49 protein-coding genes and 3 pseudogenes (1 of these 52 only partly in view) are annotated in these 55983 nt (G+C 71.5%); 33 read left to right on the forward strand and 19 right to left on the reverse strand.

Translation table 11 applies throughout. The annotated features are described in order from the left end of the window. The first annotated feature begins 52 nt into the window (after window positions 1-52). The 3 genes from BLT82_RS14650 to BLT82_RS14660 all read left to right on the forward strand — a co-directional run bounded on the left by BLT82_RS14650 (window position 53) and on the right by BLT82_RS14660 (window position 2395). Complete coding sequence (locus tag BLT82_RS14650) at window positions 53-817, forward strand: transposase family protein (RefSeq protein ID WP_093654803.1); 765 nt, start codon at window positions 53-55, stop codon at window positions 815-817. Window positions 818-1172: 355 nt separating this feature from the next. Continuing rightward, window positions 1173-1946, forward strand: a complete 774-nt coding sequence (locus BLT82_RS14655; protein ID WP_455431873.1) for a pirin family protein — start codon at window positions 1173-1175, stop codon at window positions 1944-1946. An 8-nt stretch (window positions 1947-1954) separates the two neighbouring features. Further along, the gene (locus tag BLT82_RS14660; RefSeq protein ID WP_455431874.1) at window positions 1955-2395 is read left to right on the forward strand and encodes a transposase; all 441 of its coding nucleotides are present in this window, start codon (window positions 1955-1957) and stop codon (window positions 2393-2395) included. 21 nt (window positions 2396-2416) lie between these two features. Here the strand turns inward: BLT82_RS14660 and BLT82_RS14665 are convergent, their stop codons facing one another. Next, on the reverse strand, window positions 2417-2872 hold the full coding sequence (locus tag BLT82_RS14665) for a VOC family protein (protein ID WP_093654805.1): 456 nt from the start codon (window positions 2870-2872) through the stop codon (window positions 2417-2419). 909 nt (window positions 2873-3781) lie between these two features. Here BLT82_RS14665 and BLT82_RS14670 point away from each other — a divergent pair. Further along, window positions 3782-4051, forward strand: a complete 270-nt coding sequence (locus tag BLT82_RS14670; protein ID WP_093654807.1) for a hypothetical protein — start codon at window positions 3782-3784, stop codon at window positions 4049-4051. 154 nt (window positions 4052-4205) lie between these two features. Here the strand turns inward: BLT82_RS14670 and BLT82_RS14675 are convergent, their stop codons facing one another. Beyond that, complete coding sequence (locus BLT82_RS14675) at window positions 4206-5552, reverse strand: M64 family metallopeptidase (RefSeq protein WP_244291974.1); 1347 nt, start codon at window positions 5550-5552, stop codon at window positions 4206-4208. Window positions 5553-5692: 140 nt separating this feature from the next. Here BLT82_RS14675 and BLT82_RS14680 point away from each other — a divergent pair, with 140 nt between their 5' ends. Beyond that, window positions 5693-7033, forward strand: coding sequence for a helix-turn-helix domain-containing protein (locus BLT82_RS14680; RefSeq protein WP_093654811.1), 1341 nt, complete (start codon window positions 5693-5695; stop codon window positions 7031-7033). A gap of 535 nt (window positions 7034-7568) precedes the next feature. Here BLT82_RS14680 and BLT82_RS14685 read toward each other — a convergent pair. From BLT82_RS14685 to BLT82_RS14700, 4 genes and pseudogenes are all read right to left on the reverse strand, one after another. Then, window positions 7569-7949, reverse strand: a complete 381-nt coding sequence (locus BLT82_RS14685; RefSeq protein WP_244291975.1) for a hypothetical protein — start codon at window positions 7947-7949, stop codon at window positions 7569-7571. 708 nt (window positions 7950-8657) lie between these two features. Then, window positions 8658-10970 (reverse strand): FdhF/YdeP family oxidoreductase, encoded by a 2313-nt coding sequence (locus tag BLT82_RS14690; RefSeq protein ID WP_093654813.1) that lies wholly within the window; start codon window positions 10968-10970, stop codon window positions 8658-8660. A gap of 273 nt (window positions 10971-11243) precedes the next feature. Then, window positions 11244-11522: a hypothetical protein gene (locus BLT82_RS14695; RefSeq protein WP_093654815.1), complete on the reverse strand. Its 279-nt coding sequence runs from the start codon at window positions 11520-11522 to the stop codon at window positions 11244-11246. A gap of 171 nt (window positions 11523-11693) precedes the next feature. Further along, window positions 11694-12320 (reverse strand): annotated as a pseudogene (locus tag BLT82_RS14700) (DUF1345 domain-containing protein). Between the two features lie 169 nt (window positions 12321-12489). Between BLT82_RS14700 and BLT82_RS14705 the strand changes: the two are divergent. Then, window positions 12490-13905: a M1 family metallopeptidase gene (locus tag BLT82_RS14705; RefSeq protein ID WP_093654817.1), complete on the forward strand. Its 1416-nt coding sequence runs from the start codon at window positions 12490-12492 to the stop codon at window positions 13903-13905. A 206-nt stretch (window positions 13906-14111) separates the two neighbouring features. Here BLT82_RS14705 and BLT82_RS14710 read toward each other — a convergent pair whose 3' ends face one another. Next, the gene (locus BLT82_RS14710; RefSeq protein WP_093654819.1) at window positions 14112-15557 is read right to left on the reverse strand and encodes a glyceraldehyde-3-phosphate dehydrogenase; all 1446 of its coding nucleotides are present in this window, start codon (window positions 15555-15557) and stop codon (window positions 14112-14114) included. 491 nt (window positions 15558-16048) lie between these two features. Here BLT82_RS14710 and BLT82_RS14715 point away from each other — a divergent pair, with 491 nt between their 5' ends. From BLT82_RS14715 to ppk2, 3 genes are all read left to right on the forward strand, one after another. Then, complete coding sequence (locus BLT82_RS14715; protein ID WP_093654821.1) at window positions 16049-16534, forward strand: DUF5709 domain-containing protein; 486 nt, start codon at window positions 16049-16051, stop codon at window positions 16532-16534. Between the two features lie 487 nt (window positions 16535-17021). Further along, window positions 17022-17369, forward strand: a complete 348-nt coding sequence (locus BLT82_RS14720) for a ribosome maturation factor RimM (RefSeq protein ID WP_093654823.1) — start codon at window positions 17022-17024, stop codon at window positions 17367-17369. Window positions 17370-17603: 234 nt separating this feature from the next. After that, window positions 17604-18560 (forward strand): polyphosphate kinase 2, encoded by a 957-nt coding sequence (ppk2, locus tag BLT82_RS14725; RefSeq protein ID WP_093655216.1) that lies wholly within the window; start codon window positions 17604-17606, stop codon window positions 18558-18560. A gap of 21 nt (window positions 18561-18581) precedes the next feature. Here ppk2 and BLT82_RS14730 read toward each other — a convergent pair whose 3' ends face one another. Further along, window positions 18582-19772 (reverse strand): phospholipase D-like domain-containing protein, encoded by a 1191-nt coding sequence (locus BLT82_RS14730; RefSeq protein WP_093654825.1) that lies wholly within the window; start codon window positions 19770-19772, stop codon window positions 18582-18584. Between the two features lie 401 nt (window positions 19773-20173). On the opposite strand from BLT82_RS14730, the gene BLT82_RS14735 reads away from it, so the two are divergent. Continuing rightward, window positions 20174-20515 carry a VOC family protein gene (locus tag BLT82_RS14735; protein WP_093654827.1) on the forward strand — a complete coding sequence of 114 codons (342 nt, stop codon included), beginning with the start codon at window positions 20174-20176 and terminating at the stop codon, window positions 20513-20515. Between the two features lie 70 nt (window positions 20516-20585). Here the strand turns inward: BLT82_RS14735 and BLT82_RS14740 are convergent, their stop codons facing one another. Beyond that, complete coding sequence (locus BLT82_RS14740; RefSeq protein WP_093654829.1) at window positions 20586-21200, reverse strand: TetR/AcrR family transcriptional regulator; 615 nt, start codon at window positions 21198-21200, stop codon at window positions 20586-20588. Window positions 21201-21270: 70 nt separating this feature from the next. Here BLT82_RS14740 and BLT82_RS14745 point away from each other — a divergent pair, with 70 nt between their 5' ends. After that, window positions 21271-21864 (forward strand): peroxiredoxin-like family protein, encoded by a 594-nt coding sequence (locus tag BLT82_RS14745; RefSeq protein ID WP_093654831.1) that lies wholly within the window; start codon window positions 21271-21273, stop codon window positions 21862-21864. 87 nt (window positions 21865-21951) lie between these two features. On the opposite strand, the pseudogene BLT82_RS38820 reads toward BLT82_RS14745, so the two are convergent. Then, window positions 21952-22092: pseudogene (locus tag BLT82_RS38820) on the reverse strand (VOC family protein); the annotation flags it as partial. Between the two features lie 7 nt (window positions 22093-22099). Beyond that, complete coding sequence (locus BLT82_RS14755; RefSeq protein ID WP_143041495.1) at window positions 22100-22510, reverse strand: hypothetical protein; 411 nt, start codon at window positions 22508-22510, stop codon at window positions 22100-22102. A gap of 243 nt (window positions 22511-22753) precedes the next feature. Between BLT82_RS14755 and BLT82_RS14760 the strand changes: the two genes are divergently transcribed. From BLT82_RS14760 to BLT82_RS14780, 5 genes are all read left to right on the forward strand, one after another. Beyond that, a complete protein-coding gene (locus BLT82_RS14760; protein WP_093654835.1) occupies window positions 22754-23377 on the forward strand; it encodes a DUF6230 family protein in 624 nt (207 codons plus the stop codon). Continuing rightward, a complete protein-coding gene (locus BLT82_RS14765; RefSeq protein WP_093654837.1) occupies window positions 23368-23916 on the forward strand; it encodes a DUF6114 domain-containing protein in 549 nt (182 codons plus the stop codon). The genes BLT82_RS14760 and BLT82_RS14765 overlap by 10 nt, the downstream gene beginning before the upstream one ends. Before the next feature lie 244 nt (window positions 23917-24160). Then, entirely contained in the window at window positions 24161-24844 is a 684-nt protein-coding gene (locus BLT82_RS14770; protein ID WP_167746013.1) for an STAS domain-containing protein, read from the forward strand. 118 nt (window positions 24845-24962) lie between these two features. Further along, window positions 24963-25736 (forward strand): methyltransferase domain-containing protein, encoded by a 774-nt coding sequence (locus BLT82_RS14775; RefSeq protein ID WP_093654841.1) that lies wholly within the window; start codon window positions 24963-24965, stop codon window positions 25734-25736. A 361-nt stretch (window positions 25737-26097) separates the two neighbouring features. Then, the gene (locus tag BLT82_RS14780) at window positions 26098-27195 is read left to right on the forward strand and encodes a glutamate--cysteine ligase (protein ID WP_093654843.1); all 1098 of its coding nucleotides are present in this window, start codon (window positions 26098-26100) and stop codon (window positions 27193-27195) included. A gap of 58 nt (window positions 27196-27253) precedes the next feature. Here BLT82_RS14780 and BLT82_RS14785 read toward each other — a convergent pair whose 3' ends face one another. Beyond that, window positions 27254-27460 (reverse strand): hypothetical protein, encoded by a 207-nt coding sequence (locus BLT82_RS14785; RefSeq protein ID WP_093654845.1) that lies wholly within the window; start codon window positions 27458-27460, stop codon window positions 27254-27256. A 665-nt stretch (window positions 27461-28125) separates the two neighbouring features. Here BLT82_RS14785 and BLT82_RS14790 point away from each other — a divergent pair. The 5 genes from BLT82_RS14790 (at window position 28126) to BLT82_RS14810 (ending at window position 34473) form a co-directional block, all read left to right on the forward strand. Beyond that, window positions 28126-30183, forward strand: a complete 2058-nt coding sequence (locus BLT82_RS14790) for a galactose-binding domain-containing protein (RefSeq protein WP_208867917.1) — start codon at window positions 28126-28128, stop codon at window positions 30181-30183. A gap of 196 nt (window positions 30184-30379) precedes the next feature. Beyond that, window positions 30380-31003 carry a TetR/AcrR family transcriptional regulator gene (locus BLT82_RS14795; RefSeq protein WP_093654849.1) on the forward strand — a complete coding sequence of 208 codons (624 nt, stop codon included), beginning with the start codon at window positions 30380-30382 and terminating at the stop codon, window positions 31001-31003. Between the two features lie 165 nt (window positions 31004-31168). Further along, complete coding sequence (locus BLT82_RS14800) at window positions 31169-32329, forward strand: sugar ABC transporter substrate-binding protein (RefSeq protein WP_093654851.1); 1161 nt, start codon at window positions 31169-31171, stop codon at window positions 32327-32329. 66 nt (window positions 32330-32395) lie between these two features. Then, window positions 32396-33187 carry an ATP-binding cassette domain-containing protein gene (locus BLT82_RS14805; protein WP_093654853.1) on the forward strand — a complete coding sequence of 264 codons (792 nt, stop codon included), beginning with the start codon at window positions 32396-32398 and terminating at the stop codon, window positions 33185-33187. After that, the gene (locus BLT82_RS14810; RefSeq protein WP_093654855.1) at window positions 33184-34473 is read left to right on the forward strand and encodes a sugar ABC transporter permease; all 1290 of its coding nucleotides are present in this window, start codon (window positions 33184-33186) and stop codon (window positions 34471-34473) included. The genes BLT82_RS14805 and BLT82_RS14810 overlap by 4 nt, the downstream gene beginning before the upstream one ends. Window positions 34474-34562: 89 nt before the next feature. Here the strand turns inward: BLT82_RS14810 and BLT82_RS14815 are convergent, their stop codons facing one another. Beyond that, window positions 34563-35183 (reverse strand): L-threonylcarbamoyladenylate synthase, encoded by a 621-nt coding sequence (locus BLT82_RS14815; protein WP_093654857.1) that lies wholly within the window; start codon window positions 35181-35183, stop codon window positions 34563-34565. 261 nt (window positions 35184-35444) lie between these two features. Here BLT82_RS14815 and pgm point away from each other — a divergent pair, with 261 nt between their 5' ends. Beyond that, on the forward strand, window positions 35445-37085 hold the full coding sequence (gene pgm / locus BLT82_RS14820) for a phosphoglucomutase (alpha-D-glucose-1,6-bisphosphate-dependent) (protein ID WP_093654859.1): 1641 nt from the start codon (window positions 35445-35447) through the stop codon (window positions 37083-37085). A gap of 246 nt (window positions 37086-37331) precedes the next feature. Continuing rightward, the gene (locus tag BLT82_RS14825; RefSeq protein WP_093654861.1) at window positions 37332-37571 is read left to right on the forward strand and encodes a DUF2630 family protein; all 240 of its coding nucleotides are present in this window, start codon (window positions 37332-37334) and stop codon (window positions 37569-37571) included. A gap of 132 nt (window positions 37572-37703) precedes the next feature. Here the strand turns inward: BLT82_RS14825 and BLT82_RS14830 are convergent, their stop codons facing one another. The 3 genes from BLT82_RS14830 to BLT82_RS14840 form a co-directional block, all read right to left on the reverse strand. Then, window positions 37704-38066, reverse strand: coding sequence for a UBP-type zinc finger domain-containing protein (locus BLT82_RS14830; RefSeq protein WP_093654863.1), 363 nt, complete (start codon window positions 38064-38066; stop codon window positions 37704-37706). A 208-nt stretch (window positions 38067-38274) separates the two neighbouring features. Beyond that, window positions 38275-39723 carry an ATP-binding protein gene (locus tag BLT82_RS14835; protein ID WP_093654865.1) on the reverse strand — a complete coding sequence of 483 codons (1449 nt, stop codon included), beginning with the start codon at window positions 39721-39723 and terminating at the stop codon, window positions 38275-38277. Beyond that, window positions 39720-41378: an NAD(P)/FAD-dependent oxidoreductase gene (locus tag BLT82_RS14840; RefSeq protein ID WP_093654867.1), complete on the reverse strand. Its 1659-nt coding sequence runs from the start codon at window positions 41376-41378 to the stop codon at window positions 39720-39722. The genes BLT82_RS14835 and BLT82_RS14840 overlap by 4 nt, the downstream gene beginning before the upstream one ends. Before the next feature lie 206 nt (window positions 41379-41584). On the opposite strand from BLT82_RS14840, the gene BLT82_RS14845 reads away from it, so the two are divergent. From BLT82_RS14845 to BLT82_RS14890, 10 genes are all read left to right on the forward strand, one after another. Then, entirely contained in the window at window positions 41585-43849 is a 2265-nt protein-coding gene (locus BLT82_RS14845; protein WP_143041496.1) for an FUSC family protein, read from the forward strand. A 5-nt stretch (window positions 43850-43854) separates the two neighbouring features. Continuing rightward, window positions 43855-45015 carry a low temperature requirement protein A gene (locus BLT82_RS14850; protein ID WP_167746014.1) on the forward strand — a complete coding sequence of 387 codons (1161 nt, stop codon included), beginning with the start codon at window positions 43855-43857 and terminating at the stop codon, window positions 45013-45015. Between the two features lie 333 nt (window positions 45016-45348). Further along, complete coding sequence (locus BLT82_RS14855) at window positions 45349-45687, forward strand: antibiotic biosynthesis monooxygenase family protein (protein ID WP_093654873.1); 339 nt, start codon at window positions 45349-45351, stop codon at window positions 45685-45687. Next, the gene (locus BLT82_RS14860; RefSeq protein ID WP_093654875.1) at window positions 45684-46571 is read left to right on the forward strand and encodes an NAD(P)-dependent oxidoreductase; all 888 of its coding nucleotides are present in this window, start codon (window positions 45684-45686) and stop codon (window positions 46569-46571) included. The genes BLT82_RS14855 and BLT82_RS14860 overlap by 4 nt, the downstream gene beginning before the upstream one ends. Beyond that, a complete protein-coding gene (locus tag BLT82_RS14865; RefSeq protein WP_093654877.1) occupies window positions 46568-47590 on the forward strand; it encodes an amidohydrolase family protein in 1023 nt (340 codons plus the stop codon). Before BLT82_RS14860 ends, BLT82_RS14865 begins: the two co-directional genes overlap by 4 nt. Continuing rightward, entirely contained in the window at window positions 47587-48825 is a 1239-nt protein-coding gene (locus tag BLT82_RS14870; RefSeq protein WP_093654879.1) for a cytochrome P450 family protein, read from the forward strand. Before BLT82_RS14865 ends, BLT82_RS14870 begins: the two co-directional genes overlap by 4 nt. A 111-nt stretch (window positions 48826-48936) precedes the next feature. Next, window positions 48937-49731: an HAD-IIA family hydrolase gene (locus tag BLT82_RS14875; protein ID WP_093655218.1), complete on the forward strand. Its 795-nt coding sequence runs from the start codon at window positions 48937-48939 to the stop codon at window positions 49729-49731. 220 nt (window positions 49732-49951) lie between these two features. Next, the gene (locus BLT82_RS14880; RefSeq protein ID WP_093654881.1) at window positions 49952-50995 is read left to right on the forward strand and encodes an NAD-dependent epimerase/dehydratase family protein; all 1044 of its coding nucleotides are present in this window, start codon (window positions 49952-49954) and stop codon (window positions 50993-50995) included. A gap of 639 nt (window positions 50996-51634) precedes the next feature. Continuing rightward, on the forward strand, window positions 51635-51973 hold the full coding sequence (locus tag BLT82_RS14885; protein WP_093654883.1) for a DUF779 domain-containing protein: 339 nt from the start codon (window positions 51635-51637) through the stop codon (window positions 51971-51973). A gap of 209 nt (window positions 51974-52182) precedes the next feature. Beyond that, on the forward strand, window positions 52183-52974 hold the full coding sequence (locus BLT82_RS14890) for a VOC family protein (RefSeq protein WP_093654885.1): 792 nt from the start codon (window positions 52183-52185) through the stop codon (window positions 52972-52974). 215 nt (window positions 52975-53189) lie between these two features. On the opposite strand, the gene BLT82_RS14895 is transcribed toward BLT82_RS14890, so the two are convergent. From BLT82_RS14895 to BLT82_RS14905, 3 genes and pseudogenes are all read right to left on the reverse strand, one after another. Continuing rightward, the gene (locus BLT82_RS14895) at window positions 53190-54848 is read right to left on the reverse strand and encodes a serine hydrolase (protein WP_093655220.1); all 1659 of its coding nucleotides are present in this window, start codon (window positions 54846-54848) and stop codon (window positions 53190-53192) included. Between the two features lie 181 nt (window positions 54849-55029). Next, window positions 55030-55224, reverse strand: a complete 195-nt coding sequence (locus BLT82_RS14900) for a hypothetical protein (RefSeq protein ID WP_093654887.1) — start codon at window positions 55222-55224, stop codon at window positions 55030-55032. 140 nt (window positions 55225-55364) lie between these two features. Beyond that, window positions 55365-55983 (reverse strand): annotated as a pseudogene (locus BLT82_RS14905) (phosphatidylinositol-specific phospholipase C/glycerophosphodiester phosphodiesterase family protein); it runs 255 nt beyond the window's last position.

The following is a 55983-nucleotide window of genomic DNA, read 5'->3' on the forward strand; positions in this document are numbered from 1 at the left end:
CCCTGGTAGATGGGTTTTCGACCAAGAGAACCGTCTCCACCAGAGGCTTCGCATGCTTGTCTACCCTTCGGGCGTCGACGTGTCCAGCTCTGCCCTGCGCTTTCTGTCCGCCCGTCTGCGGCAGCACCGTCGCGCGATCGGCTCCCGCTGGAGGCGTCTGAACCCCGGCCGCCAGGCCCTGCTCGCACTCGCCCACCTGCGGATGGGAAACACGTATGCCCAGCTCGCGGCCGGATTCGGTATCGGAACCACGACCGCCTACCGGTATGCCACCGAGGCTGTCGAACTCCTGGCAGGCCTCGCGCCCACCCTGGCCGACGCGATCCGGGTCGCGTCGACGAAGGCGTTCGTGATCCTCGACGGCACACTCCTGCCGACCGACCGCATCGCCGCGGACCGGCCCTTCTACTCCGGGAAACACAAGAAACACGGGATGAACCTGCAGGTCCTCACGGATCCCTTCGGCCGGCTGCTGTGGGCCTCGCCGGCCCTGCCCGGCGCCGTCCACGATGTCCGCGCGGCCCGCGAGCACGGCATCGTCGACGCCCTTGCCGCAGCCGACATCAAGTGCTGGGCGGACAAGGCATATCGGGGTGCCAGCGGGACCGTTCGCACCCCCTACTGGGGCCGCTGGGAAACCCTTTCCACCGGTCAGCAGGCCGTCAACCGGTCCCACGCGAAGATTCGCGCACTCGTCGAGCAGGCCATGGCCACCCTCAAATCCTGGCGGCTCCTCCGCAAGCTCCGGTGCTCGACCGCCCGCGTCACCAGCCTCGTCCGGGCCGTCCTCGCCCTGCATCTGGCCAGCTCAGAGTGAGGATGGAAAAGGCTCACTGTTTGTGATCAGGTACTCGACGCTACGGTGAAGCACCGCCGCCGATTGATCTCCTTCGGCCTGTAGGGTGGCAACGGTGTGGCCGGTGAACCTCGGCCCACGCAAGGCATTCCGGCCGCATGTGCGGTCCGCGAATCCGATTCCTCCGCCCTCCCGCCGAAGGCGAACGGGGCATGGTCCGGCAATCCGTGACCGTGCCCCCACAGCCCCGAGAGCGGTGACCGAGAACATCGTGCGGAGCCGCAAGCCGCGCTTCGTCCGTCAACTCGTCCGACCGTGTCGGTCCGGTGTCGACGACCTTACCCACCCGAACATCGCGAGAATGAGGATGCGTCCTGTGAGCAACACGGAGAAACGCCCGGCCGAGCCGGTGCATGCGGGCTCGGACCTGCTTGAGCGGAGTATCGAGGTCCTCACTTCGCGCGAGGTCCCATTGGGCGGCCCTCGTGCCATGACCGTACGGCGCACACTGCCCCAGCGGGCACGCACACCCGTCGGCGCCTGGTGCTTCGCCGACCACTACGGTCCCGACGATGTGGCGCTGACCGGCGGCATGCGGGTGGCGCCCCACCCGCACACCGGTCTGCAGACGGTGAGCTGGCTGTTCAGCGGCGAGATCGAGCATCGTGACAGCCTCGGCAACCAGGCGCTCGTCCGGCCCGGTGAACTGAACCTCATGACGGGCGGCTTCGGCATCTGCCACTCCGAGGTGTCGACCCAACGCACCACGTCGTTGCACGGCGTGCAGTTGCGGATCGCCCTGCCCGAGGCGCATCGCCACACGGCGCGGGACTTCCGGCACCACGTACCCGGCGTGGTGCCCCTGGACGGCGGAGAGGCACGTGTGTTCCTCGGTTCTCTCGCCGGCGACACCTCCCCCGTCCGGCGCTGGCAGCGGGACGGCACCTGGGCGAGGATCCTCACCCAGCTCCAGGCCGAGGCGGACGCGAAGGGCCTGATCACCTGGGAGGTCGACGTCGATTCCACCGTCTGCCGGGCCCACCAGCACGCCGCTGGGGCGGCGAAAAGGGGGACCTGCAGAAGGAACCACCCGGCGGGATCTTCGTCGAGCCGGCCGACCACGGCCTCGGACGCTCCCGCGGTGGACTGACCAGCAAGATCCATCTCGCGGTCGAGCAGGGGCAGAAGCCCTTGTCGGTCGTGATCACGGCCGGGCAGCGGGGCGACTCCCCGCAGTTCGAAGCGGTCCTGGAAGCCCTCCGGGTTCCGAGGCTGGGGCTCGGCAGGCCGCGCAAGCGCCCGGACCGGGTGCGGGCCGACAAGGCGTACGACTTTCGCAGCAACCGTTTCTACCTGCGCCGACGCGGGATCAAGGCCACGATCCCGGTCCCGGCGGACCGGGTCCGCAACCGCATCAAGCGCGGCTCGCGTGGCGGTCGGCCACCGAAGTTCGACAAGACCGATTACAAGCAGCGGCACGCGGTCGAGTGCGGGATCAACCGGCTCAAGCGCCACCGGGCCGTGGCCACCCGGTACGACAAACTCGCTGTCCGCTACGAAGCGACGGTGCTGGTCGCAGCCATCAACGAATGGTTGTGACCAGCACCGTCGCAACGGCCCTCAGACGACGTCGAATTCGTTTCCCTCGGGGTCCTGCATGGCGGCGGCGTAGAGCCCCATGTCCGGCTCATCCTTGATCCGCAGCACGGTGGCACCAGCTTTGACCAGCCGTTCCACCGTGGCCTTGACCCGCTGTGTGCGGACGTCCAGTGGGACGTCACGGCCCCCACCGACCTTCAGGTCGAAGTGCCACCGGTTCTTGGCGGCCTTCGGCTCCGGAACCTGCTGGAACCACACCCTCGGTCCACGTCCCGCGGGATCGATGATCGACTCCGGTATGTCCCCGGCACCGGCCGGCAACTCTGCCTCGGGCACCCCCACCGCCGCCCAGTAAGCACGCCACGTGGCGTGCCCGCCCGGCGCAGGCTCAGGCACGTAGCCCAGGGCCTCGGCCCAGAACGTCACCATTCTCTGCGGATCGGAGCAGTCGATCGTCAGCTGCACTGTCATCTCCATGCTCGGAGCATCCCAGGTAGGTCTGACAGACGATCCACTTTCACAACAGGCCCTAGTGGCACGGCCGCGCCAATCGCGTCCGCCCTTCTGACCGGGAGCGCACCGGTTCTGTGACGGCGTTGCCAGCAAGTTGTTGCCAATATCTCAGCCGTGTGAGCACCGGAGTACACGGTGTCACCTTGCATTTCCCTCACGGAGGGCTGATGACAGGGACGAAATCGGCCAATCGTCTGACGATCGCCGTTGCCGATGAATGTTGGGAGGGCTTGTGGTGACAGCGGTCTGCCACTGCTCACTCACCGCGAGGATGTTTCGGCGACCTCGAAGTCGACTCGCCCGGCGGTCCGTCGCCGGGCCGGGCCTGCAGTGTGCCGGTCGGGCGCCCGGTGAGCGGGGTCGGCGGGCCCTGGGCGACCTCCCGGCAACGATCGTCACCGGGCCGGGCCGTCCTGGGCTCGGCCCTGCCACTGCCGGCATACGCGGCGCCCGCGCCCCGGTGTCACAGCTCCCCCGGCTGTCCGGTCAATCCGGTTGTGCCTTGCACGAGTCCGTGCGAGCCCTCACGGCGGCGAAGGGAGCGAGTGTGTCCAGGAGACAGGGACCACCCATGCGTCCACGCGCCGCCTGCTCCCGGATACCGCCGGTGACCGCGCGGGCCCGGCCTTCGCCTCCGTTGACCGAAGGCTCACCGTCACCGTCCGGGCAGCGCCGCCTTCGTGCACGGCCCGGTGCGGACACCGGTATCGCGGAAAGGTCCGTACCGGCTTCCCCCATGGCCCACGTCCACGGCCCGGGACGATCACGGGCCGACCACACCGCTCGCGGCGGGGACGCGGCCGGCCCGCGTGCCGTCCGCCGCCGATCCGCACCGGTTCCCCACGACTCCCGGCTCGAGCCCAAGGAAGGCGCATGACTTCCCGAGACCCCGACCAACCCCCCGATCCTGCCGCCGCCGCCTTGCTGCTGGCGACCGAAGCCGCCCTGCTCGAGGGCCGACTGCGGATGCTTCGCGAGGCACTCGACACCGTCGACGCGCGCATGGAGGCGGTCTCCGACACCCTGCGCCGGCTGCGCGGCGCGGCGTCCGCCACCCATGCGGCGGACCGTGTGAACCGCCGCGGTGCGTCCGAGGGCGGCGATTCCGTCCCCTTCCCGCACGACGCACGCCCGGGCGGGTGAGACGTGTTCGCCGACGGCACGGAGTTGCGCGCCGGAGCCCGGACCCCGCGGACTCCGGCGGGAGGGACGCCCTCCGGAGAGCGGCCGCGCGGTCACGGCCGCGGAACCAGAGCCGTGATCCGCGCTGCCGCCAGAACCGTGATCAGCGCCGCGGTCAGAGCCGGACGTTCCAGCCGACCGTGGACCTGAGGGTCTTCGCGATCTCCGGATCGCGGACGGCGGGCGTACCGTTCTCGACGGTGACCGACAGCTTGTGCGTGCGCAGGTCGAGCAGCCACAGGAGCAGGTCCGACATCCGCACGCGGGTCTGGCCCGCGAGCGGCTTCAGCTCCCTGCCGTCCAGGTACCAGCGGACCCTCAGCGGACGTTCGCCGGCGCCCGTGAGCCTCGGGACGGAGACCCGCGCGGTGTCGCGCAGACGTAGCAGACGCTCCGTGGGCGTGACCGCGGTGACGAGCCGTGCGTGGCGGTGGAAGCCGGCGATCATCGCCTCGACGCCGGGCAGGTTGAACGGTTTGCCGAGCGAGCGCATCAGGGAGTCGTCGGTGGGCCGGTACAGCCCCGTGACGAAGTAGCCCCCGCCCTCGTACGTGCCGACCGTCCCGCCGTCGGGAGACTCCTCCCCCAGCCAGCGGTGCCACTTGGCGCGCTGCCCGGCCATGTCCCCGGCGGTCAGCACCGAGATGTTGGAATCGGCGACCTCGGGCCCCGCGTACTCCTCGAACCCGGGGTAGCCGGGGTAGAAGTACTCGTCGGCGAGCTTGCCGAGCGAGTGGCCGGTCTCGTGTATGGCGACCTGACCGGACTTCTCGTTGCCCGCCGAAGCGGTCGAGATGCCCTCGTAGCCCAGGGTCTCGCTCGGCTCGTTGTATCCCGCGCCCCCGTACTTGGCGCTGTTGGCGAGTACCACCACGAGGTCGGCCTCCGGCGCCTTCGCGACGTACTCGTCGACCTTGGCCTGGTCGACGCAGAGCAGCCGTTCGATGTCGTCGCACCAGAAGTAGGAGCCGAGGGCCGTGTCCCGTACGGCGTCGGGCCCCGGGTCGCCCGCGACGCCCGACTGGTTCGAGACGGCGTCGACCGTCCAGACGTTGAAGAGGCCCTGGTACGTCGTGTACGGCTCGACGGCGGCGAGTTCGGCCCACATCTCCTCGGCGTCGACGTGGAACCGGTCGAGTTCGTCGGCCGTGTAGCCGTCACCGATGACGACGATGTCCAGGCGATCGCCGGTGGAGCCGTTGTCGATCAGCTTGGTTACGGCGCCGTCCGCGGTCCGCTCCGCCGCGGAGAGCCTCGGGGAGGGCCGGTCCCGTCCGTCGCGCGGTACCCGCGTACGGCCCGACCCGGCGGCGTCGCCGTGCTCGGGTCCCGGGATCTCCACCTCGACGCCCGATCCGGTGGTGTCCACCGGATCGGCGGCGGCACCGGGCGCGGCCAGCACCGCCGTGAGAACGGCGGCGGCACCGGCCGTCGCCATGACCCTGCGGCAAACCGAGCGCATGGAAGCCTCCCCCTGTCACCGGAATCAAGTATCCGAACAAGCACGTTTAACGGAGTGCTTAAACTAGGCGTGGGCGAGGAAGCTGCGCAATGGTCTACTACCCCTGAATAATGGGGACTTCGAGCAACCCAGGGGATCCGATGGACGAACCGGCCGAGATCGGCCGCCGAGTGCAGCGGCTGCGCGCGCACCTCGGCCTGACGCAGCGTCAGCTTGCCGAGCCCTCGTACACCCCCGCCTACATCTCCACCCTCGAGGCGGGGAAGGTGCGGCCGTCCGAGACGGCGCTGCGCTTCCTCGCCGACCGGCTCGGCACGTCCTTCGAGGAGCTCTCCACCGGCCGCCCCGCCCATCTCGCCACCGAACTCCGGCTCGCCCTCACCGACGCCCAGCGCGAGCTGGCCACCGGCTCCGCCGAGCAGGCCGCCGTGGGCTACCGCCGGCTCCTCACCGACGCCGAGCACCTGGAGCTCCCCGCCGAACAGGCAGAAGCACTGCTCGGGCTCGGCGAATGCGCGCTGGAGACGGGACAGCTGGACAACGCGAGAAGGCACTTCGAGGCGGCGGAACGGCTCCTCGGCGACGAACCGCTGCCCCGCCGGGCGCGCGCGGTCCGGGGACGCGCCGTCGCGCACCTGCTCGCCGGTGAACTGCGCTATGCCTGCTACCTCCTCGAAGCCACGATCGACGAGCTGAACGGGAGCGGTCTGGCCGATCCCGAGGCCCTCGTCCTGCTGTACGCGGCCATCATCGGTCCGTACATCGACATGGGCGCCCACGCCCGCGCGGCCCATGCCGCCGAACTCGCCCTGGCCCTGGCCCCGCAGGTCGACGATCCGGCGCTGGTCGCGGGGATGCACCGGCAGGTGGCCCGCACCTTCCTCGCGGAGGGCCGCACGGCCGATGCCGACGCCTCCCTCGCAAAGGCGCAGACCATCTACCGGCAACTGCGGCTGCGGACCGATCTGGCGCACTGCCACTGGATGCGCGGATACGTCCAGGCGCAGGACGGCGAACTGGACCTCGCCGAGCAGGAACTCCGGACCGCACGGGACATGCTGACCGCCAAGCGTGCCGTGCTCTTCGCCGCCCAGGTGGAAGTCGAACTGGCCGATGTGCTGCGACGCCTGGGACGGCTCGACGAGGCTGCCGAGCTGCTCACCGCACTGCTCGAACTGGGCGACCAGCACGGCGCGGTGCACGCGGGCGGAGCGCACCGCCTGCTCGGGCTGATCTCGGAGGAACGCGGCGACGCCGATGTCGCCGAGGAGCACTACGTCCTGGCCCTGGGGCTTCTCGAACGCAGCGGGGCCAGCGGAGACCTCGCCGATCTGTGCCGGCTCCTGGGCGACCTGCTGCGACGCGGCGGCCGCACGGAGGCCGCGCTGGACGCCTACCGGACGGGCCTGGGCCATCGCGCGGCGCCGGGCACGACGACCCTGGGACCCGCCCCGGCGGCGCCGTCGTTCCTGCAGCGCTGAGGCGCCGGTCCGGGGATCTCCGCCTGTCCGGCGAGTGACAGGGCGCCGCACGGTGGCCGAGCGGTCGTAGAACCACCGGCCGCGGACGCCGGCATGCGCTGTTCCTCGCACCGGCAGGCCCGCCGACATGGCTCCGGGCGCCACCGACGGGGGATGCGGTGACGCCCGGACCACTCCACCCGCTCGGCTCTACGCAGCAGGTGTCGATGCGCTTCGGACGCTCTCACGGGGATCGTGCGAACGGCGTCCGGAACGCTGTGATCAGCCTACCAAACATTGTGCCCGCCGCGCACGCACCCCGGTCGCCGGTCAACACGTTGTCGGGGACAGTGTCATTTCAGCTGCCTCGCCGGCCCAACACACTCGGGGCTGAGCTGTGGCGTCGCTGCCCTGCGTGCGCGAACCACTACGCCCACCGCCCCGCCCGGGAAGTCGGTGGCATGACGCAATAGTGTGTACTGCGGCGTCGTGCGGGCGGTGCCGAGCCCGACCGGCCACGAGATGAGTACGGATGCCGCACCCGTCGGCCGGTCGGTCAGCCGATGCCGCTCAGGAGCAGCACACCGCACACGCCCGCCATCACCATGCCGACGAGAGTCGTCACGGCGTACGCGGCCCGGCGCAGTCGCGCGTAGCGCCTGGCGTGGTGCCGCTCGATCGAGGTGAAGTGCTCGGTGATGTGCCGTCTCATCTTCCGGCAGAGCTGGAGCTGCTCCTCCACGTACCACCACTCGATCTCGGTCCTCTGCGCCTCGCTCAGCCCGGCGACGCGTCCGGCGAACGCGGCGGCCCGGCGGCAGGCGGCGCGGCGGTGGGCTTCCCAGTACAGAAATGCTTCGGTGCCGGTCGGGCCGGGTGCGTACTCGTCGCTGGCGTCCACCAGGTCCTCCAGGTGGTGTGAGTCGTCGGTGTGCACCAGAGTGCGGGGCGCGTCACAACGCGCCGGGAGGGGCGAAACGTGTGCGCTCAGGTGCAGCATCACAACGGCCGAACCGGTCCGCCGAGCAGGAGCGAGATGACGTTCGAAGTGGCCCACCTGATCCCTCGGAAACACTATATCTCGCTCCCGTACAGAAGCGGAGCGGGGTACGTGCATTCTGCACACATGTCGCTGACAACGCGCTGAGCTGGTGTTTTCTCGCTTCACAATCCATCGGCGCCCGATTGCGTGCAGGCCCGAAGTCACGGCACCGATCGACGGCACGCCACGTGCCGAGAAACAATGTCACACTGTTTCTCTCCCCCCGCCGTGATGCACAGTCATACGAGACCTCCGGTTTCGGAACGCGTCGTCCGTGGTGGTTGCCGCACGGCCGGCAAGGGCGGAACGCCTGCGCGTCTCGAACCGGCCGATGCAGGAGACAGCGCCGCTGTGGAGCATTTCGTTCCACATGGGGCGATCTCTTCGGATCGGTCATGTTCTCGCGTTCAGGTGAGGAGCGGCGCCTCCGGCTTCGGCAACGGCTGGGCCGTCACGGTCCGGCGGGAGCAGTTCGGGGCGCCTCGGTGACCGGGCGCGGCGGTCAGGCGTCCCGCGCCGGAGGATGCCCGGACACAACCGAACTACGCCGGGGCGACACGCCGCGAGAGGACGTCCGCTCCGGCGGCCGTTTCCCGCGGGCCTTCAGGCGGCGGGGGCCACGGTGACCCTGACGTGCTTCATGAGCGGCTGGTCGCTCTGGGTGCTGTAGTCGCAGATCGCGCACAGCACGTTCATCTCCGGCATGTAGCCGGCCGCGCAGCCGCGGGGAATGTCGTAGGGGACGGCGAGGTAGCCGCTGAGACGGCGGTGGCTGCCGTCTTTGGCGGTGCTGGTGATGTCGACGGGATCGAACTCGGAGATGCCGCGCTCGCGCATGTCGTCCTCGTTCATGAAGACGAGCGTGCGCAGGTTCCTGACGCCCCGGTAGCGGTCGTCGTCCGAGTAGATCGTCGTGTTCCACTGGTCGTGTGAGCGCATGGTGCCCAGCGCGAGAGTGCCGCGGTCGGGAACCACGTCGGGCAGGGGCGCGGTGGAGAACTCCGCGCGTCCCGACGGCGTGAGGAAGACCAGTTCGCGGGCGGGCTGCTTGATCCGGAAGCCGAGCGGCAGGCGCACACGGCGGTTGAAGTCCTCGAAACCGTCCAGGACCCGGGCCATGGTGTCGCGGACGCGATCGTAGTCCTCGATGTACCACTCCCAGGGCGTGGAGCTGTCAGGGAGGGCCGCGCGGGCGATCCCGGCGACGATCGCGGGCTCGGACAGCAGACGCTTCGAGGCGGGACGCTTCATGCCCACGGACAGGTGGACCATGCTCATCGAGTCCTCGACCGAGGTGCTCTGGATTCCGTGGCGCTGGTGGTCCTTCTCGGTGCGGCCCAGGCACGGGAGGATGAGGGCCCGGCGGCCGTGGACGAGATGGCTGCGGTTGAGTTTGGTGCTCACCTGCACGGTGAGGTCGCACTTGCGCAGTGCTTCCCAGGTGTACGGGGTGTCCGGCGCGGCGAGGGCGAAGTTGCCGCCCATGCCGACGAAGACCTTCACGTCGCCGCGTCGCATCGCCTCGATGGTGCCGACGGTGTCCAGGCCGTGGGCGTGTGGTGGGTCGATCCCGCAGACGTCGGCGAGGCGCCTCAGGAAGTCCTCGGCGGGGCGGTGGTCGATGCCGCACGTGCGGTTGCCCTGGACGTTGCTGTGGCCCCGTACGGGGGACGGTCCTGCTCCCTCGCGCCCCAGGTTGCCGCGCAGCAGCAGGACGTTGACGATCTCGCGGACGGTGTCGACACCGTGTTCGTGCTGGCTGATGCCCAGGCACCAGCTGACGATGCTCCGGTCGGCGTCGTGGTACACGCGCGCCGCCTTGAGGATGTCCTCGCGGTCGACGCCGGACTGACGCTCGATCTCGCTCCAGGGGGTCTCCTCGCACAGGGCCCGGTACGCGTCGAACCCCGCTGTGTAACGGTCGACGAACTCCTGGTCGAGGGCTTTGGGGTCGCTCTTCGCCTGCTCCAGGACCGCCTTGGAGATGCCGCGCAGCAGGGCCATGTCACCGCCGATGCGCGGCTGCAGGTTCAGGGTGCTGGTACGCGTCGGCTTGAACAGGGCCATGTCCGTGAAGTCGTGCGGCACGATGGTGCGGGTGGCGGCCGCCTCCACCAGCGGATTGATGTGAACGATCTGGGCGCCTCGGTGGTACGCCTCGGCCAGCGCGGTGAGCATTCTGGGCGCGTTGGAGGCGGCGTTGACGCCCATGATGAACAGCGCGTCGGTGGTCTCCCAGTCCTTGAGGTCGACGGTGCCCTTGCCCGTGCCCAGTGATGCCTGCAGCGCACGTCCGCTGGCCTCGTGGCACATGTTGGAGCAGTCCGGCAGGTTGTTCGTCCCCAGCTCCCTGGCAAGCAGCTGGTAGAGGAACGTGGCCTCGTTGCCCAGACGGCCGGAGGTGTAGAACGACGCCTGGTCGGGGTGGTCCAGTTCGCGCAGGGCGGTGCCGGCCAACTCGAAGGCGTCGTGCCAGGCGATCGGGACGTAGTGGTCCGATTCCGGGTCGTAGACCATCGGTTCGGTGAGCCGGCCCTGGTCCTCCAGGTCGAAATCGCTCCAGCCGAACAGTTCCGTCACCGAGTGGGCGGCGAAGAACTCCGCTCCGACCCGCTTGTGGGTCATCTCCCAGGTGACGTGCTTGATGCCGTTCTCGCAGATGTCCAGGCGCAGGCCCTTGGTGTCGTCCGGCCACGCGCATCCCGGGCAGTCGAAGCCGGTGTTCTCGTGGTTCATCCGCATGATCGCGCGTGGACCGTCGACCAGGGCACGCTCGCGGAACAGCACACGGCCCACGCTCTTGGCGGCGCCCCAGCCCGCGGCGGGGTGCTGGTACGGGCGGAAGTGCGGTTCCTCCGCGGGTACGGGCCCTACGCGGGGCGCCGGCCCATCCCGGCCGTCATCGGAGGCATTCACGGTCTCACCCCTTACGCCACCGGGGCGTGGGCGGAAAGTCGGCACTCGTTCCAGGCTATGCCGGTGGGTCACACGATGCCATGCGGACGGAAACGGACCGCGCCACCGACGGACGGGGGCGGCGACCCGCCTCCCGGGGCAGCCCCAACGCGCCGACGGCATCGGACTGTGCGTGCCGCCGGGGGGTAGGGCCTGCCCCGGTGTGGGCGACGAGGCCGATCCGGCAGCGGGGCTGGTCCTGCGAACGTGCCTGTTGTCCGGCCGGGCTCGGCCTCAGCGCTCGTACCGGGTCGGCGGGTAGGGGTCGCGGTCCTTCTTCGCCGCTTCGCCCGTCGGGAGTTCGCCCGCGTCCACCTCACGGTCGATCTCGTCCTGCGCCGCCCGGTACTCGGCTTCCGGGTCCTCCGGCGCCCGCGCGGGCAGACCCGCTTCCTCCCGGTCGCGCACCGTGCGCTGTTCGAGTTCGTCCTCGTCGGGCCGCCGGGGCATTCCCCTGCTGTGACCGTGGTCCGGGTCGCCCTCGACCGCTCTGTTCGGCTTGTGGTGCGTCATGCGTAAGCCCTCCTTCCGGCGCACACCCGGGCGCCCGTCGTACGCGTGCGCCCGATGTGTCGCTCTTCTCATCCTGCGCGTCGTCGGCCGACTCGTCATCCGTACCGCCCGCGCCCCGGTTCAAGAGGGCCGTCGCCGGAATGCGCGGGCCCGTGTGAATGCCGACCGTCGTCAGCCGCCGACGATTCCCACGACGAGGTTGATGGCGGTGGCGAGAATGCTGGTGCCGAAGAGGTACGACAAGAGCGGGTGCCGCAGCACGATCGCGCGGATCGTCGAACTCGAGACGTTGGTGTCGGAGACCTGGTAGGTCATGCCGAGGTTGTAGCCGAAGTAGAAGAAGTCCCGCTACGCCGGCGGGTGTTGTGAATTGAAGTCGATTCCGCCCGCGTTCTCGTAGTACACGTAGGCGTATCGAGTGGCGTACATCGGGTGCAGGGCGGCCCAGGCCGTGAACACACCGCACAGTGCGGTCGCGGCGTGTGCGGTGTCGGACTCGCCGCGCAGGAGCAGCAGCACGATCGCGACGAGTCCGCAGAGGGACACCGCGACGACGGCGAGTTCCTCCGTGACGGGCCGGAAGTCCTCGCGTCGCGCGTTGAGGTGCGTGGAGGCGGCGTCCATCGGCCACAGCACGGCCCAGCCGGCCAGGACGAACAGCAGTTGGGAGACGGCGATACCGGCCAGCACACCCAGCTCAGGATCGGTCGACAGCCCGACGCAGACACCGGCCACGGCTCCGAGGGCCACCACGCCTGCGAGGCGGGGTGCCGAATCCAGCGGTACCCAGCGGCTCATACACGACCACGGTAGTCCGGCCGCCCCCGCGCGGCCCGGCGAAGCACGAGGCCCCGCGGTCGCCCCGGCTCGGCCCGGTGGAACGTGACGCCTGGGGGCGGTGACGGTCGCCGGGGTCCCGTCGCGACTGCGGTGGAAGATTGAACTTTCGCCCCATATCATCGCATTTGTGTATCCGCGGTTCGCTCTTCGCAGCCTGGCTCCGGCCGCCGCCGCCCTGATCGTCCTCGGCGGCGCGCCCGTGACCGGCGCGGCCGAGGACCACACCGGAACCCACGGCACTCCGGGCGCCGCGGGTGCGCGCGACCCCTACTTCCCCACTCTGGGCAACGGCGGATACGACGTCCGGCACTACGCGCTCACGATCGACTACGGACCGGAGTCGCACGTGCTCACCGGCACCGCGGAGATCACCGCGCGCGCCGGCCAGGACCTCAGCGCCTTCAATCTCGACCTCCACGGCCTCACCGTGCGCTCCGCGGCCGTCGACGGGGCGCCCGCCGGCGTCACCCGGGCGGGCGACGAACTGACCCTCCGCCCCGCCCGCGACGTCCGCAGGGGCGACACCTTCCGCGCCGTGGTCCGCTACGGCGGAACGCCGGGCACGCTCACCGATTCCGACGACACCCGCGAAGGCTGGCTGCGAACCGCGGACGGCGCGATCGCGCTCGGGCAGCCGAAGGGCTCCATGACCTGGTTCCCGGGCAACCACCACCCCGGCGACAAGGCGACGTACGACATCTCCGTCACGGTCCCCGAGGGGCTTTCCGCCGTCTCCAACGGAGAGTTGCGTTCCCAGCGCCCCACCGCCGACGGCAGGCGCACCACGTTCGCCTGGCATTCCGCACAGCCCATGGCGACGTATCTCGCCACCGTCGGCATCGGTGCGTACGAGATCACGCGGTCCCGGCCCGGGGCGGCCGGAGTGCCCGTGCACACCGCGGTGGACAAGACGGTCGCCCCGCGCGTCGGCGAGTTGGTGAACCGCGTCCCCGAGCTCACGGAGTGGTCCGTGCGGAAGTTCGGCCCGTACCCCTTCTCCTCGACCGGCGTGATCGTCGAACGCGAGGGCGACGCGGACTACGCACTGGAGACGCAGAGCCGCTCCGTCTTCACGGAGGACTCGTTCGACGCGGCGACGCTCGTGCACGAACTGGCCCACCAGTGGTACGGCGACTCCGTCACGCCCAGGACGTGGCGGGACGTCTGGCTGAGCGAGGGCTTCGCGACCTACGCGGAGTGGCTCTACCTGGAGGAGTTCGAGGACACTCCCGTCCGCGCGAGCTTCGAGGACGCTTTCGACTCCGAGGACAACTGGGCCTTCCCGCCCGCCGACCAGCCCGAGGCCGGGCAGCTCCTCGGGGACCCGGTCTACGAACGCGGCGCGATGACGCTGCAGAAGGTCCGCGAGGCGGTCGGCGACGCCACGTTCTTCTCCGTCCTGCGCGGCTGGGCACGGACCCACCGCCACGGGAACGCCTCCACGCACGACTTCACGGCGTACGTGGAGCGGGAGTCGGGCAAGGACCTCGGCGCACTGTGGGACGTCTGGCTCTACGGTGACGGCCGGCCGGAGAGGCCCTGACGGCCCGCGCGACGGCGCTGCCGGGGCCGTGTCCGGCAAACAGCGCCGCCGTCCGCCCGCAGGGCGGAGCGGGATTCGTCCGACACGGCCTGGCCGACCGGAAACGACTGTCCCGGAGGGCGGAGTACTCCGCCCTCCGGGACACGGATCGGTCCGTCCCACGGCCCGGATGTCCGGGGCAGGACGACCGGGTCAGATCACGGCGGTCAGGCGACCGGCGCCGGGTAGGTCGGGTACTCCACGCCGGAGACGTGCTGGACGACACGGATCACCTGGCACGAGTAGCCGAACTCGTTGTCGTACCAGAGGTAGAGGATCGCGTTGTCGCCGTCGACCTTCGTGGCCCCGGCGTCGACGATCGACGCGTGGCGCGAGCCGATGAAGTCGTTGGAGACCGCGTCGGGGGCTGTGATGAAGTCGATCTGGCGCTTGAGCGGCGAGGTCAGCGACACATGGCGGAGGTAGTCCAGGACTTCCTCGCGGGTGGTCTCGCGGCCGAGCCGCAGGCTGAGGATCGCGATCGAGACGTCCGGGACCGGGACGCGGATCGAGCTGCCGGTGATCGGCGCCTTGAGGTCGGGCAGCGCCTTGGCCACCGCCGAGGCGGCGCCGGTCTCGGTGATGACCATGTTGAGCGGCGCGGAACGGCCGCGGCGGTCGGCCTTGTGGTAGTTGTCCAGCAGGTTCTGGTCGTTGGTGAACGAGTGGACGGTCTCCACGTGGCCGCGCAGGACACCGTACTCGTCCGCCATGGCCTTCAGCGGCGGGACGATCGCGTTGGTGGTGCAGGAGGCGCAGGACAGGATCTGCTCGTCCGGCTTGATCGTGTCGTGGTTGACGCCGTGCACGATGTTCGGGACGTCGCCCTTGCCGGGGGCGGTCAGGACGACCTTGTCGATGCCGGGGCGGAGGTGCGTCGACAGGCCCTCGCGGTCCCGCCACTTGCCCGTGTTGTCGATGAGGATGGCGTCCTTGATGCCGTACGCCGTGTAGTCGACCTCCGACGGGTCGCCCGCGTAGATGACCTTGATCTCGTTGCCGTTGGCGATGATCGTGCTGTTCGCCTCGTCGACGGTGATCGTGCCCTGGAACTGGCCGTGGATCGAGTCCCGGCGCAGCAGCGACGCACGCTTGACGATGTCCTGCTCACCGCCCCGGCGGACGACGATGGCGCGCAGCCGCAGACCGTTGCCGGAGCCGGCCTTCTCGATGAGCAGGCGGGCGACGAGCCGGCCGATGCGGCCGAAGCCGTAGAGCACGACGTCGCGCGGCTGACGGCGCTCGATCTTGTTGTCGCCGGTGGCGCCCGCGACGGCCTCCGCGGTGAACTCCTCCACCGAGAGACCGCGGTCGTCCGTCCGGTACGTCGCGGCGAGCATGCCGATGTCGATCTGGGAGGGCCCCAGATCGAGCGCGGCGAGGGCCTGCAGGAAGGGCAGCGTCTCGGTGACCGAGAGCTCCTCACCGGCGATCTGGCGGGCGAAGCGGTGGGTCTTGAGGATGCTGACCACCGACTTGTTCACCAGGGAGCGGCTGTGCAGCAGGACGGTGACGTCCCGCTCACGGTGCAGCTTCCCGATGATCGGGATCATCGACTCCGCGATCTCCTCGCGATGCTTCCAGTTTGTGAACGAGTCCTCGTTGACAGTCACAGATTTATCTTTCGAGCTAGGCGGTGCTCATATGCTAACCCGCTCCTCATCTGATCCTTCAGAGGGTCCCGTTCGGGAGCACGGGGCCACCGCTGATCCCCCGAAGCACCGGCTATCACCGGGGAAATACCGGCGCATTCCTGCCGATTCCGGTTCGGGGCACCGCCCTGGGCGCCGGCGACCCCACCCGGCCACGGCCACCGCACCCCGGACCTCGGCGGCCTCGCCGTCGGCGCGCGGCCGCTCACCCGGCGGGCACCCACCGTGCGGCACCGGCGACGCCGTGAGATCGACAGGCCGTCGGGCGTGACCTTGCCTAGGCTTGCGCATAGGGCACGGAAACCGCGTGGACCTCGGCAGGACGGACCGTGCGCTCCGCGCCCGGACAGCGGAATCACCCAAGACGGGCCACTGAGCCGTGAACGACGAGCAGGCGCTCTGACCGGAGTGCACGTCCTCCGCAGATCGGAGCTCCGCGGAGCGAGAAGACCATGAGCGAAGACAGGGCGGACGACGTCTACCAACCGGTGGGTGGCAACGAGGAACAGGGGGACGCGGCCCACTTGGACCTCGAGGACGCCCTGGACGAGCCGGACTACGACGAGATCCTCGACCAGGGCTACTCCCCGCCCGAGAGGCCGTTCGGCGTGAACAAGGTCGGTACGACGGGCGCGGAGCAGCGCGAGGGAGAGACGCTCGACCAGCGGCTGGCCGAGGAACTCCCCGAGGTCGCGGCGGACGACTGGGACGGCATCGGCGACCTCCCGGGCGGCGAGGGCGAGCCGATCGACGACGAGGTCGGCTCCTGGCGCGCGGGGCGACTCGTCGCCCCCGACGAGGGAACCCGACCGGACACGGACAAGCAGCTCTACGCCTCCGACGTGGGCATCGACGCCGGAGCCGCCGGCGCGGAGGAGGCGGCCGTGCACGTGGTGTTCGAGGAGGACAGCGGCGAGCCGCCCGACGACGAGCTGTGACAGGGCGAGTACGAGAACCGAAGTGCCCGGTGGGCGATTTCCGCCCCTGCCCTGCGGCCCGGGCGGGCCGTCCGGCCGCGGCGCCAGGCGGAGCGGTCGGACGTCGCGGACCAGCCGGACCTCGTGGACCAGCCGGACGTCGTAGACCAGCCGGACGTCGCCGACCCGTCTGACGTCTGGACCGGTCGGACGTCGTAGACCGGTCGGACCTCGGGGACCGTCGGACGTACGCGTCATGCCGGAGGCCACACGACCGGATGGCATCCTCCGGTCGGCGGGTCGGCGGCAGGGCTCCCGTCCCCCGCCCCCTCCACGCGCTCACTCACCCGCTCCGAGCCCGCCCTCACCCGCCTCCCCGCCGGGCCGCTATGTGTGACGCCCGGAAAGGGGGGCAAGCGGATGGCCGGGGACGGGAAAGCGAGTTTCATCCCGGTATTCCCGTCCGCCCAGGAAGATGCCGGGAAACATCGCGAGGTGAGGAGCACCGGTGAGCGAGCACATGTGGGCCTACGTACCGACCAGCGGGCACAACCGCGACGACGACCTGACGGGTTATCGGGTGGAGGCGACCGACGGGGACATCGGCAAGGTCGACAAGCACTCCAACGAGGTCGGCTCCCAGTACATCGTCGTCGACACCGGGGTGTGGATCTTCGGCAAGGAGGTGCTGCTGCCGGCCGGCACCATCACGATCGTCGACCACGACGAGAAGCGGATCATCGTGTCCCGCACGAAGGACGAGATCAAGGCCGCGCCGGAGTTCGACAAGGACAAGCACCTCGGCGACCCGGCCTACCGCGACCAGTTGGGCGGGTACTACAGCTCGGGCCACTGAGCCGCCGGACGGCACGGCCCGCCGGGCACGCCCCGTACGCTCGGGGCGTGCCCGGCGGGGTTCGCACGTAGGGACAAATCGGAGGAGGGACGATCGGGTCCCGGACGCCGGAGAGGAGCACATGCCGTGGGACGGGAGAGTCACGAGGCCTCCGCGGCCGCACGGGCGGCGGAGGCGCGCGAGCCGGGGGCCGCGGCGGAACGGCGGGCTCGGGACGGATCCGACGCCCCGGCGATGGAGACCGGGGCGGACACCGCGCTGCTGCGGGGTCTGCGGATCGACGACGCCCGCCCCGAGCAGCCGGTCCTGCTCGACGGCGACGGCACGCCGATCGACACCTGGCGCGAGAACCACCCCTACGACCGCAAGCTGAGCCGCAAGGCGTACGAGCGCGAGAAGCGGGTGCTGCAGATCGAACTGCTGAAGCTGCAGAAGTGGGTCCGGGACACCGGCCGGCGCATGGTCGTCGTGTGCGAGGGCCGCGACGCGGCGGGCAAGGGCGGCACGATCAAGCGCTTCACCGAGCGCCTCAATCCGCGTGGCGCGCGCGTGGTGGCCCTGGACAAACCCACCGAACGGGAGGCCGGTCAGTGGTACTTCCAGCGGTACGTCTCCCATCTCCCCGCGGCCGGCGAGATCGTCTTCTTCGACCGCTCCTGGTACAACCGGGCGGGCGTGGAACGTGTCATGGGCTTCTGCACCCCCGAGGAGTACCGGCACTTCCTCGCCCAGGCACCGGTCTTCGAGCAACTGCTCACGGACGACGGCGTCATGCTCGTGAAGTTCTGGTTCTCGGTGTCCCGCGGTGAGCAGCGCACGCGGTTCGCGATCCGTCAGGTCGACCCCGTGCGCCGGTGGAAGCTCTCCCCCACCGACCTCGCGTCGCTGGACCGGTGGGACGACTACACCCGGGCGAAGGTCGACATGTTCCGGCAGACCGACACGCCCCATGCTCCGTGGACCGTGGTGAAGAACAACGACAAGCGGCGCGGCCGGCTGGAGGCGATGCGTCATCTGCTGCTCCGGGCCGACTACGCGGACAGGGACCCGGAGGCCGTCGGGAAGGCGGACCCGCTCATCATCGGTGCCGCGGACACCCTGCTGGAGCGAGGCGAGAAGCCGGCCGATCTGACCCCCACTCCCCTGGCTCCGCACGACGACGGGCCGGGCAACCATCCCGCACGACGGTGACCTTCCCGGACGGCCCCGCCCCTAGAGGAACCGCCGGATCGGTGCGACCGACGCCTCCTTGACGCGCTGGAGGGCTGCGCGCCGCTTCCAGCGCGCGAGATCGATGTCCACGCTGTGCTCGACGTCCTCGTCGTAGTGGGCGTCGAGGGTTGCGGTGAAGGACTCGTCGAGGATGGCGAGCATCACCTCCTCGTCGTGGTCCATCGAGCGCCGGTTGAAGTTGGTGGACCCGATCAGGGACGCCACCGAGTCCACCGTCATGACCTTGGCGTGCATCATCGTGGGCTGGTACTGCCGGATGCGCACCCCCGCTTCGAGCAGCGTCGTGTAGTGGTGCTGGCCCGCGAGCTGGCAGGCGCGCTGGTCGGTGTGCGGTCCGGGAAGGAGGATCTCCACGAGCACACCGCGGCGCGCGGTCCGGCACAGCAGGTCGACGAAGAACTCGTCGGGCGCGAAGTACGCGGTCGCCAGGCGGAAGCGCCTCTCGGCGGAGGTGAGCATGACCCGGATCAGCGTCTGCATGTCCTGCCAGCCGATGCTGGCGGAGCCGCGGACCACCTGCACCACGGAGTCGCCGTGCTGGGTGTGCTCGGCGAACCGGTCGTGCTCGTCGTACATCTCGTCGTGGCACTCGGCCCAGTTCTGGGCGAAGGCCGCCGCGATGCCGTCCACGGCCGGTCCGCGCAGCTTGACGTGCGTGTCGCGCCATTCGCCCGGGTTGCGGGCGTCTCCGCACCATTCCTGGGCGATGCCCACTCCACCGGTGAACGCGGTGTGCTCGTCCACGATCAGTGCCTTGCGGTGGCAACGGTGGTTCTGCTTGAACGGGGACAGCCAGACGGGCTTGCGGAACCAGGCGACCTGTACGCCCGCGTCGTGCATGGCGTTCAGAAGGTCCTGCTCGATCTCCTTCGCACCGAATCCGTCGAGCAGCAGCCGTACGCGCACCCCGTCGCGCGCCCGGTCGGCGAGCACACCGGCGAAGTCGCGGGCGATCTGGCCCCGCCAGTAGACGAACGTCATCATGTCGACGGTGTGCTCCGCGGAGCGGATCGCGTCCAGCATCGCGGGGAATATCTCCTGCCCGTTGCGCAGCGGCACGAGCTCGTTCCCCTCGGTCGCAGCCACGCCGATCAGCCGCTCGAGTCTGCGTCGCAGCCGCTGTACGGCGGCGTTGGGGGCGGCGGGGCGTACGGCGTCATCGAGTGTCACTGGCGTCTCCGGGCAGCGGTTCGGCTGGTGTCGCCGTCTCCGGCACACGGAGGAGGCGACCGACGGGGCCGGTCCGCGGCAGGATCGGCGGCGCGGCGCGGCGGGGCGCAGCGCCGAGCGCACTGTAGCGAAGGAGGACGGGGTCTGCGAGGCCGCGACCAGCGACGGTTCGCCTGGGGAGGTGCCGCGGGCGGTGCCGACGATGCGCCGATCCTGCGGCGGAAGGTGCCGGGGCCGGGGACGCACCGCCCGGGAATCATGACCGCCGGCGGGCGGAGGGGACATCACCGCGTCACCCGAGTACGTCCGGTGCGACGGCGGTCCTCCGCCCTGCGACGCACCGCACCTGGCGCCGCGGCCTTCCCGGCAGACTCCTCCGGTCACGGCAATAGCATGGCGGCATGGCCGTCGACCTCTTCGCAGGCATCCCCGTCAACGACTACGCAGCGGCGCTGACCTGGTACCAGCGGCTGCTCGGCTCTCCCCCGGCGTTCTTCCCGAACGACTCGGAGGCGGTGTGGGAACTGGCGGAACACCGGTACGTGTACATCGAGCAGCTGCCGCAGCGCGCCGGCCATGCGATGCACACCGTGTTCGTCCGGGATTTCGACGACGTCGTCGCCGGCATCGCCGCCCGGGGCCTCGAGCCCGCGACGCGCGAGACCTATGCCAACGGTGTGCGCAAGGCGACCTACCGCGATCCGGACGGGAACGAGATCGCGTTCGGCGGCGGTCCCGCCTGACGGAGGCCGCCGCCGCACCCGTGCGGTCCGGCCGGCACACCCGGCACGACGGCCGGGGCAGCGCCGCCCGTCAGGGGCGAAGACCGCGGAGCAGCGCGGTGAGACCGCCGAAGAACTCCTGTTCGTCGGTGATGTGACGCGCCCGGCGGGCCGTCGCGGACAGCTGGGGGAAGTCGGCCTGCCCCAGGTCGGAGATGACGGCCGTGCCCTCGCCGGCGAGCGGCCCCAAGTGCTCCAGTTGCAGCGCGCCGATCACATAGGCGAGCAGGGCGCGCAGGGCGATGACGCGCCGATCGCCCCGGAACCCTGCCTCGGTGAGGATGGCGAGGACCGTTTCGGACCAGCGGAGTGCGCCGGGAGCGCGGTGGCGATGGGTGACGGTGAGCGGCACGGCAGCGGGATGGGCGCTCACGCTGTCGCGCAGTCGTCGCACCATGGCCTCGACGCGCCGGTCCCAGGGCATGTCCGACGGCGGCGGCTCGGCGTCCAAGCCGTCGAGCACGGCGTCGACGACGAGACGTTCGAGCTCCTCGCGGTCACGCACGTATCGGTACAACGCCATGGTGCTGACGCCGAGTTCCTTCGCGACGGTGCGCATCGACAGCGCGGCCAGGCCGTCGCGGTCGATGACGGCGAGCGCGGCGGAGGCCAGTCGGTCGTGGGTTAGTGAACGCGGGCGGGGCATGGCGGTTGACAGCGTACGCGATACGCCTACGCTTGTAGGTGTACGACGTACGCCTACGAGAGGAGTGCCCATGGCCCCGCGCAGACGGCCCCTGACCGCCGGCTCGGTGGTAAGTCCCCGTACGCTCACCGCCGTTACCGGCGAAGCGGTCCCCGTCCCCGCTCCGGACCGGCTCGTCCATCTGCAGTTCCGGCGCTTCGCCGGCTGCCCGGTGTGCAATCTGCATCTGCGTTCGGTGGTGCGCCGCCACGAGGAGATCGAGGCGGCCGGTGTGCGGGAGGTCGTCGTCTTCCACTCGCCGGCCCGGGAACTGCGCGAGCACGTCGCCGGTCTGCCGTTCGCCGTCGTCGCCGATCCCGCCAAGGAGCTCTACACGGAGTTCGGGGTGGAGGCGTCGCCCCGCGCGCTGCTCAGCCCCCGGGCGTGGGGACCGGTCCTGCGGGCGGTGCTGCGCAGCGCATGGACGATTCTCCGCGGACGGGAGCGCAGACCGTCGAGCCGGCCGCACGGCGGCCGGCTCGGACTTCCCGCGGACTTCCTGATCGCGGCGGACGGGCGCGTCGTCGCCGCCAAGTACGGCGAGCACGTCTACGACCAGTGGACCGTGGACGAGCTCCTGGCGTCGGCCCGCGGCGCCACGCGGCCGCGCACCGCGCCCCGCTGACGTCCGAGGAGCCCCCGGTGCGGCTGCGCGCGCCGGGCCGGGGGCACCGGGGCGCGCCTGCGCCGGGAGGTCCGGCTGCCAGGAGGGGCCGAAGCGGTCGTTCACCCGGCCGGACTTCGCGCTGAAGTCGTAGGACCCCAGCTCCCTCCGCGGCGAGCCCCTGTCGGCGAGGGCCTCGTAGAGGCGGTCGACCTCGGGCTCGTCGTCGCACCGGACGCGGAGGGACACACGTGCCCTACCTCCTGACGGTGAGCACCTTCCCGCCGAGCCGATCCCTCAGGGTGCGGACCGTGGCCGGGGTCCCGTACGCGACCCACCGCGTGCCCGCGAGGTAGGTCGTACCGTCCGGGAGGGTGTCCGCGATCCACTCGTTCCGGTCCCGTGTGGTGGTGAAGGTGACCAGGACGTACCGGGCGTCGCCGTCCGCGCAGGACGCCAGCCGGTGCCCGGCCTCCTCGGCCTCGAGCGTGGCGTGGCAGCCGGCCCGGCCCGCGAGTTCCTCGAGTCTGCCGCCGATGCGGTCCGTGGAGAACGGCCAGTGCAGCGCGCCCGTTCCCCAGGCGAACACGGCCACGGCGACGGCCGCCAGGGCCAGGGCGACGACACGGTCACGGTCTTTGGACGAGCAGCGGGGCACGGAGGTCATGGTGCCCGCTCGGACCCGGCGGCCCCGCACCGGGGGTCGTTCCGTCGCGCGGCGGGAGCGACGGTCCGGTCGCGCGACGGGTGCGGCGACGGTCCGTGCTTCACCCGTCTGCCCCGCGCACGTGCCAGCGGCCGGAAGATCCGCAAGCCTGGGATCCAGCACCGACCGGGCAGGTCCGCCTCCTGTTCGGCGAACTTCGTGTCCGGCGTCGGCAGTGACGCTCCACGGCCTCGGGAGACCGCCATGTCGCACAGCTTCGGCAGGACACGCTGGAAGCGCTTCGCCGCAGTGCTGGTGCCCTCGGTCGCCGCCGCCGCGGCGCTGGGCGTGGGGATGGCGGAAGGAGCACTCGCCGCGTCCTTCCTGATCTCCGGCCGGACCTTCCAGATCAGCGCCGACACGCTGAAGGTCCGGGGGCTCAGCATCTACGGCATGGTCGACGTCACCAGGAAGGGCACCCCGGTGCCGGTCACGGTCACCGGGTTCCGGCACGCCGAGATCAGCGGCCTGTGCCAGTCCGTGGTGGTTCCCATCCCGGTCATCGGCCCCTACACGCTGCGGCTCACCGGCGGCGAGGGGGATCGGGTCGAGGCGAGGAACATGTTCATCGACTCCAAGGCGCTGTCGATCGGTCAGGCCGAGTTCGAGGACATCGAGACCGGTGTGGCGGCGGGCGCCGTCGACAAGGGGCCGATCAACCCGGGAGACAGGCACTCGCGGTACTTCGACCCCGACGGCATCGCCCAGCAGGCCCGGTCGGCCGACCTGACGGACGTGCAGGTGACCGCCGTCGCGGTGACCGCCGCCACGCTCAACGTCCCCGATCTGACCATGCGGCTCAAGCAGGGGAGCCGGGAATGCTTCTGACTCCCGGACGGGCAGGCTCGGCCTCCCGGCTCGCCCGCTCCTCGCTGTCGCGGGCACGGTCGCTCCTCGGCAGCGTCCGTCCGCCCCGGCGGTCCGACGCCGTCCACGCCCGCCGGCGCTTCCGGGCGTGGCGCGGCCGGCGGCCCTTCTGGGCGGGCCTGTTCACGCTCGGCGCCGGCCTGCCCATCGTGTACTTCCCCTATGTGACGCTGAGCCTGTCGGGCATCCCGCTGGCGCTCTCCACCACGGCGGGCGCGGGCGCACTGCTCACCGGGACGCTCCTCGTCGTGCTGGGCCTCACCATGTGGTTCCGGCCGCAGCAGCGTGTGTTCGCCGGGATCACGGCGCTGCTCCTGTCGCTCGTCTCCTTTCCCGTCGCGAACTTCGGGGGGCTCTTCCTCGGCCTCTTCTCGGGCCTGATCGGCGGCTCGCTGGCCTGCGCCTGGGCCGCGCCCGCAGAGAGCGCGGGCGGGACCGCCGTCCCCCGGGACGTCCCGAGCCCGTCCGGCGGAGGTCCGGTGGCCGGCGAATCGTCCTGACGCGCTCGGCACGCCGTCGCCCGGGAAGCGCGTTCGTCCGCACGGCCGGACGGGACCCACGATCGTTGCCGCACGACCGTTCGAACCGAGCTCCAGGCGTATCGTCACCTCACCCTTCCAGGCGAGAAATCATGCTATTTCGCTCCTGGGACGTTCCCGGCATGAATCGTTCGCCCAGCGGGCTGCCGTCCGGCGCTCCGTTCCCGATCATGGGTGGGGCCCCAGGTCCCTACGGAGGTGGTTCGTGATTGCTTTCTGGCCGCGCGGTCTGGACAGGTCGCCCGCCCCCGCCGGGCGCGCCCACGTGGTGGCGGCGGTCACCGACGGGAGCGGGGCCCGCGCGACGGTGACGGTGTGCGGCCACATCACCGGTCTCGACGCAGAGGCGCTCAGCGACACGCTCGTGTCGGCCCTGATGGAGTTCCGGGAAGGTCTGAGCCTCGATCTGTCCGAGGTGTCCTACTGCGACACGGCCGGGCTGCGGATGCTGCTCGACGTGCGGGAGCAGGGCCTGGCCGCAGGGCGGACCGTGGTGGTCGCGGCGGCAGGCGGCTTCATGCGGCGCCTCCTGGAGACCACCGCAACCGCGGAGCTGTTCGCAACCGGCCCCGAGTCCGCGGCGCCCGACGACTCCCCTCTCGCCTCGGCCGTGCGCGCCGCACTGCTCCGGGCCGGTTTCCCCCTCACCGGCCGGCCGGGGGTTCCCGGCTTCCTCCATGTCCGCCCCGAGGGGGACGCGGTCGACGTCTTCTGGCGGACCGCGGACGGCCGCCTCGCCGCCCGTGCGGCGGACCTGGTCCTCGGCGATGCCGTGACGGGGGCCCTGATCCGCTCGGGGCTGCGGATCGAGGGGCGTACGGCCATCGGGGTGCGTGCCGTCGGCGGCCCCGGTCCGCACTCCGAGCGCCCGTCGGAACGCACGGACTGACACCCCGCCGAGGTGCCTGCGCGATGGGAGCGCGGCGGGAGGTCGTGGGGCGGTCCGGCCGGGTGCGTCGCAGCGGCCGCGTGGCGCCCGCGGCGGCCCGCGTGCTTGACTCTCGCGCATGTCGACGATTCTCGGTGCGTCACGACCCGACCCGGCCGCCTACATGCTGCGGGCAGCCGGCGGCGGGGCCGGGCGTGCGTACAAGCAGGAACTGATCGAGCTGCTGGACGTGCGGCCCGGTCAGACGGTGCTGGACGTCGGGTGCGGTCCGGGTACGGACCTGCCCGCGCTGGCGGAACGCGTCGGGGACGCCGGCACCGTGATCGGTGTGGACCACGACCCGGCCATGCTCGCCGAGGCCCGGCTCCGTACGGCCCACCTGCCGGTGACCGACCTCCGCGAGGGGGACGCCCATGCCCTTCCCGTCGCGCCCGGCACGGCGAACAGGGCCAAGATCGACCGGGTCCTCATGCACGTCGCCGACCCGGCCGCCGCACTGGCCCAGCTCCACACGGCCACGCGCCCCGGAGCCCTGGTCGGGCTCGTGGAACCCGACTGGGACACGCTGGCCGTGGACGCGGAGGACCTCGACACGAGCCGGGCGTTCACGCGCTACACGACGTCGGACGTCGTCCGCAACGCCACCATCGGCCGCAGCCTCGGCCGGCTCGCCGAGCGAGCCGGCTTCGTCGTGCAGACCGTGCTCACCACGACGCCCGTCTTCCGCGACTTCGAGGACGCCGACCACATGCTCGGACTGGGCCGCAACACACAGCGCGCGATCGAGGAGGGCCGCATCGACGCCGCACGCGGCCGCCGCTGGTTCGCGTCCCTGTCGGAGGGTCCGTTCTACGCGTCCTTCACCCTGGTGACCGTGCTCTGCTCCCGCTGAGGCCCGAAACCGCGCCCGCCGGACGGGCCTTCGGCTCCCGCGGTACGGGCTCCGTACCGCGGCGGCCCCTGGTGCCCGGTACCGGCTCCACACTCCGCGCCCTCCACTTCCGCCCTCCCCTCTCTCCGCTCTTCCCCGGGAGCGCGCTGCCGGGCGGTTGCCGCGCCACGGCCGAACCGCAGCGCCGGGAATCCGCTACCCCGTCGGAGCGACGAGCCGCCCCGGCGAGGTGTCGCCGACCGATCGCGGGGCATCCGTCCGCAACCGGCCGCGACCGGCTGCCCGGAGCACGGCGCTCCGGGCGGCCGGAGCGCCGGGGATTCACGGACGAAAGCGGCCGGGCCGCGGAAGGGCAGTTGTCGTGCGCAGTGTGGGTGTCGAGGAAGAACTGCTGCTGGTGGACGCCGAGAGCGGTGAGCCCCGGGCCGTGTCGACGGCCCTGCTGGCCACCGCCTCGCGGGAGGCGGTCCGTCATGACAAGGACGAGGTCTTCGAGGAGGAACTGCACCGGGAGCAACTGGAGTTCGCCACGCGGCCGCACGTCGCCATGGCGGACATCGCCGAGGAGGTCCGGGGCTGGCGGGCCGAGGCCGCCCGTCATGCGCGGAGGGTGGGCGCGGCCGTCGCCGCGCTGGCGACGGCCCCGCTGCCTGTCAGCCCTTCCATGGGTTTCGGCGAGCGGCACCGCTGGCTGGGCGAGAAGTTCGGTCTGACCGCGCAGGAGCAGCTCACCAGCGGCTGCCATGTGCATGTCTCGGTGGACTCGGACGAGGAGGGTGTAGCGGTCCTCGACCGCATCCGGCCGTGGCTGGCCGTGCTCATGGCGATGAGCGCGAACTCCCCTTTCTGGCAGGGCAAGGACACGCAGTACGGCAGCTACCGCAGTCAGGTCTGGGGGCGCTGGCCGTCCGCCGGACCGGTGGACGTCTTCGGCTCCGCCCGGCGCTACCACGAGCAGGTACGGGAGCTCCTGGACACGGGTGTGCTGCGCGACGAGGGCATGGTCTACTTCGACGCCCGGTTGTCCCACCGCTATCCCACCGTCGAGATCCGCGTCGCGGACGTGTGCCTGTCCCCCTCCACGACGGTTCTGCTCGCGACCCTGGCGCGGGGCCTGGTGGAGACCGCGGCCCGCGAGTGGCACAAGGGCGAGCCGCCGGCCCCGCACGGGACGGCACTGCTGCGGATGGCGGCCTGGCAGGCCGGCCGGTACGGGCTCGAGCACCGGCTCCTGCATCCCGGGACGATGCGGCCCGAGCCGGCGGAGCGTGTGGTCCGCGCGCTCTTCGACCACGTACGGGACGCCCTCGACGCCACCGGTGACCTCGCGGCGGCACGGCAGGCGCTCGACACGTTGCTGTCGGAGGGCACCGGCGCTCGGACGCAGCGGGAGCTGCTGGAGCGGACGGGCAACCTCCGCGATGTGGTCACGGAGTGCGTGCGGCGCACCCAGGGCTGAGCGGGCCCCGGGATTCGGCCGGGCCCCCGGTGCCGGGCGGGCGGGCCCGGCGGGAGCGTCAGGCCGCCTCGGGGAGCGGCTGCTCGATCTCCTCCGCCGCGGGTCCGGTCTCCGGCCGGCGCCGCTGCGGGAGGAGGCGCATACGGCGTCGCGGCCCGGCGTGCCTCGGGGTTACCGGGGCCGCGAACATCCGGTCCTCGAAGCGGTCCATGGCGATGATCAGGAGCAGTAGCGCGGGAGGTATGAGCACGGCGGTGAGAATCATGGGCGTCTCCTCGTGGCTTGGTGCTCGCTTTGCCGCTGGAGCGCAGGGAGAACGCCCGGGTTCGTGAAGTTTCTGTGACCGCTCGCGGAGGGGCACCGCCCCGGACTCACCCGGACACCCGAGGGCGCGTGCCCACCCTGGGCAGGCTGCTCCAGTCCGTTCGCGGGCAGCGCGGCGGGGGAGCGGCGAGGGCGCTGCCGGGAGTGGCGAGGACGAGTGCGGCGGCGCTGGTGGGGATCAAGGGGATCTTGCGGATTCGTGAGCTTCTGTTCACTGCGTCCTCCTGACGACCGCGGTGGGGGTGCGGCGCACGGGGAGGGCGTGCGTCGTTGGCATGTCCGGCTCAGCATCCACGGTCGGGGCCGGTGCGGCAAGCAGTGCGGATGTCCTGACGGTGAGAGCCGGGCCAACACGCGGCGATCGAGGGGACGATCGGCCGCCGCGGACCTGACGGCTCCTCAATTCAGTTGTGCACACCGTTGTTTGGCGCGCCACGGAGCCATCAGGACACCTGTCCCGGACTATTGACTGTTTGTGTGACAGTCGCGATCCTCGTCGCACCGCTTGCACGGGTCATGACAGGGGGATCTCGGCGGGAGGTCCCGGCTCCGGGCGGACTCGGCCCCGGCCCCGTCCGTCCGCTCACCGAAGGCTGAGTGATGACGATGAAACGGCACTCGCGTCGCCGCCGTGGACCCCTCGCGGTGGTGACCTTGCTCCTCACCGCCCTGGCCCTGGTCCTGGGCACGGCTCCCGGGTCCTCGGCCGAGTCCGGCTGGTGGGTCCCCGCCGCCCGGCCGGCGCCGGACTCCGGGATCAATGTCACGGGCGAGCCCTTCAAGGGCACCGGCCCCGACGGAAAGGTGCGCGGCTTCGTCGACGCGCACAACCACATCATGTCCAACGAGGCGTTCGGAGGACGGCTGATCTGCGGGAGGGCCTTCTCGGAACAGGGCATCGCCGACGCGCTCAAGGACTGTCCGGAGCACTACCCCGACGGCTCCCTCGCGGTCTTCGACTTCATCACCAAGGGCGGGGACGGCAGGCACGACCCCAACGGCTGGCCGACGTTCAAGGACTGGCCGGCCCATGACTCGCTGACGCACCAGCAGAACTACTACGCCTGGATCGAACGGGCCTGGCGCGGCGGCCAGCGCGTCCTCGTCAACGACCTCGTCACCAACGGCGTGATCTGCTCGGTCTACTTCTTCAAGGACCGCAGCTGCGACGAGATGACCTCCATCCGCCTGCAGGCGCAGAAGACGTACGAGATGCAGGCCTACATCGACAAGGTCTACGGCGGCCCGGGCAAGGGGTTCTTCCGGATCGTCACCGACTCCGCGCAGGCCCGGCAGGTCATCGAGCAGGGCAAACTGGCCGTGGTCCTCGGGGTGGAGACCTCGGAGCCGTTCGGCTGCAAGCAGATCCTGGACGTTCCGCAGTGCGGCAGGGACGACATCGACCGGGGTCTCGACGAGCTCCACAAGCTGGGTGTGCGGAGCATGTTCCTCTGCCACAAGTTCGACAACGCGCTGTGCGGTGTGCGGTTCGACTCGGGGACGCTCGGCACCGCGATCAACGTCGGCCAGTTCCTGTCCACCGGCACCTTCTGGAAGACGGAGAAGTGTGCGGGCCCGCAGCACGACAACCCCATCGGGCTCGCCGCGGCACCCAACGCCGAGAAGGAACTCCCGCCGGGCGTGAAGGTCCCCTCGTACGCCGCCGACGCACAGTGCAACACCCGCGGGCTCACCGAACTCGGCGAGTACGCCGTGCGCGGCATGATGAAGCGCAAGATGATGCTCGAGATCGACCACATGAGCGTCAAGGCCACCGGCCGGGTGCTCGACATCCTCGAGTCCGAGTCGTACCCCGGCGTGATCTCCTCCCACAGCTGGATGGACATCGACTGGACCGAGCGGGTGTACCGCCTCGGCGGCTTCATCGCCCAGTACATGCACGGCTCCGCGGAGTTCAGCGCGGAGGCCGAGCGCACGGACGCACTGCGTGAGAAGTACGGCGTCGGGTACGGGTACGGCAGCGACATGAACGGCGTCGGCGGCTGGCCGGGCCCGCGGGGCGCCGACACCCCCAACCCGGTGCGCTACCCCTTCCGCAGCGCCGACGGCGGCTCCGTCCTCGACCGGCAGACCACCGGCCAGCGCACCTGGGACCTCAACACCGACGGGGCCGCGCACTACGGCCTCGTCCCGGACTGGCTGGAGGACGTGCGGATCGTCGGGGGCCAGGGCGTCGTGGACGACCTCTTCCGGGGCGCGGAGTCCTACCTCGGCACCTGGGGCGCGTCGGAGCGGCACAAGGCCGAGGTGAACCTCGCCTCGAGAGCGCCGGCCTCGGCCAGCTCGTCGGAGTGGAGCCTCTTCACGAGCTACGCCCCCGACAGGGCCGTCGACGGCAACGCGGGGACCCGCTGGGCGAGCGACTGGAACGACGACCAGTGGCTCCGGATCGACCTCGGCGCACCCGCTCTGATCAAGCGGGTCACCCTGGACTGGGAACGTGCCTACGGGAAGGCCTACCGCATCGAGGTGTCGTCGGACGGCACGAACTGGCGGCCGGTCTGGTCCACGACGGCCGGCGACGGCGGTCTGGACACGGCCCGGTTCGACGGGACGACGGCCCGCCACGTGCGCGTCCAAGGGCTGGAGCGCGGCACCAAGTGGGGCTATTCCCTGCAGGAAGTGGGCGTCTACAGCAGCTGAGCCGCCGACGGAGCGGGCAACGGGGCCGGGGCCGGCCGGATCAGCCGATCCGGCCGGCCCCGGCCGATTCCCCCGGGCGCGCGTCACGACGCCCGGGGCAGGACAGGACACCGGGCACGCCCGGCTCGGCACCGCACGGCGCTGCACCACCGCACGTCACCGCACCACCGCAAGCGCACAAGGAACGAGGGAGCACATGGCACGGATGCCGTCGGCCGAACGACGCCGGCAGCTGATCGAGGCAGCGATCCGGGCGATGACCCGCGACGGTGTCCCCAGGACGACGACGCGGTCCATCGCCGCCGAGGCGGACGTGTCGCTGAGCGTCTTCCACTACTGCTTCGACTCCAAGCAGGAACTGCTGGAGTCGGTCATCGAGGCGATCACCGAGCACTACATCGCGGTGGTGCGCGAGGCGATCCGGCCCAAGGCCACCGTGCGGGAGACCGTCCGCGCGGGATTCCAGGCGTACTGGGACCACGTGTGCGCCAACCCGGGTGAGCACATGCTCACCTACGAACTCACCCAGTACGCGCTGCGCCAGCCGGGATTCGAGCACCTGGCACGCCGTCAGTACGAGCTGTACACGGACACGTTCACGCAGCTCATCGACCAGTTGCGGCAGGACGTGGGACTGGAGCTGCGGGTTCCCGTCGCGGTCCTGGCGCACTACCTGGCCGTCATGACCGACGGACTCACACTGAACTTCCTGGTCCTCGGCGACGCGACGGCCGCGTCGGACGTCCTCGACACGATCGCCGACCAGGTCGTGCATCTCGTCCGCGGCGAAGTCCGGCCGGCCGCGCCGGCGGACGGCTGAGGCCGCAGCGACCCGGGGCCGAACGCCCGCACCGGGACCGCCCGCGGAGGGAACAACCCCCCGTCCCTCGCTGTCGCCCGAGACGCTGCGGAGCGCGCCCGGCCGGCGGCCCACGACCCTCGCCTCGACAACTCGTTTTCCACATTTTCCCATACATTGGGGAATATGCCGGTTCCACACCATCGCCCGCCGGGCCGTCGCGGACGCTCCGGAAGGACGGCGCCATGGTCGCGTGGCCGTACGGCGCGAGCCCTGGCCGCCGCCACGGCGGCCGCGTCGCTCGCCGGACTCGCGGCCTGCGGCACGGCGGGCGAGGATGCCGGGACCCCCTCAGGGGAGGACGGCTTCACGATCGGGCTGCTGCTCCCGGACGTCCACACCGCCCGCTGGGCGACCGCCGACAAACCCCTCATCCAGGCCAAGGTCAAGGCGCTCTGCCCCGACTGCAAGCTGCTGCACGCCTATGCGTCCGCCGACGTGGCCACTCAGCAGCAGCAGATCGAGTCCATGATCGCAAAGGGCGCCAAGGTCCTGATCCTCGACCCCGTCGACGACAAGGCACTGCGCTCGTCGATCGCCCGGGCCCGGGACGCGAACGTACCGGTGGTCTCGTACGACCGCCTCGCCCAGGGGCCCGTCTCCGCCTACTCCAGCTACGACTCGGAGGAGATCGGCAGGATCCAGGCCCAGGAACTCCTCAAGGCGATGGGCCCCAAGGCCCGCGGCGGCCAGATCGTGATGATGAACGGCGACCCGACCGACCCCAACACCCGGGATCTGCGCAGGGGCGCGCTGTCCGTGCTCGAGGGCAAGGTGAAGATCGCCAGGTCCTACTACACCGGCGGGTGGATTCCGGAGAACGCCTTCCGGAACATGTCCGCAGCCATCGCCGAACTGGGGCCGGACCGCATCGACGGCGTGCTGTCGGCCAACGACGGGCTGGCGGGCGGCGTCGTCACCGCGCTCAAGGCGGCCGGGGTCAAGCCGCTGCCGCCCGTCACCGGGCAGGACGCCGACCTGTCCGCGATCCGCAGGATCGTCAAGGACGAGCAGTACATGACCGTCTACAAGTCCTTCGAGGCGGAGGCCGAGGCCGCCGCCGAGATGGCCGTCGCCCTGGGGCGCGGCGAGAAGCTCGACGACATCGCCAAGGACCGCGTACGCAACGACACCGACGACGACATCCCCGCCGTTCTGGGGCCGCTGGTCCCGGTGACCGTGGGCAACATCGAGGACACGGTGGTCAAGAGCGGCCTCTACACGGTCGACCAGATCTGCACCCCGGCGATGGAGGCAGCCTGCCGGAAAGCGGGACTCACGGGATAGCCGGCGGCTGCCGCACCCACACCTCGTGCGGCGCACCCGGCCGGAGCGACGGGACGGGCGAAGGAGATGGTTCACGTGAGCGCGCCACTCCTGGCGATGCGCGGGATCTGCAAACGGTTCGGCGCCGTCTGGGCACTGTCCGACATCGAGCTGGAGATCCACGCCGGGGAGGTCGTCGCCCTGGTCGGCGACAACGGGGCGGGCAAGTCGACGCTGGTCAAGGTGATCACCGGGGTCGGGCCCGCCGACGAGGGCGTCATCGAGTGGAACGGCCGCCATGTGCGGATCTCCCGCCCCCGTGACGCCCAGGCCCTGGGCATCACCAGCGTCTACCAGGACCTCGCCCTGTGCGAGACCCTCGACGTCGTCGGCAACATCTTCCTGGGGCACGAACTCGGCGGGAAAGCGATCCTCGACGAGGTGGCCATGGAGCGACGGGCGCAGGAGTTGGACGTGCTGGAGTCGCTGTCGATGCGCCTGCCCAGCTTCCGGGTGCCCGTCGCCTCGCTCTCTGCGGGCCAGCGGCAGACGGTCGCCATCGCCCGCGCGCTCCTGAGCGAACCCAGACTGCTCATCCTGGACGAGCCCACGGCCGCGCTGGGGGTCAGGCAGACCGCCCAGTTCCTCGATCTGATCGAACGCCTGCGGGACCGCGGTCTCGGCGTCCTCCTGGTCAGCCACAACCTGGGCGACGTGAAGGCCGTCGCGGACCAGGTCGCGGTGCTGCACCTCGGCCGCAACAACGGTTTCTTCAGCGTGCCGACGACCTCGCAGGAGCAGATCGTCTCCTCCATGACCGGCGCCACCGACAACGCCGTGACGCATCGCCGGGACCGTTGGGGGGAGGTGCTGCGGTGAAGCGGACCGGAGCGTCGGAGAACACCGGAGCCGCGAGGGCGGGCGAGGGCCCGGCCCGGGGCACGTCCACGCCCGCGGACCAGCGCCGCGCGGACGCGGACGGGGGTTTCGGAAGCCATGCCCGCGACTTCGCCCGCCGGATGCGCAGCGGCGAGTTCGGGCCGCTCCCGGGTGTCGTCGCCGTGGCCGTGCTGTGGATCATCTTCCAGAGCCTGGACCAGCAGTTCCTCTCGCCTCGCAATCTGTCCAACCTCAGTGTCGACATCGTCGGCACCGGCATGATCGCGCTGGGTCTCGTCTTCGTCCTGCTGCTCGGCGACGTCGACCTGTCCGTCGGTTCCGTCAGCGGGCTCACGGCCGCGGTGTTCGCCGTCCTCAACGTGAACCGGGGCATGCCGGAGTGGGCGGCCGTCCTGGCCGCACTGGTGGTGGGCGCGGCGATCGGCGCCGCCCAGGGCTTCTTCTCGGCCCGGCTCGGCGTCCCGGCGTTCGTCGTCACCCTTGCGGGACTGCTGGCCTGGAACGGGCTCATGCTGTACGTCCTGGGCGCCAGCGGCACCGTCAACCTCCCCGAGGAAGGCTTCGTCCACGCCCTGACCAGCTACTACTTCCGGGAGGAGGCGGTCGCGTACGGGCTGGCCGCACTGAGCGTGGCCGTGTTCTTCCTGGCGTCGTACCGGGACTCCCGGCGGCGGCGTTCGGTCGGAGTGATGTACCGGCCGCTCAGCGTCATCGCCGTGCGCACGGCCGCGGTGGCGGTGGTGGCGTTCGCCGCCGCCTACATCCTGAACCGGTTCCAGGGACTCCCCCTCGCCCTGCTGATCTTCCTGCTCTTCGTCGTCGGCCTGGACTTCGTCCTGCGGCGCACCTTCTACGGACGCAAGATCGTCTCCATCGGCGGCGGCGCCGAGGCGGCCCGCCGCGCCGGCATGAACGTGGTGTGGCTGCGGATCTCGGCGTTCATGGTGTCCGGGACGCTGGCCGCGGTCGGCGGGCTGTTCCTGGCCTCGAGGGTGGCCGCCGTCGGTCAGACGTCGGGCTCCAGCATCCTGCTGATCAACGCCATCGCCGCGGCCGTGATCGGCGGCGTCAGCCTGTTCGGCGGGCGCGGGACGACATGGTCCGTGCTGCTGGGCATGCTCGTCATCCAGTCGATCGCCTCGGGCATGGTCCTGCTGGGCATCCCGACGCCGATGCAGTCGGTGATCACCGGAGGTGTGCTGCTGGCAGCGGTGGTCCTCGACTCGCTGGCACGCCAGTCGCAGAAGGCGCACGGCAGGGCGTGACCCGGCCGGCGCGGAGGGACGGGTCCGGCCCCGCACGACACGCGGCGATGCGCGGGGCGTGAGGGGCCGGCCGGTGTCCGGGCCCGGGGCTACTCGAACCGCGACGTGTCGCCGGCGCCCCGCCGCACGATCTCCGGTTCGCCGCCGGAGAAGTCGATGACCGTGGTCGGTTCGGTGCCGCAGTCCCCCGAGTCGAGCACGGCGTCCACCACGTGGTCCAGGCGTTCCTTGATCTCCCAGCCCTGGGTCAGCGGCTCCTCCTCGCCGGGCAGGAGGAGGGTGCTGGACAGCAGGGGCTCTCCGAGCTCCTCGACCAGCGCCTGCGCGACGACATGGTCCGGGATGCGTACGCCCACCGTCTTCTTCTTGGGGTGCAGCAGCTGGCGCGGCACCTCCTTGGTCGCGGGCAGGATGAACGTGTAGCTGCCGGGGGTGGCCGCCTTGACCGCCCGGAAGACGTCCTTGTCGACGTGCACGAACTGGCCGAGCTGGGCGAAGTCCCGGCACACGAGGGTGAAGTGGTGGCGGTCGTCGAGGTTGCGGATCGCGCGGATCCGGTTGATGCCCTCCCGGCTGCCGAGGCGGCAGCCCAGGGCGAAACAGGAGTCGGTCGGGTACACGACGAGGCCGTCGGACCGGATGGTGTCGGCCACGGTGTTGACGGTGCGGCGCTGGGGATTCTCGGGATGGACGTCGAAGTACTTCGCCATCCGGCGAGTGTAGGTGATCAGCCCGTTTCCGCTCCCGGGCGGACGAAGACGTTCCGGACGGCGGGCGGCCTTCCACGGGAGGAGCTCGGACGGATTCCGGAGATTCGCCCGTACAGGGCGCGTGCGCGGGCGCACGCTGGGCATGCCCGACTCGGGGCGCCCACCGGCACGTGCGTGCGGAGGGGCAACCGGACGAACGGCGACTGACGGGCGATCATGACACCTGCACTGATCGCACCACCGATGCGGAGGAGTGGACGGATGCCGAACGAGCGCGCGGGACAGCCGGCGCGGCCGGAGGACCTCATCGACGTGCCCCGGCTGGTGACGGCGTACTACGCCCTGCACCCCGATCCGGCGGACCCCGCCCAGCGGGTCGCCTTCGGCACCTCGGGACACCGCGGGTCCTCCCTGGCCACGGCCTTCAACGAGGACCACATCGCCGCCACCAGCCAGGCGATCTGCGAGTACCGGAGCCGGCAGGGCATCGACGGGCCGCTGTTCCTCGGCGCCGACACCCACGCGCTGTCCGAGCCGGCGAAGGTGACGGCGGTCGAGGTGTTCGCCGGCAACGGCGTCACCGTGCTGATCGACGAGGCCGACGGCTACACCCCCACCCCGGCCGTCTCGCACGCCATCCTCGTCCACAACGGCGGCCGCGCCTCCGGTCTGGCCGACGGCGTGGTGGTCACGCCCTCGCACAATCCGCCGTCGGACGGGGGCTTCAAGTACAACCCGCCGAACGGCGGCCCCGCCGGTTCCGAGGCGACCGGCTGGATCCAGGAGCGCGCCAACGAGATCATCACCGGCGGCCTGAAGGACGTGCGGCGGATCCCCTGGGCGCGGGCGCTGGCCGCCGCGACGACCGGGCGGTACGACTTCCTGGGCTCCTACGTGGCCGACCTGCCGTCCGTGCTCGACCTCGACGCGGTGCGCGCAGCGGGCGTGCGCATCGGGGCCGATCCGCTCGGCGGGGCCTCCGTGGCCTACTGGGGCCGCATCGCGGAGCAGCACCGGCTCGATCTGACCGTCGTCAATCCGCTCACCGACCCGGCGTGGCGCTTCATGACGCTGGACTGGGACGGGAAGATCCGCATGGACTGCTCGTCCCCCCACGCGATGGCGTCGCTGATCGAGCAGCGCGACCGGTTCCAGATCGCCACGGGCAACGACGCCGACGCCGACCGGCACGGCATCGTCACTCCGGACGGCGGGTTGATGAACCCCAACCACTATCTGTCCACCGCGATCTCGTACCTCTACGGGCACCGCGACCGGTGGCCGGCCGCCGCGGCGGTCGGCAAGACGCTGGTGTCGTCGAGCATGATCGACCGGGTGGCGGCCGATCTCGGCCGGGAGCTGCGCGAAGTGCCCGTCGGCTTCAAGTGGTTCGTGGACGGGCTGCTCGACGGCTCACTCGGTTTCGGCGGTGAGGAGTCCGCCGGCGCCTCGTTCCTGCGCCGGGACGGGTCGGTGTGGACGACCGACAAGGACGGCATCGTGCTGGCCCTTCTCGCGTCCGAGATCCTGGCCGTGACGGGTACGTCGCCGAGCCGCCACTACGCGGCGCTCACCGAGCGGTTCGGCGAGCCGGCCTATGCCAGGGTCGACGCTCCCGCGACCCGTGAGGAGAAGGCCGTGCTGAGCCGCCTCTCCCCCGGTCAGGTGACCGCGGACACCCTGGCCGGCGAGCCGATCACCGCCGTGCTCACCCATGCGCCGGGCAACGGCGCGCCCATCGGCGGCATCAAGGTGACCACCGCCAACGCCTGGTTCGCGGCGCGCCCTTCGGGCACGGAGGACGTCTACAAGGTGTACGCGGAGTCGTTCCTCGGCTCCGACCATCTGGCGCGGGTGCAGGAGGAGGCGCGGTCCGTGGTGGCGGCGGCGCTGCGCGGCTGACCCCGGAGCGCGCCGACCGGAGCGGATCCGTACGCCGCCGTGCCGGGGGACCGTCGCCGCGGCGGTCCCGCCGGAGCACGGGGCACGCGCGGACGGGCACGGCCGGCCGGGCTGCCCGCAGACAGGGCCGTGCCCGGAAGGGAACCCCCCACGGGCTTCGCTCGCGGCGGTGGCGGCGGTCGCCGACAATTGGGGGACGACTTCCTCGTAGGCACACAGACGGCATCCGGGCCGAGGGAGGCAGAGATGGCGGACGACATTCTGCAGAACATCGACGCCCTCGTCGCAGAGGAGCACCGGCTTCGCAACCGGTCCCCCGGCGAAGGTCTCGATCCGGACGATCGGGCACGACTGCAGGCCGTGGAACGTCAGTTGGACCAATGCTGGGACCTGCTGCGCCGGCGGAAGGCGAGCGCGGAGGCCGGCCAGGACCCCGAGCGGCTGGCAGCACGGCCGATCAGCGAAGTGGAGTCGTACGAGCAGTAGAGCCGTGGGAAGAGGGCTCGGCGGCTCGGGCCGCCCGCCGGGACGCGCGCAACCGCGTCGTCGCGGACCGCTGCCCGCGGCGGGCGCGATCCGCCGCCTCCCGGCGGGCGGCCCCGGCGGACGCCGGGGACGTCAGTGGAGGTGCCGCTCCCAGTCGGCGGGCACTGCGCCCGCCGGGCCGGGAACCGGCTGTGCAAGGGGATGGGCGGTGGGTTCGGCGAGCTGGGGCCCGCCCTCGTAGTACTGCTCGGTCCGGACGTTCCAGAACCAGTCCTCGCCGGGCTCGAAGCTCGTCAGATAGGGGTGCCCCGATTCGACGGCGTGGCGCGTGCCGTGCTGCGCGGGGGACGAGTCGCAGCACCCGATGTGCCCGCACTCGGCGCACCGCCGCAGGTGCATCCACCACCCCGGGCCGTCCCCGGCGAGGCACTCGGCACAGCCGGTGCCACTGGGTCGTGCCGTCGGGTCGATCCCTGGAATCCGGTCGTCCGCCATCGCGCCGCTCCTCGATCGCTGCACGTACCGCCGGCGCGGTCCGGTGGGCGTTGCCGGCGCTCGTTCCCCCCAGGCTCGCGCCGCGGGCGGGTGATCGCCAGTCGCCGGCGCCGGTTCCGGGGCGCTCCGGCCCGTTCCCGTGCGCCCGGGCACGGCCGCGGACGTGTCGGCTCCGCTCCGTTCGCCGCCGGTCCCCTGCGGCCGGGCTTCAGAGCGGTTCGTCCCCGGAGGGCCGGACGACGGGGAGGCAGACCCGGAAGCGGGTGTCGCCGGGCTGCGAGGCGACGCGGATGTCTCCGCCGTGCTTGTTGACCACGATCCGGTACGAGATGTCGAGTCCGAGACCGGTCCCCTCGCCGACCGGTTTCGTCGAGAAGAACGGTTCGAAGATCCGCGGGCGGATCTCGGGGTCGATTCCCGTGCCCGTGTCCCGTACCTCCACGTACGCGTGGTCGCTGTCGTGCCAGGTGGCGAGGGTGAGGGTGCCGTCGCCGTCCATCGCGGCGAGGGCGTTGTCGATGAGGTTCGTCCACACCTGGTTGAGCTCCGCGCCGTACGCGGGGATGAGCGGCATGTCCCCCGCGTAGTCCTTCTCCACCCGCACCCCACCGGGGATCTTGGCCTTGAGCATCACCAGGGTGGCGTCGAGGAGTTCATGGACGTCCACCGGCTGCTGGGCGGCGCGGTCGAGCTGGGAGTACTGCCGGGCCGCGTCGACCAGTCCGGAGATGCGGCGGACCGAGTCCTCTATCTCGCCCATCAGCATCTCGGTGTCGACGGTGTAGTTCAGCCAGCCCACGGCCGCCCGGCGGTTCTCGTCGGACAGCTCCGCGGTGGCGTCGGCAAGCCAGTCTGCGTCGATGGCGCCGGCGACGAGGGTGGGGGCGATGTCCCAGGCGTTCTCCAGCCCGGCCTCCTCCAGCCAGTCGCCCAGTTCGTCCTCGGCGTCGGCCGCCTCGATCGCCGTCAGCGGGCGGGCGTTCCGGGCGCGCTGCACCGCGGCGTCCTGCATCTCCACCAGCTCGTGGAGGCGTTTGCCGTCCACGCGGCCGTCCGCGATGAGGGCCAGCTTGTGCCGCATGCGGGTCACCCGGTCACGCAGGGTGTCGGTGGCGCGGACCGCCGCCGCGGCGGGGTTGTTGAGCTCGTGGGTGAGGCCGGCCGTCAGCGAGCCGAGGGCGACGAGCCGCTCGCGCTCGCCGACGATGATGTCGCTGGCCCGGAGCCCCAGGAACAGTCCTTCGAGCAGGTGGAGGGCCATGGGGAACCAGGTCCGTACGGCGGTGGCGAACTCGGCCGCGGGCAGGACGAACAGCTCCACGTCGGTCACGGCGCGCATCGTGTTCGGGTACACCTGGTCCACACGGTCGCCGAGATAGGCCTGGGTGGCTCCGCCGTAGGCGCCCCGCTGGTCGCTGCGGCTGAGTTCGATCTCGTCGCCGTGGAGCTGGCGGCTGAGCGCGACGGTGCCGGACAGCAGCACGAAGAAGCAGGTCGCCCCCTCGCCCTGGGCGTAGACGGGCGTTCCCGCGTCACGTACCTCCACCCGCCCGCGCTCGGCCAGCCAGGCCAGCTGGCCGTCGTCGAGTGCCTCGAAGAGGAACAGGGTGCGCAGCTCGTCCGGGGTGAGCACCTCCCGTGAAACCGAGGCGGTCATTGGGCCTCCAGATAACGGTGCACGAGCGTGACGGCCATGGCGCCCTCGCCCACCGCCGAGGCGACCCGCTTGACCGACTCGGCGCGGACGTCGCCCGCCGCGAACACCCCGGGCACGCTGGTCTCCAGGTGGTACGGGGCACGCGTCAGCGGCCAGCGGGGCGAGCGACCGCCCGCCTCGGGGAGGTCGGGGCCGGTCAGGACGAACCCGCGGTCGTCGCGGGCGATCAGCCCGTCCAGCCACTGCGTCTGCGGTTCGGCCCCGATGAACACGAACAGCCAGGTGGCGTCGACGTCCGTGAGGGCCCCGGTCCGGTTGTCCCGGAGGGTCAGACGTTCCAGATGGCCCTCCCCCGCGCCGGACGCCACCTCGGTGCACGGGTGGATCTCGATGTTGGGCACGTCCTCGATCTGCTGGATGAGGTACGCGGACATGGAGTGGGCCAGGTCCGGCCCCCGCAGCAGCACATGGACCGTCTCGGCGAAGCGCGAGAAGTAGACCGCCGCCTGACCGGCCGAGTTCGCTCCGCCCACGATGTACACGTCGTCGCCGCGGCAGCTGGCCGCCTCGAAGGCGGCCGACCCGTAGAAGACGCCGGCGCCGCAGAAGCCGTCGAGCTGCGCGCCCGCCAGGTGCCGGTAGGTGACTCCGGTGGCGAGGACCACGGTGTGTGCGCCGATGGAGGTGCCGTCGGCGAACCGCAGCACGCGGCCCGACCCGGCGGCCTCCAGGGCCACCACCTCGGTGGCACTGAGGATCTCGGCGCCGAACCGGGTCGCCTGCCGCCGGGCGCGGTCGGTGAGCTGAGCGCCGGTGACGCCGTCCGGGAAGCCCAGGTAGTTCTCGATCCGGCTGCTCTGACCCGCCTGTCCGCCGGTGGCGCTGCGCTCGACGAGCACGGTGCGCAGCCCCTCGGACGCGGCGTAGACGGCGGCGCCCAGCCCGGCCGGACCGGCGCCGATGACGACGACGTCGTAGAAGTCGGCCGCGGGGCTCGTCCGCAGACCGACCTGCGCGGCGAGTTCCGTCTCCGTCGGGGAGTGCAGGACCTTGCCCTCGGTGGTGATGACGAGGGGGACGTCCGCGGCGGTGAGGCCGGCCGCTTCGAGCAGCTGGGCGCCCTCGGGCTCGTCGGCGGCTATCCACCGGTACGGCACGAGGTTGCGCGCGAGGAACTCCCGTACCGCGAAGGACGGGGCGGACCACCGGTGGCCCACCAGCCTCGTCTCGGGCGCCTCGGGGTCGGAGGCCGCGTCCCAGATGTCGACCAGGGTGTCGAGCACGGGGTAGAGGTTCTCCTCCGGCGGGCTCCACGGCTTGAGGAGATAGTGGTCGAGGTCGACGAAGTTGATCGCGTCGATGGCCGCGCCCGTGTCCGCGTACGCGGTCAGCAGCACCCGCCGTGCGCGTGGGAACAGGTCCATGGCGGCCTCCAGGAACTGGACGCCGTTCATGGTGGGCATGCGGTAGTCGGCGATCATCACGGCCACCGCCTCGCCGCGCAGCCTGACCTCGCGCAGGGCTTCGAGGGCCTCGTCCCCCGAGGTGGCGCGCAGCACACGGAAGCGGTCGCCGTAATGGCGCCGCAGATCACGGGCGATGGCCCGGGAGACTCCTGGATCGTCGTCGACGGTCAGGATCGTCGCCTTAGCCATTTCTTCATGATGCGCTCGCGGTCGGGCGGGCGCCTGCCGGGAGGCCGCCTCCCGTACGGGTGGCACGAGGGCCGAGGACGCCTGCCGGAAAGGCTCGCCCGATGCCGGAGGCTCCGCGCGAAGCGCGGGCGGAAGCCCCGACGGAAGCGCAGACTGAGTCTCGTCGGGCCGAGACCGAATCTCCTCATGTGACGCAGAGGAGTCCGATGACACAGTCAGTGACGCCCTCCCGCGCGGAGTTGCCGGAGGAACCCCGCCGGACCGGCCTGCGCACACACCTCCCCGCGCACGCGGTCCTGCGCGGCTGCCGCGCCGCCGTCGTACTGCCCGCGGTGCTCGCCTTCGGCCTGCTCGTCGTGGGCGATCCGGGGCTGGCGGGCTTCGCGGCCTTCGGTGCGTTCGCCGCCCTCGTCATCGCGACCTTCGAGGGCTCCCGGAGCACCGAGTCGGTGGCGTTCACCGTGCTGCTCGCGGCCGGCGGACTGATGGTGGCCGTCGGCTGCCTGGCCTCGCTGAGCCTGCTCTCCGCCGTGCTCGTGACGCTGCCCCTGGCCTTCCTCGCCTACTACTTCGCGATCGAGGGCCCGCACGGCGGGTCGGGCGCGACGGCCGCGCTGCTGGGCTATGTGCTGGCGGCCTCCACCCCGGCGCCGCTCTCCGAACTCCCGGTGCGGGTCGGCGGCTGGGGTCTCGGGGTCGCCGCCGGCGCGGTCGCGGCCCTGCTGCTGAGAGCACCCGCCGGCAAGGACTCCTTCCGTTCCTCGGTCTCGCGTACGACGCGGGCGCTCGGCGACCAACTGGCCGCGCTGCTGCGCGACTCGGCGGGACCCGACGAAGCGGAGGTCTCAAAGGAGGCCGTGCGCACGATGCTCACGGAGTTCACCTCGGGCAGGTACCAGCCGAGCGGCACCAGGTCCGCAGACCGGTCGCTGACGGACGTCGTGGGGGCGCTTCTGTGGGCCAAGGGTTTGATCGGAGAGGCCGCGAACCGCTGCGTGGGGGGCCTGAGCCGGGCGGACAGGCCCGAGGCCGAACTCCTGGAGGCGTCGGCGGAACTGCTGCGCCGCACCGCGGACTTCCTCGACGGCGACGGCCCGGAGCCCGATGCGACGGATGTCCAGCGGCTCCTGGCGGCGTACGGGACGCGGGTGGACTGCATCGACCACGAGTCCCCGCCGACCGGGACGTTCGTCTCCCACGCCTTCTACACGGTCAACATCGCCGAGGCGGCGGCGACCACGGCGGTGGAGACCCAGCGGGCGGTGCGCCCGCCTCCCGCCCACCGGGCCCGCGTCGCGTGGCGCAGGGCCGTCCGCCCGTGCCGGTCGTCGCTGCGGCGCCTGGCGGGCCGGGCGCGCGACAGCAGCGTCGTCATGGCGTGGCGGGACTCCGCGACCATCGACTCGATCTGGTTCGTCAACGCGCTGCGCTCGTCGGTCGCCATGGCTCTGACCATCGTCGTCGTCCATCTGGCCGGGCTCGAAAGGGGCTTCTGGGCGCTGCTCGGTGTCCTTGCCGTACTGCGCACGAGCGTCGCGTCCACCGGGTCCCGGGCCGTGGTCGCGCTGCTGGGGACGGTCGCGGGCGTCGTGGTGGGCAGCGTCCTGATCGGACTCGCCGGCAGTGACTCGGCCATCGTGTGGGCGGTGTTCCCCGTCGTCGTGTGGCTCGCCGCCTTCAGCCCCGGCACCCTGCCCGACGCGGTCGGCCAGGCGGCGTTCACCGTGGTCGTCCTGTGCCTCTACACGCTGCTCTCGCCCTCGGGCTGGCAGTTGGGGCTCGTCCGCCTGCAGGACGTGGCCGTCGGGGCCGCGGTCAGCCTGCTCGTCGGCGCGCTGATGTGGCCCCGCGGCGCGGCGGGGGTGCTGCGGAGCAACATGGCCGAGGTGTTCCGGCTGGGCAGCCGGGACCTGACCGCGTCCACCGGCTGGGCCCTGGGCTTCGTCACGACCCGCCCGTCGGTGCGCCTGACCTCGTCGTCGCCCGTGACCCGGCACATGCACGACTCGCTGCGCGGCTATCTGGCCGAGCCCGGCTCACGCGGCCTGGAGCGGGCGGACCTGTGCTTCCTGTCCTCCTCCGCCGTCTGGCTGCGGATGACGACGAGCGGCCTCGCCCGGCAGTCGCAGGTTGTGCTGGACCAGGACCCCGACCGCTTCCGGCTGGGCAGCCTCGCCTCGCAGCTCGCCACGTTCTACACCCGCCTCGGGGACCAGCTGGAGCGGGCGGCGGACGCGCGGCCCCCGGCGGGCGGGCCGCCGGACGACCAGGTGGCGCGGTCGGGGATCGTGCCGCGCACGTGCCGGTCCTGGTGGGTGTACGAGTACCTCCTCCATCTCGACCGGCAGGCCGAGCGGCTGACGGCCCCGGCGCTTCGGCTCGCCAGGGAACCGGTCCTCGGCGGGCGGTGGTTCGGGCGCGGCGGCCAGGCGGGGCCGGAGGACCGAGCGCGTTCGGGCGAGTACCGGTGATGTCCGTGCCGTCCGCTCGCACCGGCAGGGACGGGCCCGCACGGGCCACGACCCTGGAGCTGTTCTTCGACCTCGTCTTCGTCTTCACCGCCACCCAGCTGACCGAGGTGCTGGTGGAGGACACCAGCTTCGGCGGGGCCGCCTGGGCCGTTGTGGTGTTCGGTCTGATCTGGTGGATGTTCAACGCCTACGTCTGGCTCACCAACGAGCTTCCGCCGCGCACCGATCGCAGACGGCTGCTGCTGTTCACCAGCATGGTCGGGTTCCTGGTGATGGCGCTGGCCATTCCCCGGGCCTTCGAGGAGGGCGCCGAGGCCAAGGTGTTCGCGGCGGGCTACGCGCTGGTCGTGATCGTCCACGCGGGGCTGTTCTCGCGTACCAGCAGCGCCGCGGCGAGCCGTGCCATCCTGCGTCTCGCGCCGTTCAACCTCACCAGCGCGGCGCTGGTCCTGCTCGGCGCGTTCCTCGGCGGCACGGCGCAGTTCCTGCTGTGGACCGCCGCCCTGCTGATCGAGGCGCTGGCTCCGCGGCTGCACGGCCGGCTGGCCGGGTTCACCATCCGGCCGGAGCACTTCGTCGAGCGCCACGGGCTGATCATGATCATCGCGTTCGGGGAGTCGCTGATCGCGATCGCGCTCGGCGCCACCGGACTGCCGTTCGACTTCTCCCTCGTCGCGACCGCGGTGCTGACGCTGATCGTCGCCGCGTGCCTGTGGTGGGTCTACTTCCGGCCGGACGTGGAGCGGGCCGAGAGGGCCCTCGCCCGGCAGTGCGACACGGCGCGCGCCGTCGCCGCCGTGAACGCGTACAACTACGCGCACATCCCGCTGCTGCTCGGTGTGGTCGTCTTCGCCGCGGGCGTGAAGAAGGTGCCCGGCCACGCCATGGAGCCCGCCACGACGGCCGGGGCGCTGTACGTGGGCGCGGGGCTCGCGCTCTTCCTGTGCGGGCACGCGTGGTTCCGCCGCATCCTGCACCTGGGTGGCCCCTGGCTGCGGATCACCACGGCGGCGGCCGTACTGGCGACCGTCCCGGTCGGCCTTTTCACCGCAGCGCTGACGCAGTTGGCGGCGGTCGCCGTGGTGCTGTGCACCGCGCTGGCACTGGGCAACCGGGTGCAGCGCCGTCAGGCCCGCGCGGAGGCGTCCGGACGGCTGGTCCGCTGAGACCGGCGGGACCGTCCCGCACCGCCGCCCCCACGGGAGGCGCCCGAGCCGGTCGCCGGCCCCATCGGGCGCCTTTCGTACGCCCGAACGGCGGGCGGGCGGCCCACCCGTGTGGCGACCGGTCGTCAAAAGGGGAACAGAACCCGGTTCACGGGTCTCCGGACACCCGGGAAGCCCACGTCCGGGGCCCTTTGGTCACTCACCCGCATGGACTAATCACGGAGCGAGAACCCCTGCGGCCATTGGGGTGTCCGCCATTCGGAGTTGCAGCCCCCCAGGGGCCATGAGTCCTTAGAAAGCGTGTCCCGCCGGTTCTCACCATCAGGAGGAGACATGGGCACTGTGCAGAACAGCCGACAGAACGACAGGCTGTCCGTGGTTTTCGCGGTCCGGGTCATCGAGGGCGGCGAAAAGGGCTTCCTGGAGATGTACGACAAGCTCCGGAAGTCCGTCGCCGGTACTCCCGGCCACATCGTCGAAAGGCTGGGTGAGCCCGTCGACGACTCCCGCCAGTGGGTGATCACCAGCGAGTGGGAGACTCCCGAACACTTCTTCGCCTGGCAGCAGAGCGAGGACCACCGTGCCCTGGTGGCCCCGCTCCGCGAATGGGTCGACTCGACGCAGTCCCTCAGGTTCCGGGTCGTCAAGGAGACCGTGAAGGAGAAGTCATGACGTACGCCACGAAGGGCCCCGTCGCCGTCCTCGGTCTCGGCACCATGGGCAGCGGCCTGGCCTCACGCCTCCTCGATCAAGGCATACAGGTGCGGGTGTGGAACCGCACCCCGGAGCGTGCCGAGCCGCTCGCCAGAGCGGGCGCCTTCGCCGCGTCCCGCCCGAGCGAAGCGGTCGAGGGCACGAGTGCCGCCATCTGCACCGTCGCCGACGGCGACGCCCTGAGCACCGTGCTGCGCGGTCCGGACGGGATCCTGGCCCGGGGCGGCTATCCCGGCGCCCTGATCTGCGCCAGCACCGTCGCGCCCGACGAGGTCGTCCGGCTGGCCGGGGACGCCCCCTCCGTGCTGGACGTCGGCATGCTCGGCAACCGCGACCACGCCCGCGACGGCGAACTGCGCCTGTTCGTCGGCGGCGAGGAGCGGGTCTTCACCGCGGGCCGGCCGCTTCTGGAGATGCTGGCCAAGGAGGTCGTCCATCTGGGCGCACTCGGTTCCGGCATGCGGATGAAGCTGCTCCTCAACCTGCTGATGGGCATAGAGGTGCAGGCGATGGCCGAGGCCGCCGAGCTGGCGGCCGCCTCCGGACTCGACCGGAAGCAGGTCCTGCGCACGATAGCGGGCAGCGGCTTCGCGTCACCGGTCATGTCGTTCAAGTCCCGGCGCCTTGCCGCGGGCCGCTTCGAGGAGCCGGACTTCCGGCTGCGGCTGATGGCCAAGGACCTCATGCTCGCAACGGAGCAGGCCGCAGCTTCCGGCCTGAGCCTGCCGCTCACCGCGGCGGCCGCGGAGACCCACGTCCGCGCCACCGAGCAGGGGTTCGGTGACGAGGACTGCGCCGCGGTCACCCGCGCCCTCACACGGAAACCGGGAACCGACAAATGATCATCGACATCCACGGACACCTGTCCCCGCCGGAGGCGGCCGAACGCTTCCCCATGCCCCCCAGCCTGACCGACGTGGACGGAATGCTCGCCGCCCGGGCCCAGGCCGGAATCGACCTCACCATCATCGGCAGCCCCGTCGGCGCCGGGGCGATGGCGCGGGTCCCGGGCGTGGACAACTACAAGCAACCGCGCGACCGGCTGCGTGGCTTCCACGCGTGGATGTCGGGTCTGATCACCAAGTTCCCGGACCAGTTGCGCGGGTACGTGTACGCCAACCCGTTCGGGGACGACGACCATCTGGAAGGGGTGCGGGAGACGCTGGCGGACCCCGCCTTCGTCGGCCTGATCACCACTTCCAGCGTGCACGGCGAGCTGCTCGGCTCGCCGCGTGCGGACTCCTTCTTCGCGCTGGCCGCCGAGGCAGGAGTGCCCGTCATGGTGCACGCGCCGGCCGAGCCGATCGGCACGGAGCGGGTGGAGAACATCGCCTTCGTCGAGCAGATCGGCCGTTTCGGCGACGTCACCATGGGCATGGCCATGATCGCTTTCGCGGGGTGGCTGGACAAGTACCCCGGTCTGCGACTGATCGGCGCGACCGGCGGCGGTGCCATGGCCCTGCTGCCGGAGCGCCTGCAGATGGCGGCGCGCCCCCGGCACTGGGGCGGGGGCGCGCCGCCCTCCGCACCGCCGAAGGCCGGCCGGACCGGGGGCGGACAGCCCCCGGCCGGCCGGCCGGCGGGGGCCCCGGAGCCGACCGTCCAGGCGTCGCCCGACCCGGGCGCCGCGCTGCGGCGCATGTACGTCGACACCAGCCCGTTCAGCTCGGCGCACCTGAGCCTCAACACGGAGGTGCTGGGGCCCGAGCGGATGCTTTTCGGCACCGACTCGCCGCCGCTGTCCGTGCCGCTCGAGGACCTCATCCGCATGATCGAGAAGCTGCCCGTCGACAAGGCGGCCCAGCAGCGCATCCTCGGCGGCAATGCCGAGGCCCTCTTCGACCTCAGGAGCCGTCCGTGACCACGACGCACGACCCCGTCGCCGCAGCCGAGCGGTGCACCGCGGAGTTCCGGCGGAACCCGCACCCGGTGTACGCGCACCTCAGGGAGACCACTCCGGTCTGCCCGATGACACCGCCGCACGGCATCGAGACGTATCTGATCACCCGGTACGAGGACGCGCGCGCGGCGCTGTCGGACCCCCGGCTGAGCAAGGACATGTACGGGGCCATGGACGCGTACCGGAGGATCTTCGGCGACTCGTCGGTGGCGCTGGACGACAACATGCTCAACTCCGACGCGCCCAAGCACACCCGGCTGCGCAAGCTCGTGAACTCCGAGTTCACCCCGCGCCGGGTCGAGGCCCTCCGGCCGAAGATCCAGGACATCGTGGACCGGCTGCTCGACGCCTGCCCGACCGGGGAACCGTTCGACCTGCTACCGGCGTTCGCCTTCCCGGTGCCGATCACGGTGATCTGCGAGCTGCTCGGCGTACCGCCCAAGGAGCGGTCGCTGATGCAGGAGCTGTCGACGACGGTGGCCCAGACGGGCTTCGGCGAGGAGTTCAAGCGGGCCCAGCAGCAGGCGGAGGAGAACCTCCACGCCTACTTCACGGAACTCGTCGCGCGCAAGCGCGCCGAGCCGGGCGACGACCTGCTCAGCGCGCTCGCCGCGACCCAGGACCAGGAGGGCGGGCTCACCGGGAACGAACTCGTCTCCACGGCCTTCCTGCTGATGTTCGCCGGCCACAAGACGACCGCGTACCTCATCGGCAACGCCGTGTACCACTTCCTCGCCGATCCCGCGCAGCTCCGCGCCGTGCAGGAGGATCCGGAGCTGGTCGGTCCGGCGGTGGAGGAGCTGGTCCGCTTCGACGGCTCGGTCGAGAGCGCGACCTTCCGGTACGCGACCGAGGACATGGAGCTCGGCGGCACCCGCATCCCCAAGGGAGCGCTGGTGCAGATCTCGCTCCTGTCGGCCAACCGCGACCCGCTGAAGTTCGAGAAGCCGGACGAGTTCGACGTCCGCCGGCAGGGCACCGCCGCCCACATCGGCTTCGGCCACGGCGGTCACTACTGCCTGGGAGCGCCACTGGCCCGCCTGGAGATGCAGCTCGCGCTGAACGGCCTGTTCGGCCGGTTCCCGAGGATCGCACTGGCCGACCCGCAGGCTGCGCCGGCGTGGATGGAGGTGCCGTTCCCGGCCTTCCGCGGCCTGACGGAACTGCCGGTCGTGCTCGAACCCGCCGCGTCCTGACCGCCGGCGGCCCAGAACGCCGCGGTGCGAGCCCGTACCCCCCGAGCCGGGCTCGCACCGCGGCCCCATGTCGCGGTGCCCCGTCCCGTGGCGATGGGTACGGTCGGAACCATGCAACGCGTCGGCGCGGTCCTGATCGACATCGACGGTGTGCTCACCGTCTCCTGGAAGCCCCTGCCGGGGGCGGTGGAGGCGATGGAACGGCTGCGGGAGCGGGGCGTTCCGCTGGCCCTGGTCACCAACACCACGGCGCGCACGCGGGAGTCCGTCGCCGCCGCGCTGTCCGGGGCGGGCTTCCCGGTGACCGCCGACGACATCCTCACCGCTCCCGCCGCGACCGCCGCCCATCTCGCGCGCCACTTCCCCGGCGCGCGATGCCTGCTGCTCAACAGCGGTGACATCGCGGGCGACCTCGAAGGGGTCACCCTCCTGGGCCCGGAGGACGACACCCCGGCGGAGGTGGTCGTCGTCGGAGGCGCGGGCCCCGAGTTCGGCTACGCGGAACTGAACCGCGCCTTCGCCCATCTCCAGCGCGGCGCGCGTCTGGTCGCCATGCACCGCAATCTGTACTGGCGGACCGACGCGGGGCTCCAGCTCGACTCGGGCGCGTTCCTGACGGGCCTGGAGCAGGCGGCCGGCACGGAGGCCGAGGTGCTCGGCAAGCCTTCGGCGGCCTTCTTCGCCACGGCGCTGGCACGTCTCGGTGCCGATCCCGCCGGGACGCTCATGGTGGGCGACGACATCGAGTCCGACGTCCTCGCGGCCCAGCGCCAGGGGCTCACCGGGGTCCTGGTCAGGACGGGCAAGTACCGGCCCGAGACCCACCGGGACGCGTCGGGGACCCCGGACCACGTGCTGGACTCGTTCGCCGATCTGCCGCGGCTCCTGGAGCGGCCGGACGGCTGAGGGACGCAACGGCCGAGGGACGTGGGTGGGCTCTCCTCGTCGGTCCGGATGAGACACCTGGTGCGGAGGGCGGCGGGACGAGCGCGCAAAGGGCCGGGGAGGGCGGCATGGAGGACGCCGCGCGCGCTCGGGTGGGCTCGTGCGAGCCGGTCGGACCGGGGGGCTCCGCTCTCCGCGAACCAAACGGACACACGGCACGCAGGGGTGATGGGGTGTCGGCATGGAGATCCTGGTCCTGGGTGGAACGGCGTGGGTGGGCCGCGAGTTGTCGAGACGGGCGATCGAGCGGGGACACAGTGTGGCCTGCCTCGCCCGTGGCCAGAGCGGCTCCGTCGCCGACGGAGCAACGCTCGTCGCCGCCGACCGGTGTGACGTACGGGCGTACGAGCCGTTGCTCGACCGTGAGTGGGACGCGGTCTTCGAGGTCTCGTGGCAGCCGGGCTTCGTCCGCCGGGCCCTGGACGCCCTGGCCCCCAGAGCCCGGCACTGGACGTACGTGTCCTCCGTCAGCGCCTACGCCTCCCACGGCGTCGCCGGCGCGAACGAGTCGTCGGCTCTGTTGGCCCCAGCGGAGCGGGACGAGGTGGACCGTGCGCTCTACGGCGAGGCGAAGGCAGCCTGCGAGCAGGCCTCCGCGGCCGCCGTGGGCGACCGGCTCCTCATCGCGCGAGCCGGTCTCATCGGCGGCCCCGGTGACCACAGCGGACGCTCCGGCTACTGGGTGGCTCGGGCAGCACGCCGGCCACGAGAGCCGATGCTTGTTCCCGACGCGCCGGCCCTTCCCACCCAGGCGGTCGACGTGCGTGACCTCACGGGCTGGCTGCTCGACGCCGCGGAGGCGGGAACCACAGGCACCTACGACGCTGTGGGGCCTGTCGTTCCGTTCGGCGAGTGGATCGAGCTGTCCCGCGCCATCGGAGGTCACACCGGGGCGGTGGTGCCGGCCGACGCGGCATGGCTGCTCGCCAACGACGTGGCCGGATTCATGGGGCCCGAGTCTCTCCCCATGTGGCTGGACGAGCCGGGCTGGGAGGGATTTTCGGCGCGGAGCGGAGCGGCGGCCCGTGCCGCGGGTCTGCGTCACCGGCCGCGGAAGGAAATGCTGGCGGACCTGCTGGCCTGGGAACGGGACGAGGGCCTCGACCGGGAGCGCCGTGCCGGCCTCAGCGCCACGCGGGAACGGGAGCTGATCGACGCCCTGCGCGCGGACCTGGCCTCGGATGACGCGCAGGACGCGAGCGACGACACCAAGGACACCGCGTGATGACACGGGGAGCGCAGATCACCGGGTGTGCCCGGAATGCGGCGCCGTGATGGCGTACGAGGCGGGTCGGTGGACCGACCGCGGGGTGCTGTGGCGGGGCGGCGAAGGCCGGTGCGAGTGCTGCGCCCACGGGTGGTGCGAGCGCGACCACTGTCCGGTGACGCCCGATCGCGTCGGCAGGCGTTGCTGAGGGCGCACGGACCGGTGAGGCCCGGGCTCGCGGACGCCCGGAGCGACCTGGTCCCCGTGCTGAGGGCGCTGCGCACGAAGGAGGACCTGACCGTGGCGGAAGCACGTGCCCGGGCCGGCGAACGGCCCGGCACCGGCCTCGTCGGAACCCTGGTGGAGGTGGAGTTCCTGGCACTCGGCCTTCGCGACCGGGGGCTGGCCGTGGTCGTCGGGCGCCCTGCGCCCGCCGGGGGCTCCGGACTCGCAGGGCCCCGACGCGGCGGCCGCCGTGCAACCCCGTCGCAACGTCGCGCGGAGTTGACTGGGCCGCCTGCGGAGCGCCGCGCGGAGCAGTGCGGCGGGGAAGGGGCGGAACGTGTGTCTGCGTCATGTGAAGCGCCCGGCGCGCGGGCGGGCGGCACGGACCCCGGACGTCGTGTCGTGAGCGCCCGGACGGATGCGGTCGCACCCGTGGAGTTCACCCCCGCCGCGGCCGACCTCGTGCGGCGGCTGACCGCGGCCCACGGGCCTCTGATGTTCCACCAGTCGGGAGGCTGCTGCGACGGCAGCGCCCCGATGTGCTATCCGGAGGGCGAGTTCCGGACCGGCGGCTCGGACGTGCTCCTGGCGGAGCTGACCGTCGAGGGCGTCGAGGCTCCCGTGCCCTTCTGGATGTCGGTGAGCCAGTACGAGGCGTGGCGCCACACGCGTCTGATCGTCGACGTGGTCGAGGGGCGCGGCAGCGGATTCTCGCTGGAGGCCCCCGAGGGCGTGCGGTTCCTGATCCGGTCCCGGCTGCTCGGTATGTGACCCGGCCGGGGAGCGGCGCCCCGGTCACACGGGTGAACGGTGCACGGCGCAGGGAAGCGCGCCCGGGTCCGGAGCGGCATCGGGCGGGTGCATCGGGGCTGCTGCGGCGGCGGAGCGCCGCGTCACCGCGCGGGACGGCGCGGCGGTGGCTAGCGTGGCCCGCAGGGAGCCTCCGAGCCTCACACCGCGCACAGAAGAGAGCCACCGTCATGGCAGACGCACCCGCAGGCACGCCGATCTGGGCCGATGCGATGTTCTCCGACCTGGAGGGGGCCAAGGCCTTCTACGGCGAGGTCCTGGGCTGGACTTTCGGCGAGTCGTCGTCGGAGTACGGCAACTACACGCAGGCGTACGCGGACGGCAAGGCCGTCGCGGCGGTGGTGCCGCCCATGCCCGGGCAGGAGGGGCAGTCCCAGTGGTGCCTCTATCTGGCGTCCCCCGACGCCGCCGCCACCGCCGGGAAGATCCGGCAGAACGGCGGCACCGTGCTGATGGAGCCGATGCAGGTCGGCGAGTTCGGCACCATGTGCCTCGCGCAGGACCCGAGCGGAGTCACCTTCGGCGTCTGGCAGCCGGGTACGCACAAGGGCTTCGAGGCGACGAACGTCCCCGGCTCCTTCTGCTGGGCGGAGATCTTCACCCGTGAGCCCGGGAAGTCCGACGCGTTCTTCCCCGCGGTGTTCGGTTACGGCGCGAAGGCAGTCGTGGACCCCGGCATGGACTTCAAGGTGTTCGACCTGGGCAGCGATCCCGTCCTCGGCCGGATGCGGATGACGGACGAGGAGTTCCCGGCCGAGGTGCCCTCCTACGTCCAGGTCTACTGGACCGTGGCGGACTGCGACGCCGCGGTGGCGACCGTCCAGAAGCTGGGCGGCAGGCTGGTGTTCGGGCCGATGACGATGCCCTTCGGCCGGTTCGCGGCCGTGATCGACCCGCAGGGCGCGCCGTTCGCCGTCATCGACACCACGACCACCGAGGGCGAGCCGCCGACGTTCACCTGACGCGGTCTCGGGCGGCGAGGATGCCGTTGAGGCGCCGGCGCACAGCGTGCCGCCGGGGCCGATGGTCAGCGCCCGGTTGTCGTCGTACAGGGGCCCGTGCCGGTGAGCCGGCTCCTGCGGCGTTCGCCGGTGCGGAAGTCGACCGTGTCCATGCGCACGCGGACGGTTTCACGGGCGTTTCGTGATCGTGCAACAAGCCGGGCCGAAGGGCCTGTTCAGCGACGCTCGAAGGTGCCGAGGCCCGTTTCGTCGAGGTACTCGACACGCAACTTCGCCGCCGCGGTCCCCTCCCCGAACGTGAAGGTGACTCCGGTCGGCCCCACGGCGTTCTCGCCGGCCGTCTCGAAGCTGAACGTGTCGCCGTCGTAGTGGCGCAGCGGGAAGCGCTTGGGGGCCGGGCCGAGTTCCAGCACGAGACCGTCCGGGCCGGTGGTGACGGTGGCCCTGCCGTAGTAGGCGCTGTCGTACGTCCCCGTGTACGCGCTGTCGGGCCGGGCGGCCTTGGCGGCCGCGGGCGGCTCCGCGTAGTCCGTCGCAGACACACCGGCGTCGTCCATCTGCGTGTACAGCGCGGCGAACAGGGCGAGCCAGTCGCGCGTGGGTTTGCCGTACTGGGCGGTGTCGAAGAAGTCCTCGGCGACGGCGTCGGCCAGTCCGACGGGCTTGCCGTTGGTGAGCACGACGATGCCGAGCTGTTCGCCGGGCAGCATGGTCACATTGGTGTTGGCGCCGAGCTCGAAGGCACCGGAGTGGCTGAGCCTCAACCGGGCCTGGTTGTCGTAGTTCACGTTCCAGCCCAGCCCGTAGAAGCCCGTGCGGCCGGCGGGGGCCGTCGGAGGCTGGGAGACGATCTCGGGCAGATGGGTGTGCCGCAGGCTCGCTGCGTCGATGATCTGCCTGCCGTCGAGCCTGCCTCCGGCGAGTTGGAGCCGCAGCCACCGCATCATGTCGGTCGCGGTGGAGCTGACCCCTCCGGCCGGTGCCTGGGCGTCGGCGTCGCGGACGTACTTGGCCTGCCAGGTGCCGTCCGGGCCGGGCACGTGCGTCACCGCCTTGTTCGCGGCCTTCTCGTAGTCGGCGAAGGTGGTGCTGGTGGAGTCCATGCCGGCGGGCCGGAAGAGGGTGTCCTCGGCGAGCTTCTGCCAGCTGACGCCCTTCGTGCGGGCGACGGCCTCCGCACCGGCGGTGAAGCCGAAGTTCGTGTACGCGTAGGAGGCGCGGAAGGGAGCCAGGGGCTCGTCGCGGAGGTGGCTCAGAATGTACGCCTGGTCGTAACCGAGGTCCTCCAGCAGGTCTCCCGCGTGGTCGGGCAGGCCGCTGCGGTGGGACATGAGGTCGGTGACGGTGACATGGCCGGTCACCCAGGGGGCCTCGAGGGCGAATCCGGGCAGGTGGCGGGCGACCGGCTCGTCCCAGCCGGCTGCCGGGCCGTCCGCGCCCTCGTCGCCGACGACCCCCGCGACGACGGTCGAACCGATCGGCTTCGAGAGCGAGGCCAGCTGGAAGACGGTGCCGGGGTCGACTGCGGCGGGCTCGCCGACGTGCCGCTTGCCGAAGCCCTTCAGGTACAGCACGCGGTCCTTGTGCACGACCCCCACCGCGACGCCCGGGACGCCGGTCTCCTTCATCATGCCCTGGACGACGCCGTCGAGCCGGGCGACGGCGCGGTCGACGTCGGCCGGCGTGAGCAGTGGCGGGGGCTGGTCCGACGGCGGCTTCGGGGCGGCCTCGGTCGGCGACGGCGTGGGGGTGGGTGCGGGGCCGGGGCCGGCGGCACCCGCGGTCAGGGCCGTCGCCGCGAAGAGCAAAGCGGCCAGGCCCGATACGGCGAGCGGACGGCCACGGCGCGGTCGCAGGCCCTTCGCGGCGTGCATGGAACCCATTGAACGCCCGAAACAGGACCTTGTCGCCCGGAGACCGGCCGCCCCCGCGGCCGGCGTCGGGCCCGGTGAAGGGCGCGGTGGTCACGGGTGATCCGGCCGAAGGCGCGGTTTCGGGGCCGGGCTTGCGGACGGCCTCGGCGGTCGGGGCCGGGCCCGCCGGACGCCGCGGTGGTCAGGGGCTGAGCTTGCCGACGACCTCGGCGGTCGCGGAGACGCCGTCGTGGATGGTGGGCGCCATGCTCGTGCCCGCGAGGAAGAATCCGAGCAGGGCGCACACGAGTGCGTGCGAGAGCTTCAGCCCGCCGTTGCGGAGGAAGATCACCGCGAGTACGAGCAGCAGCAGTACCACCGAAACCGAAATGGCCATGGCCGGCCTCCCTCCGCCGCACCGGGGTTGTGCGGCATTCGGGCGCCAGTGTGGCGGAGTGGAGGCGCCGGACGGCCGACTGGCGTGTCCGCCGATCGGGTGGTCGTCAAATCGGCTGTTGACCTTGGATGTTGTCGCGGTCAGCGGTCGTGGGCGAGGAGGAAGCGCCGCAGACCGGCCAGGTCGTCGGTGTTGATGTGGTCGACGCGCGCCGCGAGAAGTTCGCGCCACACGGCGTCGCGGGCAGCCCCCGGAGCGTCGGGAGTGGCCCAGAAACGGACACGCTGACCGCGGGAATGCGCCGTGGAGACGATGGAGTTCAGCCGGGCCCGCTCGGCCTCCGGGAACGGTCCGTCGCCCTGCCAGGTGAAGCTCTGGGTCCAGTTGCCGGAGATGAGCGGGATGAAGGAGGCGGGTGCCGGGGCCGGGGCGGCGAGGTCGTCGAGGCGCCCGTCGTAGAAGGCGTGGCGGACGCCCTGGGCCTCCATGGGGGCGCGGGCGGCGCGGTCACCGGAGACGACGGCGGTCACGGCGGCCGGACGGACGCGGCCGTGGGCGTACGTCGTCAGGATCCGGCGGTGGGCGTCCAGTTGACGGTGGAGTTCCCGGTAGGTGTTCACGCCGTCGTTCTTGATGTCGATCAGCAGTTGTACGGGGCGGTGGTGGCCGCGGTACACGGAACCGCGGTTGGCCCGGACCCGGGCGGGGTTCCAGATAGAGCCGTTCCAGGGTGCGGGCGGGGTCGAGCTGGTCCGGCTC

The organism is Streptomyces wuyuanensis (assembly GCF_900103455.1).
GTDB classification, from domain to species: Bacteria; Actinomycetota; Actinomycetes; order Streptomycetales; family Streptomycetaceae; genus Streptomyces; species Streptomyces wuyuanensis.

What these genes read in the sequence shown, in the direction of transcription:
- BLT82_RS14790 (WP_208867917.1), top strand. Translation starts at nt 28,126, where the DNA reads ATGAAACGGCACTCGCGTCGCCGCCGTGGACCCCTCGCGGTGGTGACC.
- BLT82_RS14845 (WP_143041496.1), top strand. Translation starts at nt 41,585, where the DNA reads ATGACACAGTCAGTGACGCCCTCCCGCGCGGAGTTGCCGGAGGAACCC.
- BLT82_RS14890 (WP_093654885.1), top strand. Translation starts at nt 52,183, where the DNA reads ATGGCAGACGCACCCGCAGGCACGCCGATCTGGGCCGATGCGATGTTC.
- BLT82_RS14860 (WP_093654875.1), top strand. Translation starts at nt 45,684, where the DNA reads ATGACGTACGCCACGAAGGGCCCCGTCGCCGTCCTCGGTCTCGGCACC.
- BLT82_RS14670 (WP_093654807.1), top strand. Translation starts at nt 3,782, where the DNA reads ATGACTTCCCGAGACCCCGACCAACCCCCCGATCCTGCCGCCGCCGCC.
- BLT82_RS14825 (WP_093654861.1), top strand. Translation starts at nt 37,332, where the DNA reads ATGGCGGACGACATTCTGCAGAACATCGACGCCCTCGTCGCAGAGGAG.
- BLT82_RS14830 (WP_093654863.1), bottom strand. Translation starts at nt 38,066, where the DNA reads ATGGCGGACGACCGGATTCCAGGGATCGACCCGACGGCACGACCCAGT.
- BLT82_RS14735 (WP_093654827.1), top strand. Translation starts at nt 20,174, where the DNA reads ATGGCCGTCGACCTCTTCGCAGGCATCCCCGTCAACGACTACGCAGCG.
- BLT82_RS14745 (WP_093654831.1), top strand. Translation starts at nt 21,271, where the DNA reads ATGGCCCCGCGCAGACGGCCCCTGACCGCCGGCTCGGTGGTAAGTCCC.
- BLT82_RS14805 (WP_093654853.1), top strand. Translation starts at nt 32,396, where the DNA reads ATGGTTCACGTGAGCGCGCCACTCCTGGCGATGCGCGGGATCTGCAAA.
- BLT82_RS14665 (WP_093654805.1), bottom strand. Translation starts at nt 2,872, where the DNA reads ATGGAGATGACAGTGCAGCTGACGATCGACTGCTCCGATCCGCAGAGA.
- BLT82_RS14650 (WP_093654803.1), top strand. Translation starts at nt 53, where the DNA reads ATGCTTGTCTACCCTTCGGGCGTCGACGTGTCCAGCTCTGCCCTGCGC.
- BLT82_RS14695 (WP_093654815.1), bottom strand. Translation starts at nt 11,522, where the DNA reads ATGACGCACCACAAGCCGAACAGAGCGGTCGAGGGCGACCCGGACCAC.
- BLT82_RS14760 (WP_093654835.1), top strand. Translation starts at nt 22,754, where the DNA reads ATGTCGCACAGCTTCGGCAGGACACGCTGGAAGCGCTTCGCCGCAGTG.
- pgm (WP_093654859.1), top strand. Translation starts at nt 35,445, where the DNA reads ATGCCGAACGAGCGCGCGGGACAGCCGGCGCGGCCGGAGGACCTCATC.
- BLT82_RS14740 (WP_093654829.1), bottom strand. Translation starts at nt 21,200, where the DNA reads ATGCCCCGCCCGCGTTCACTAACCCACGACCGACTGGCCTCCGCCGCG.
- BLT82_RS14895 (WP_093655220.1), bottom strand. Translation starts at nt 54,848, where the DNA reads ATGCACGCCGCGAAGGGCCTGCGACCGCGCCGTGGCCGTCCGCTCGCC.
- BLT82_RS14865 (WP_093654877.1), top strand. Translation starts at nt 46,568, where the DNA reads ATGATCATCGACATCCACGGACACCTGTCCCCGCCGGAGGCGGCCGAA.
- BLT82_RS14815 (WP_093654857.1), bottom strand. Translation starts at nt 35,183, where the DNA reads ATGGCGAAGTACTTCGACGTCCATCCCGAGAATCCCCAGCGCCGCACC.
- BLT82_RS14800 (WP_093654851.1), top strand. Translation starts at nt 31,169, where the DNA reads ATGCCGGTTCCACACCATCGCCCGCCGGGCCGTCGCGGACGCTCCGGA.
- BLT82_RS14855 (WP_093654873.1), top strand. Translation starts at nt 45,349, where the DNA reads ATGGGCACTGTGCAGAACAGCCGACAGAACGACAGGCTGTCCGTGGTT.
- BLT82_RS14715 (WP_093654821.1), top strand. Translation starts at nt 16,049, where the DNA reads ATGAGCGAAGACAGGGCGGACGACGTCTACCAACCGGTGGGTGGCAAC.
- BLT82_RS14775 (WP_093654841.1), top strand. Translation starts at nt 24,963, where the DNA reads ATGTCGACGATTCTCGGTGCGTCACGACCCGACCCGGCCGCCTACATG.
- BLT82_RS14765 (WP_093654837.1), top strand. Translation starts at nt 23,368, where the DNA reads ATGCTTCTGACTCCCGGACGGGCAGGCTCGGCCTCCCGGCTCGCCCGC.
- BLT82_RS14880 (WP_093654881.1), top strand. Translation starts at nt 49,952, where the DNA reads ATGGAGATCCTGGTCCTGGGTGGAACGGCGTGGGTGGGCCGCGAGTTG.
- ppk2 (WP_093655216.1), top strand. Translation starts at nt 17,604, where the DNA reads ATGGAGACCGGGGCGGACACCGCGCTGCTGCGGGGTCTGCGGATCGAC.
- BLT82_RS14785 (WP_093654845.1), bottom strand. Translation starts at nt 27,460, where the DNA reads ATGATTCTCACCGCCGTGCTCATACCTCCCGCGCTACTGCTCCTGATC.
- BLT82_RS14675 (WP_244291974.1), bottom strand. Translation starts at nt 5,552, where the DNA reads ATGCGCTCGGTTTGCCGCAGGGTCATGGCGACGGCCGGTGCCGCCGCC.
- BLT82_RS14840 (WP_093654867.1), bottom strand. Translation starts at nt 41,378, where the DNA reads ATGGCTAAGGCGACGATCCTGACCGTCGACGACGATCCAGGAGTCTCC.
- BLT82_RS14680 (WP_093654811.1), top strand. Translation starts at nt 5,693, where the DNA reads ATGGACGAACCGGCCGAGATCGGCCGCCGAGTGCAGCGGCTGCGCGCG.
- BLT82_RS14755 (WP_143041495.1), bottom strand. Translation starts at nt 22,510, where the DNA reads ATGACCTCCGTGCCCCGCTGCTCGTCCAAAGACCGTGACCGTGTCGTC.
- BLT82_RS14795 (WP_093654849.1), top strand. Translation starts at nt 30,380, where the DNA reads ATGGCACGGATGCCGTCGGCCGAACGACGCCGGCAGCTGATCGAGGCA.
- BLT82_RS14875 (WP_093655218.1), top strand. Translation starts at nt 48,937, where the DNA reads ATGCAACGCGTCGGCGCGGTCCTGATCGACATCGACGGTGTGCTCACC.
- BLT82_RS14900 (WP_093654887.1), bottom strand. Translation starts at nt 55,224, where the DNA reads ATGGCCATTTCGGTTTCGGTGGTACTGCTGCTGCTCGTACTCGCGGTG.
- BLT82_RS14835 (WP_093654865.1), bottom strand. Translation starts at nt 39,723, where the DNA reads ATGACCGCCTCGGTTTCACGGGAGGTGCTCACCCCGGACGAGCTGCGC.